At 59.5% G+C, this 57,671-nt stretch carries 51 protein-coding genes and 2 pseudogenes (1 of these 53 running past the window's edge); 21 read left to right on the top strand and 32 right to left on the bottom strand.

All coding sequences use genetic code 11. The features are described 5' to 3' along the window. The 8 genes from LGR44_RS15030 to LGR44_RS14995 all read right to left on the bottom strand — a co-directional run. A protein-coding gene (locus LGR44_RS15030; protein ID WP_226741525.1) for a L,D-transpeptidase family protein crosses the window boundary here: on the bottom strand, window positions 1-698 show its start. Its footprint begins 823 nt before the window's first position; only the first 698 of its 1,521 coding nucleotides appear in the window; the start codon lies at window positions 696-698; its stop codon lies beyond the left edge, outside the window. Window positions 699-765: 67 nt separating this feature from the next. After that, entirely contained in the window at window positions 766-1,773 is a 1,008-nt protein-coding gene (locus LGR44_RS15025; protein ID WP_226741705.1) for an ABC transporter ATP-binding protein, read from the bottom strand. Continuing rightward, on the bottom strand, window positions 1,766-2,746 hold the full coding sequence (locus tag LGR44_RS15020; protein WP_226741524.1) for an ABC transporter ATP-binding protein: 981 nt from the start codon (window positions 2,744-2,746) through the stop codon (window positions 1,766-1,768). The genes LGR44_RS15025 and LGR44_RS15020 overlap by 8 nt, the downstream gene beginning before the upstream one ends. Beyond that, window positions 2,743-3,564 carry an ABC transporter permease gene (locus LGR44_RS15015; RefSeq protein ID WP_226741523.1) on the bottom strand — a complete coding sequence of 274 codons (822 nt, stop codon included), beginning with the start codon at window positions 3,562-3,564 and terminating at the stop codon, window positions 2,743-2,745. Before LGR44_RS15015 ends, LGR44_RS15020 begins: the two co-directional genes overlap by 4 nt. Before the next feature lie 9 nt (window positions 3,565-3,573). Continuing rightward, on the bottom strand, window positions 3,574-4,509 hold the full coding sequence (locus tag LGR44_RS15010) for an ABC transporter permease (RefSeq protein ID WP_226741522.1): 936 nt from the start codon (window positions 4,507-4,509) through the stop codon (window positions 3,574-3,576). An 85-nt stretch (window positions 4,510-4,594) separates the two neighbouring features. Then, window positions 4,595-6,142: an ABC transporter substrate-binding protein gene (locus LGR44_RS15005; RefSeq protein WP_226741704.1), complete on the bottom strand. Its 1,548-nt coding sequence runs from the start codon at window positions 6,140-6,142 to the stop codon at window positions 4,595-4,597. Window positions 6,143-6,298: 156 nt separating this feature from the next. Beyond that, window positions 6,299-7,981 carry an amidohydrolase gene (locus tag LGR44_RS15000; RefSeq protein ID WP_226741521.1) on the bottom strand — a complete coding sequence of 561 codons (1,683 nt, stop codon included), beginning with the start codon at window positions 7,979-7,981 and terminating at the stop codon, window positions 6,299-6,301. 70 nt (window positions 7,982-8,051) lie between these two features. After that, window positions 8,052-9,671 carry a M81 family metallopeptidase gene (locus tag LGR44_RS14995; RefSeq protein WP_226741520.1) on the bottom strand — a complete coding sequence of 540 codons (1,620 nt, stop codon included), beginning with the start codon at window positions 9,669-9,671 and terminating at the stop codon, window positions 8,052-8,054. A 36-nt stretch (window positions 9,672-9,707) separates the two neighbouring features. Here LGR44_RS14995 and LGR44_RS14990 point away from each other — a divergent pair, with 36 nt between their 5' ends. The 3 genes from LGR44_RS14990 to LGR44_RS14980 all read left to right on the top strand — a co-directional run bounded on the left by LGR44_RS14990 (window position 9,708) and on the right by LGR44_RS14980 (window position 12,464). After that, window positions 9,708-10,622, top strand: a complete 915-nt coding sequence (locus tag LGR44_RS14990; protein WP_226741519.1) for a LysR family transcriptional regulator — start codon at window positions 9,708-9,710, stop codon at window positions 10,620-10,622. Between the two features lie 82 nt (window positions 10,623-10,704). Beyond that, window positions 10,705-12,030, top strand: a complete 1,326-nt coding sequence (locus tag LGR44_RS14985; RefSeq protein WP_226741518.1) for a L,D-transpeptidase family protein — start codon at window positions 10,705-10,707, stop codon at window positions 12,028-12,030. 68 nt (window positions 12,031-12,098) lie between these two features. Further along, the gene (locus LGR44_RS14980) at window positions 12,099-12,464 is read left to right on the top strand and encodes a hypothetical protein (protein ID WP_226741517.1); all 366 of its coding nucleotides are present in this window, start codon (window positions 12,099-12,101) and stop codon (window positions 12,462-12,464) included. Between the two features lie 289 nt (window positions 12,465-12,753). Here the strand turns inward: LGR44_RS14980 and LGR44_RS14975 are convergent, their stop codons facing one another. From LGR44_RS14975 to LGR44_RS14965, 3 genes are all read right to left on the bottom strand, one after another. Further along, the gene (locus tag LGR44_RS14975; protein ID WP_226741516.1) at window positions 12,754-13,059 is read right to left on the bottom strand and encodes a hypothetical protein; all 306 of its coding nucleotides are present in this window, start codon (window positions 13,057-13,059) and stop codon (window positions 12,754-12,756) included. A gap of 37 nt (window positions 13,060-13,096) precedes the next feature. Then, window positions 13,097-14,137 carry an alpha/beta hydrolase gene (locus tag LGR44_RS14970; protein WP_226741515.1) on the bottom strand — a complete coding sequence of 347 codons (1,041 nt, stop codon included), beginning with the start codon at window positions 14,135-14,137 and terminating at the stop codon, window positions 13,097-13,099. A gap of 148 nt (window positions 14,138-14,285) precedes the next feature. Further along, entirely contained in the window at window positions 14,286-15,617 is a 1,332-nt protein-coding gene (locus tag LGR44_RS14965; RefSeq protein ID WP_226741514.1) for a polysaccharide biosynthesis/export family protein, read from the bottom strand. A gap of 342 nt (window positions 15,618-15,959) precedes the next feature. On the opposite strand from LGR44_RS14965, the gene LGR44_RS22045 reads away from it, so the two are divergent. Further along, entirely contained in the window at window positions 15,960-16,607 is a 648-nt protein-coding gene (locus LGR44_RS22045) for an acetoacetate decarboxylase family protein (RefSeq protein ID WP_404809929.1), read from the top strand. A 90-nt stretch (window positions 16,608-16,697) separates the two neighbouring features. On the opposite strand, the gene LGR44_RS14955 is transcribed toward LGR44_RS22045, so the two are convergent. From LGR44_RS14955 to LGR44_RS14935, 5 genes are all read right to left on the bottom strand, one after another. Next, the gene (locus LGR44_RS14955; protein WP_226741512.1) at window positions 16,698-18,974 is read right to left on the bottom strand and encodes a CDC48 family AAA ATPase; all 2,277 of its coding nucleotides are present in this window, start codon (window positions 18,972-18,974) and stop codon (window positions 16,698-16,700) included. Window positions 18,975-19,402: 428 nt separating this feature from the next. Continuing rightward, window positions 19,403-20,290, bottom strand: coding sequence for a Clp1/GlmU family protein (locus LGR44_RS14950; protein WP_226741511.1), 888 nt, complete (start codon window positions 20,288-20,290; stop codon window positions 19,403-19,405). Between the two features lie 7 nt (window positions 20,291-20,297). Then, window positions 20,298-22,181 (bottom strand): TRAP transporter permease, encoded by a 1,884-nt coding sequence (locus LGR44_RS14945; RefSeq protein ID WP_226741510.1) that lies wholly within the window; start codon window positions 22,179-22,181, stop codon window positions 20,298-20,300. Window positions 22,182-22,280: 99 nt separating this feature from the next. Next, window positions 22,281-23,228, bottom strand: a complete 948-nt coding sequence (locus LGR44_RS14940) for a TAXI family TRAP transporter solute-binding subunit (RefSeq protein ID WP_226741509.1) — start codon at window positions 23,226-23,228, stop codon at window positions 22,281-22,283. 49 nt (window positions 23,229-23,277) lie between these two features. Next, complete coding sequence (locus LGR44_RS14935) at window positions 23,278-24,360, bottom strand: Ldh family oxidoreductase (protein WP_226741508.1); 1,083 nt, start codon at window positions 24,358-24,360, stop codon at window positions 23,278-23,280. A gap of 334 nt (window positions 24,361-24,694) precedes the next feature. Here LGR44_RS14935 and LGR44_RS14930 point away from each other — a divergent pair, with 334 nt between their 5' ends. Next, window positions 24,695-25,459 (top strand): HpcH/HpaI aldolase family protein, encoded by a 765-nt coding sequence (locus tag LGR44_RS14930; RefSeq protein WP_226741507.1) that lies wholly within the window; start codon window positions 24,695-24,697, stop codon window positions 25,457-25,459. Between the two features lie 94 nt (window positions 25,460-25,553). On the opposite strand, the gene LGR44_RS14925 is transcribed toward LGR44_RS14930, so the two are convergent. The 4 genes from LGR44_RS14925 to LGR44_RS14910 all read right to left on the bottom strand — a co-directional run bounded on the left by LGR44_RS14925 (window position 25,554) and on the right by LGR44_RS14910 (window position 30,397). Beyond that, entirely contained in the window at window positions 25,554-26,405 is an 852-nt protein-coding gene (locus LGR44_RS14925) for a PCC domain-containing protein (RefSeq protein ID WP_226741506.1), read from the bottom strand. Between the two features lie 61 nt (window positions 26,406-26,466). Next, on the bottom strand, window positions 26,467-27,270 hold the full coding sequence (locus LGR44_RS14920; protein ID WP_226741505.1) for an SDR family NAD(P)-dependent oxidoreductase: 804 nt from the start codon (window positions 27,268-27,270) through the stop codon (window positions 26,467-26,469). Window positions 27,271-27,471: 201 nt separating this feature from the next. Then, window positions 27,472-28,482 (bottom strand): TRAP transporter substrate-binding protein, encoded by a 1,011-nt coding sequence (locus LGR44_RS14915; protein ID WP_226741504.1) that lies wholly within the window; start codon window positions 28,480-28,482, stop codon window positions 27,472-27,474. Window positions 28,483-28,528: 46 nt separating this feature from the next. Next, complete coding sequence (locus LGR44_RS14910; RefSeq protein ID WP_226741503.1) at window positions 28,529-30,397, bottom strand: TRAP transporter large permease; 1,869 nt, start codon at window positions 30,395-30,397, stop codon at window positions 28,529-28,531. Window positions 30,398-30,771: 374 nt separating this feature from the next. Here LGR44_RS14910 and LGR44_RS14905 point away from each other — a divergent pair, with 374 nt between their 5' ends. From LGR44_RS14905 to LGR44_RS14895, 3 genes are read left to right on the top strand one after another with little or no spacing between them, the layout of a single operon-like run. Then, on the top strand, window positions 30,772-31,620 hold the full coding sequence (locus LGR44_RS14905) for an IclR family transcriptional regulator (protein WP_226741703.1): 849 nt from the start codon (window positions 30,772-30,774) through the stop codon (window positions 31,618-31,620). A 4-nt stretch (window positions 31,621-31,624) separates the two neighbouring features. Beyond that, window positions 31,625-33,256, top strand: a complete 1,632-nt coding sequence (locus LGR44_RS14900) for an acyl-CoA synthetase (RefSeq protein WP_226741502.1) — start codon at window positions 31,625-31,627, stop codon at window positions 33,254-33,256. 51 nt (window positions 33,257-33,307) lie between these two features. Continuing rightward, a complete protein-coding gene (locus LGR44_RS14895) occupies window positions 33,308-34,939 on the top strand; it encodes an acyl-CoA synthetase (RefSeq protein WP_226741501.1) in 1,632 nt (543 codons plus the stop codon). Between the two features lie 79 nt (window positions 34,940-35,018). On the opposite strand, the gene LGR44_RS14890 is transcribed toward LGR44_RS14895, so the two are convergent. Continuing rightward, window positions 35,019-35,819: an enoyl-CoA hydratase gene (locus LGR44_RS14890; protein WP_226741500.1), complete on the bottom strand. Its 801-nt coding sequence runs from the start codon at window positions 35,817-35,819 to the stop codon at window positions 35,019-35,021. Window positions 35,820-36,076: 257 nt separating this feature from the next. Between LGR44_RS14890 and LGR44_RS14885 the strand changes: the two genes are divergently transcribed. Beyond that, window positions 36,077-36,649 (top strand): peroxidase-related enzyme, encoded by a 573-nt coding sequence (locus LGR44_RS14885; RefSeq protein ID WP_226741499.1) that lies wholly within the window; start codon window positions 36,077-36,079, stop codon window positions 36,647-36,649. 56 nt (window positions 36,650-36,705) lie between these two features. Here LGR44_RS14885 and LGR44_RS14880 read toward each other — a convergent pair whose 3' ends face one another. After that, a complete protein-coding gene (locus tag LGR44_RS14880; protein WP_226741498.1) occupies window positions 36,706-37,443 on the bottom strand; it encodes a GGDEF domain-containing protein in 738 nt (245 codons plus the stop codon). Window positions 37,444-37,825: 382 nt separating this feature from the next. Here LGR44_RS14880 and LGR44_RS14875 point away from each other — a divergent pair, with 382 nt between their 5' ends. Then, on the top strand, window positions 37,826-38,047 hold the full coding sequence (locus LGR44_RS14875) for a hypothetical protein (RefSeq protein WP_226741497.1): 222 nt from the start codon (window positions 37,826-37,828) through the stop codon (window positions 38,045-38,047). Between the two features lie 38 nt (window positions 38,048-38,085). On the opposite strand, the gene LGR44_RS14870 is transcribed toward LGR44_RS14875, so the two are convergent. The 6 genes from LGR44_RS14870 to ybaL all read right to left on the bottom strand — a co-directional run bounded on the left by LGR44_RS14870 (window position 38,086) and on the right by ybaL (window position 44,475). Continuing rightward, entirely contained in the window at window positions 38,086-38,676 is a 591-nt protein-coding gene (locus LGR44_RS14870; protein WP_226741496.1) for a dioxygenase family protein, read from the bottom strand. A 90-nt stretch (window positions 38,677-38,766) separates the two neighbouring features. Continuing rightward, entirely contained in the window at window positions 38,767-39,813 is a 1,047-nt protein-coding gene (locus LGR44_RS14865; RefSeq protein ID WP_226741495.1) for a DUF808 domain-containing protein, read from the bottom strand. Window positions 39,814-39,961: 148 nt separating this feature from the next. Beyond that, the gene (locus tag LGR44_RS14860) at window positions 39,962-40,582 is read right to left on the bottom strand and encodes a 3'-5' exonuclease (protein WP_226741494.1); all 621 of its coding nucleotides are present in this window, start codon (window positions 40,580-40,582) and stop codon (window positions 39,962-39,964) included. A 179-nt stretch (window positions 40,583-40,761) separates the two neighbouring features. Further along, window positions 40,762-41,940: an acyl-CoA desaturase gene (locus LGR44_RS14855; protein WP_226741493.1), complete on the bottom strand. Its 1,179-nt coding sequence runs from the start codon at window positions 41,938-41,940 to the stop codon at window positions 40,762-40,764. Between the two features lie 214 nt (window positions 41,941-42,154). Then, a complete protein-coding gene (locus LGR44_RS14850; protein ID WP_226741492.1) occupies window positions 42,155-42,403 on the bottom strand; it encodes a hypothetical protein in 249 nt (82 codons plus the stop codon). 140 nt (window positions 42,404-42,543) lie between these two features. Further along, entirely contained in the window at window positions 42,544-44,475 is a 1,932-nt protein-coding gene (gene ybaL, locus LGR44_RS14845; RefSeq protein WP_226741491.1) for a YbaL family putative K(+) efflux transporter, read from the bottom strand. A gap of 118 nt (window positions 44,476-44,593) precedes the next feature. On the opposite strand from ybaL, the gene LGR44_RS14840 reads away from it, so the two are divergent. From LGR44_RS14840 to LGR44_RS14820, 5 genes are all read left to right on the top strand, one after another. Then, window positions 44,594-44,836: a helix-turn-helix transcriptional regulator gene (locus LGR44_RS14840; RefSeq protein ID WP_226741490.1), complete on the top strand. Its 243-nt coding sequence runs from the start codon at window positions 44,594-44,596 to the stop codon at window positions 44,834-44,836. A gap of 155 nt (window positions 44,837-44,991) precedes the next feature. After that, the gene (locus LGR44_RS14835; protein WP_226741489.1) at window positions 44,992-45,234 is read left to right on the top strand and encodes a hypothetical protein; all 243 of its coding nucleotides are present in this window, start codon (window positions 44,992-44,994) and stop codon (window positions 45,232-45,234) included. 230 nt (window positions 45,235-45,464) lie between these two features. Next, window positions 45,465-46,193, top strand: coding sequence for a vWA domain-containing protein (locus tag LGR44_RS14830; protein WP_226741488.1), 729 nt, complete (start codon window positions 45,465-45,467; stop codon window positions 46,191-46,193). Continuing rightward, window positions 46,193-46,903: a DnaJ domain-containing protein gene (locus LGR44_RS14825; protein WP_226741702.1), complete on the top strand. Its 711-nt coding sequence runs from the start codon at window positions 46,193-46,195 to the stop codon at window positions 46,901-46,903. The genes LGR44_RS14830 and LGR44_RS14825 overlap by 1 nt, the downstream gene beginning before the upstream one ends. A 153-nt stretch (window positions 46,904-47,056) precedes the next feature. Then, entirely contained in the window at window positions 47,057-47,632 is a 576-nt protein-coding gene (locus LGR44_RS14820; protein ID WP_226741487.1) for a L,D-transpeptidase, read from the top strand. Window positions 47,633-47,808: 176 nt separating this feature from the next. Here the strand turns inward: LGR44_RS14820 and LGR44_RS14815 are convergent, their stop codons facing one another. Beyond that, the gene (locus LGR44_RS14815; protein WP_226741486.1) at window positions 47,809-49,029 is read right to left on the bottom strand and encodes a multidrug effflux MFS transporter; all 1,221 of its coding nucleotides are present in this window, start codon (window positions 49,027-49,029) and stop codon (window positions 47,809-47,811) included. Window positions 49,030-49,338: 309 nt separating this feature from the next. Further along, the gene (locus tag LGR44_RS14810; RefSeq protein ID WP_226741485.1) at window positions 49,339-50,172 is read right to left on the bottom strand and encodes an aldo/keto reductase; all 834 of its coding nucleotides are present in this window, start codon (window positions 50,170-50,172) and stop codon (window positions 49,339-49,341) included. A 130-nt stretch (window positions 50,173-50,302) separates the two neighbouring features. Between LGR44_RS14810 and LGR44_RS14805 the strand changes: the two genes are divergently transcribed. Next, complete coding sequence (locus LGR44_RS14805) at window positions 50,303-51,472, top strand: MBL fold metallo-hydrolase (RefSeq protein WP_226741484.1); 1,170 nt, start codon at window positions 50,303-50,305, stop codon at window positions 51,470-51,472. A 39-nt stretch (window positions 51,473-51,511) separates the two neighbouring features. Here the strand turns inward: LGR44_RS14805 and LGR44_RS14800 are convergent, their stop codons facing one another. Next, window positions 51,512-52,429 carry an amidoligase family protein gene (locus tag LGR44_RS14800; protein WP_226741483.1) on the bottom strand — a complete coding sequence of 306 codons (918 nt, stop codon included), beginning with the start codon at window positions 52,427-52,429 and terminating at the stop codon, window positions 51,512-51,514. A gap of 618 nt (window positions 52,430-53,047) precedes the next feature. On the opposite strand from LGR44_RS14800, the gene LGR44_RS22040 reads away from it, so the two are divergent. The 5 genes and pseudogenes from LGR44_RS22040 to LGR44_RS14775 all read left to right on the top strand — a co-directional run bounded on the left by LGR44_RS22040 (window position 53,048) and on the right by LGR44_RS14775 (window position 56,482). Continuing rightward, window positions 53,048-53,467 (top strand): PA domain-containing protein, encoded by a 420-nt coding sequence (locus tag LGR44_RS22040; RefSeq protein ID WP_226741482.1) that lies wholly within the window; start codon window positions 53,048-53,050, stop codon window positions 53,465-53,467. Further along, window positions 53,449-54,087 (top strand): annotated as a pseudogene (locus LGR44_RS14790) (M20/M25/M40 family metallo-hydrolase); the annotation flags it as partial. The gene LGR44_RS22040 and the pseudogene LGR44_RS14790, both read left to right, overlap by 19 nt. A gap of 154 nt (window positions 54,088-54,241) precedes the next feature. Beyond that, complete coding sequence (locus LGR44_RS14785; protein WP_226741480.1) at window positions 54,242-55,633, top strand: fused MFS/spermidine synthase; 1,392 nt, start codon at window positions 54,242-54,244, stop codon at window positions 55,631-55,633. A 44-nt stretch (window positions 55,634-55,677) separates the two neighbouring features. Beyond that, window positions 55,678-56,019: a hypothetical protein gene (locus LGR44_RS14780; protein WP_226741479.1), complete on the top strand. Its 342-nt coding sequence runs from the start codon at window positions 55,678-55,680 to the stop codon at window positions 56,017-56,019. A gap of 88 nt (window positions 56,020-56,107) precedes the next feature. Next, window positions 56,108-56,482, top strand: coding sequence for a hypothetical protein (locus LGR44_RS14775; protein WP_226741478.1), 375 nt, complete (start codon window positions 56,108-56,110; stop codon window positions 56,480-56,482). Window positions 56,483-57,288: 806 nt separating this feature from the next. Here the strand turns inward: LGR44_RS14775 and LGR44_RS14770 are convergent. Beyond that, a pseudogene (locus LGR44_RS14770) lies at window positions 57,289-57,671 on the bottom strand (ATP-dependent zinc metalloprotease FtsH); the annotation flags it as partial.

Genomic DNA, 57,671 nt, shown 5'->3' with positions numbered 1-57,671 from the left:
GAAATCGCACGCAGAATGGCCTGTGTCCCGCACGGCTCGTTGCCGTGGACCGCACCCATCACGAGGAGTTTCGGACCAGGCTGAATGCCGATGAAGCGCACCGTCTCCAGTGGCCCCTCCGGATCGGAGGCTGGGAACGCCGTTGTCTCAGCGAAATCGACATCGATGACCATCCCGGGCTCCAGCCGCCGAGCAAAGTCGAGCATCTTTTCCCGGGGAACGCCGACGCATCCCGCGGTGCCGCTCATATCGGGACGGGCAGCATGGATGAAAATGGCGCTACCGCGCCCGAATTCAGGAATGGAGTCGTTGAAACCTATCGGCACGATCACGTCGAAAAGACGCTCGCTCCGGTGCCGGACCAACCTCTCGTTCATGCGTTCATCGTTCGGCGAGAAGACGAGCCGGTTATAGTCGGGCCCCTCCTCTTCCCAGACCATATCGTCCGACAAGGGCACGAAGGGAAACGCGAGATCGCGCGGAAAGTCGGGCAGCGTAGTCTGGTCGAAAAGCCCATAGCGGAGCGGGAAAACACCGATGGGCGTCCGCTTGTCGCCCTCGCGCTTCAACGAGGCCTGAACGAGCCCTTCAGATCCGATGGTGCACGGGATGGTCCAGTCCCCGATTGTAAGCGTAGCGAGGTGAGGCGCCTCCCCAGAACGAGGAGCACGAACATAAATTCTTGGAATGCGCGTCATCGCAGGTCTCTCTCGAAGAGCAACGTCCACCACCTGCCGTCACGCAGCCGGCTCTTGTCTTTCGGTTTCACGCGAGCAGTGCCTTCTCCGGCATCCCGATTTCGCCAACACGTCGGCATCGGACAAGATGCCCTTTCCCAACCTGGCGAAACTCGGGTGTTGAAGGCGCGCGGCAAATATCCCGCGCCTCAGGGCAGCGTGGGTGGAAGCTGCAACCGGTAGGGAGGTCGAGCGGGTTTGGAATCTCACCCGTGATCTTCGCTCCCCTGCTGCGTCTGAACGGGTCCGGAATCGCCGAAATGAGGGCCCGCGTGTACGGATGCTGCGGATTCGTGAAGATTTCCTCCCAGCCTCCCGTCTCTACGATACGACCGAGATACATGACAGCGACCCGGTCGCTCATGTGTTCGACCACACCGAGATCGTGGCTGATCATGATGTAGGAGAGGCCAAGCGTTTCCTTGAGCTCCAGCAGCAGGTTGATGATCTGCGCCCGAATGGAGACGTCGAGTGCAGATACCGGCTCGTCCAGGATGATGATCTTCGGCTCCAGGATCAGTGCGCGCGCGATGCCGATGCGCTGACGCTGCCCTCCCGAGAACTCATGCGGATACCTTTCGGCATGCTCCGGCCTCAAACCGACCCGCTTGAGAATATCGGCCACGCGCCCCTCGATCTCGCTTGATGCCGAAATGCCGTGGAGGCGGAGGGGAGCTTCGAGGGTCCTGCGTACTGTCTGACGGGGATTGAGCGAGGAATACGGATCCTGGAACACCATTTGGGCAATGCGCGCCCTCGCCTTCCGCCCCGCACTCGCTCCTGAAACATCCTGACCATCAAGGATGATCCGCCCACGGGTCGGCGCCTGAAGTCCCAGAATGGACAGCGCAAGGGTCGACTTTCCGCAACCGGACTCTCCGACAAGGCCAAGGCACTCGCCGCGCTTCAACTCCAGATCGACGCCATCCACTGCATGCAGGAGCCGCCTCGGTCCGCCGAACAAGCCGCCGCCAAGCGGAAAGTGGACCGCGAGATCCTCAATCCTCAGGATCGTATCGCCAGTGTTTTCATTCATGATGGTGGCACCGTACGAAACCGCCACTGTTCAGTGGGGTCGCTGCAGGATCGTTGGCTCTGCAGATATCGCTGGCCGCGTAGCAACGGGGATTGAAGCGACACCCGGTCGGAAATGCCGCAACGGGTGGAACGACGCCAGAAATTTCCTTGAGACGTTGCCGGCCATGCCGAGCCCTTGCACCGAGCAGCGGCAGGGAGGCTACGAGCCCACTTGTGTAAGGGTGGCTCGGAGCCCGGAACACATCCTCGGCAGCACGTTCCTCAACGAGCTTTCCCGCGTACATGACTCCGACCCGGCGACACATATTCGCGATCAGGCCCAGATCGTGGCTGATCATCAGCACCGCCGTTCCCTTGGCGGCGGACAGGTCACGGATAAGGTCGAGTATCTCGGCCTGAACCGTCACGTCCAGGGCTGTCGTCGGCTCGTCCGCGAGCAGAAGATCCGGCCCGCAGGCCAAGGCAATCGCAATCATGACCCGCTGGCGCATGCCGCCGGACAGTTGATGAGGGTAATCTTCGACCCTCCGGTCCGGTGCCGGAACCCGCACGCTTGCCAGCGCCTCGACAGCGAGCCGCTCGGCCTCCCGCCAGCTGGCCCCTTTGTGCAGCACGAACATTTCCGCGATCTGCCTCCCCACGGGAGACAGGGGGTTGAGCGCCGTCATCGGCTCCTGAAAGATCATCGAAATGCGATTGCCACGCAGTTTCCGCATCTCGGAAGCTGAAAGGCTTTGGATCTCGCGTCCATCGAAGCGAATGGTTCCACCACCAATGGCGAGCGGATCACGCAGGAGGCCGATGAGCGCCAGAGCGGTGATGCTTTTGCCGCAGCCAGACTCACCGACGAGTCCCAGCGTCTCACCGTGCCCGATCGTGAAGGAGACATCCTGCACGGCGGCAAACTTCTTGTTGCCGAGAGCAAGATCGATCCTGAGGTTCTCAACCTCGAGAAGGGGTTTAGCCGTCATGCGCGTCGTGCCCTCGCTTGAGGATCGAGGATATCGCGCAGCCCGTCACCTAGCAGGTTCAAGCCCAAGACGGTCATGAAAATCGCGAGCCCGGGGAAAATAGAGATCCATGGGGCCGTAGTGATCTGATCCCGGGCATCCGACAACATGCTGCCCCAGCTGGGGTAAGGTGGGCGGATGCCGAGGCCAAGGAAGGACAGCGCAGCTTCGGCGAGCACCGCACCGCCCATGCCGAGGGTGCCGATGACGATGATGGGACCGAGCATATTGGGCAGGAGCTGCGTCAGCATGATGCGCAGATCACCATATCCCAGCACCTTTGCCGCCTGCACATAGCCTTGGCTCTTCAGCGAGAGAGCCGATGCGCGCGCGAGCCGGCAGGTAAACGACCAGTTCGTGAGGCCGAGCGCGATCAACAAGCTCGTCAATCCAGGGTTCAGGATCGCCATGATTGCAAGAGCGAAGATCAGGGAGGGAATGGCCAGCATCATGTTGGTCAGGCCATTCACAAAGTCGTCCCACCAGCCACCCCAGTAGCCGGCGGAAAGACCGAGGCACACGCCGATGACGGTATTGATGAGCTGCGACACGATGCCGACCGTGAGCGAAATACGAGCTCCGTAGAGAACACGACTATAGATATCGCGACCTTGGGCATCGGTGCCGAACCAGAATTCCTGGCCAGGCGGCTCCTCCGCATACATCAGATTGGCATCCATCACCGGGTCGGTGTGAGCCAGCCAGGGAGCGAAGATTCCGGCAATGACTACACCGGCGAAAAGCACGCCTCCAATCAGGAGGTTGGCTCTGAGCTTCATGTCATAGCCTCAGGTATACTTGATGCGCGGATCGATGACGGCACAAAGCACATCGACGAGCATGTTGATGAGAAGGAACAGCAGGACGATCACGAGAATCGAACCCTGAACGACAGGGATGTCCCGCAGAGTGACGCTGTCGACCAGCAACGAACCGAGCCCAGGCCAGGAGAACAGCTTCTCGACGACCACAGCCTGACCGATAACGGTACCGAACTGAAGACCGATCGTCGTCAGTACGATCACAAGGGTGTTCCGGGTAAGATGCCATCGCACGACCTTGCTCTCGCTCATTCCTTTGGCGCGAGCCGTGCGGACGAAATCAGCGTTCATGATTTCAAGCACCGCAGCCCGTGTTGTACGCGCCAGAAGCGCCAATGGCGCGACACCAAGGGCGACGGCAGGCAAGATCAGATAGCGGATGCTGCCGTCTCCATAGCCGAAGCTCGGCAGCCAACCGAGCACGAGCGCGAAGAGATACATCAGCATCAGGCCAAGCCAGAACTTCGGAAGTGACAATCCCGACACGGCACCGATCATGGAAAGTGTATCGATCCATCCGCCGGGCCGCAGGGCTGCGATGAACCCCAACGGCACTCCGACGGCTATCGCGAACAACATGGATGCAATCGCGAGCTGAGCGGTAGGCCAAAGGCGCTCGGCAATGACATCCGCGACCGGCTGGCGCGTCCTGAAAGAGGTTCCTAGATCGAACGTCGCCAACTGGGCGATGTATTTGCCGAAGCGGACGTAAACCGGATCGTCGAGACCGAACTCCTTGTTCATCCGCGTCATGACTTCGGCGTCCAGGACACTCCGTCCGTCGTCGCTCATGCTCGATGCGAAAGTGCCCGGAATGACACTGAACATCACGAAGATCAGAGCTGCAACAGCCAGAATGATAGGCAATGTCTGCAGCAATCGCCGCACGATGAAAGACAGCATACAACGCTCCGGCCTGACGCTCTGGTGTTTGGTCCCAGAGCGTCAGGATCTGCAGTTTACTGTGAGTGCTTGCGAAACCTGCCGCTTACTTTGCGGCTGGCGAGGACGCCTCGACCCAGATGTCCTCGTAGTTCTGGATCGCCAGTTCGGTTGCGTTCGGCTGCAATCCCTTGATCCAAGGCTGATACGCCATGACAGCCTTGTTGTAGTTGAACCACCACATAGGCGCTTCTTCACGGAGGATCGCATTGGCCTTTTTCAAGTTGTCAATCCGCTTTGCGGCATCGTCCGTCGCGGCTGCTTCATCGAGAAGCCTGTCGAACTCGGCATTCTTGAACTGGGTGTAGTTGCAGGCCGTTTGCGGCGTCGCCGAGTGGAAGCACTTGAGCGAGGTCAGCGGGTCCGGACCCGAGGTGTTAGACCAGATGAAGGCCTGGTAATCGCCGCTACGTGCCACCTCCGACAGCACAGTGCCCTCGACCGGCTTGATCCTGACCTTGACTCCCACCTTTTCGAGCATGGGAATGACGGCTTCGACGATCGGAATTCCCCAGCTCTCATTCGATGTTGCCGTCCATTCGAACTCGAAGCCTTCCGGATACCCCGCCTCCGCGAGCAGCTTCTTCGCCTTCTCAGGGTCGTAGGCGTAAGGCTTCATATCCTTGTCGTATGCCGGCGATGAGATCGGAAGCCAGCTCGTCGCGCGGTAGGCCTTGTCCTTCACGAGCCGCTTGATGATGAGGTCCGCATCAATGGCGTGATTGATGGCCTGACGGACACGCTTATCGGAGAATGGCTTGAAGTTCGGGTTCATTCCCATGATGCGGGTATAGACCTCGGGAACCTCGAGAATGCCCTTCGAGAGCTCCGGATCCGCCTTGTAGGCGACATACTGGGTTGGCCCGAGGATCGACGCGTCGATCTCCTTGTTCCGGAATGCGACGTCACGTGCCGAAGCTTCGCCCATGATCGAGATCGTCACCCTGTCGGCATGAGGCTTGCCGGGCTTATAGAACTTCTCCCAGCGCTCCGCGACCAAGCGCGATCCGGGGACGTACTCGACGAACTTGTAGGGCCCCAACCCGATAGGCTTGGAGTTGAAACTGTCCTTGCCTGCCTCGTCCGCAGGATAGATGGAGGTCATGGCCTGGTAGAAATTGAAGCCAGGATCAACCTTTTCGGTCAGGGTCATTTCGATGGTGAAGTCGTCGATTTTCTTGAGACCGGAGATTTCCTTCGCCTGCCCCTTCTCGACGTCGATGGCACCCTTGATGATGCGCACGTAGCGCGCGCCGGGATAGGCCTTTGCGCCATCCATCAATCTGGTGAAGGTCCAGATGACATCGTCGGCGGTCATTTTACGCCCGTGATGAAAGAATGCGTCGTCTCGCAGCTTGAAGGTATGCACGAGACCGTCGCCTGAAACCGTGACCTCCTTCGCCAGTTCGAGAACCGGCTTATTGGCGTTTGCGTCCCAGTTGTAGAGCGCCCGATGGATGGCCTTCGCCCAGATCTCGTCCTGAGCCCGATTGGACGTGTGGATGTCGAGGTTCGCGAAGCTCGATCCATACGGCGCCGTGAAGCGGATCGTACCGCCCTGACGCGGTGTTTCGGCATAGGCGCCGGCACTCATGGTAAGAGCAAGCGCTGTGGTGATGACGAATTTCTTGAGCACGGCTGATCCTCCAAAGCTGTGACATCTGCGGACGCGCCGGCGATATGCCGGCCCGCAAATAGTTCATACACCCGTCGATGCAGTTCGACGTCCAGGCGCGTTCCCCTTTATGTTCTAAGAGACGCCTAGACGATCATGAACGATCGAACCTCCTCGGATCGTAAGATCGCATTGGGTGTTGTCAAGAATATCCTCTGGCGAGGCGGTCAGAAGATTTCGCGAGAAGACTGCGATGTCCGCCAACTGACCCGGCACCAGGCGCCCTTTCACGTTCTCCATCTTCTGCGAGAATGCGCCATACTCGGTGTAAGCCTGAAGCGCCTCCTCTATCGAGATGCACTCGCTCGCATCCATCACTGTTCCCTTCCATGTCTTGCGTGTCAGCATTGCATAGAAATTCGGGAACGGATCAGGTTCGCAGACCGGCGCATCGCTGCCGGTCGCAGGCTTCAGGCCGAGATTGATCCACGTCTTGAACGGATAGCTCTTCAATCCCCGCTCTTCGCCGAGCACGGAAACATAGGCGTCTCCGAAGTCATAGACGAATACCTGTTGCGGGCATGGATAGATACCAGCTTTCACCATCCGGTCGTGCTGCTCCGGCGTGGAGAATCCGGAGTGCTCAATCCGGTGACGCCTGTTCGGGTCGGGAAACGCGGCAAGAGCTCGCTCATAGGCGGTGATCAACTGCTCGATCGCCGCATCTCCAATAGCATGACAGGCTAGTTGATACCCCTTGGCGTGAGCGTCCATGACAAGTTCATTCAGTTCGTCGTCGGACATCATCTGAACACCGGTCGTGGCATCCTCGCCCAGGTAGGGCTTCGACATCCAAGCAGTGCGGCCGCCGGCGGAACCATCGAGGAAGAACTTGATGGCTCCGACCATCAGCATGTCATCTCCCGTACCCGAGATCAGTCCAGCTTCATAGCATTGCGGAACGATCGTCTTGTCAGGATCGCCCAGCAGCGCCAGCCAGGTACGGACGGGAAGCCGGCCTTCGCGTTTTGCTCTGTGGTAAGCCGCAATCTCGCCGAAACCGCCCCGTTGTCCGACAGCCGCATCCATGCAGCTGGTGATGCCGTACGACAAGAGGTGACGGCCACCTCGCTCGATGGCGGCGACGAGTTCGTCCTGCGTTGGCGGAGGAATGACTGCCCAAACAGGCGCACGGGCGTTCTCCGCCAGCAGACCTGTGAGGCGGCCATTCTGCTGCTCGATCAGACCTCCCGGAGGCGTCGGCGAACTCTCATCGATTCCTGCCAATTCCAGGGCCTTGGAATTGCAGATCGAGATATGTCCGCAGGTGCGTACCAGCATCATAGGATGGTCTGGAGCCGCCTGATCGAGTTCGCTCCGATGGGGATGGCGCTCTACATCAAGCTTCGTCTGATCGTAGCCGCGGGCGAGGATCCATTCGCCGGGACGTGTCTTCGAAGCCCGCTCCTTGATCGCGGAAAGAAGCGATTCAAGCGTCGGTGCGGTTGTTGGCTTTGCATCCACCCAGTCCATCATCATTCCGAGGGAGATCAGGTGGAGATGCGAGTCGTTTAGTCCGGGTGTGGCGAGACGACCTTTCAGGTCGATTATACGCGTTGCCGGGCCGGCTAGACTGGCGATGTCAGCATCGCGCCCGGACGCCAGAATCCGGTCCTGCCAGATTGCGACCGCCTCCACGACACCCTCATTTCGGCCGCACCAGATCGGACCGTTTCTGAGTATGATGTCCGCGATTGGGCGAGCAGTTGCTTCTCCCGACCGATCGGATGCGAGGGACTGGCTAACAGCGATATTCATGCAAGCTTCCTGGTTACTGACGTCGGCCGGGGAATGATGCTTCCTTCCGGCGGTCCACGGCAAGATGTCCTCAAATGGCGTCCAGAGGCCAAATCGGACGTCTGATGTTCTTGTAGGGGCGCTCCTTGAAATTGCGCGTCGACAACGCACCGGTATCGACTTCAAGGACCTCTCGCGCAATCGGCTCGAAGGCTGCACGGAAGTGCTGCATCGACTTCACGATGAGAGTCGATTTTCGAGTTGGATCGACTCCGAGGGACGTGAACTGCCCAAGGTCAGTGGCTTGACCGTTATGACTGATCACGATGATTTCCACTCCACCGACCCGGAGCAAAAGGCTCAGACCATAATTGCGACGGGCACCGCCCCCCATCGGGCCGTAGGCGATGAAGGATCCATCGGTGATTGCAGCGACATGGCCGGTGATCTTGAGAGGACCTCCTCCCATCGTCGGATCGGTCTTTCCTCCCAGTTCGAGCCTCACCCGATTGCCAACCCCAGCCGCCTGCGCCTGCTGCACCGCCTCGGGATCGCAGATGGCATGGAAGCCGACATTCTGGAGATCCGCCTCGAGCACGGCCTTGAGAAGAGCGGTGGCATCCCCATAAGCGCCGGAGCCGGGATTGTCGGAGTAATCTGCAATGATCAGAGGCTTTACGGCTCCAGCCTCTTCGGCTTTCGCCTTGGCGATGGCCTCAGCGAGTGGCGTGAAATGGATCGACGAGAATGTTCTCTGCTCCCAGGCATAGTTCATGAGCTCCTCGGCGATTATCTGGGCCGAGGCTCGATCATTGCCAGTGACGGCAATGGACGGTCCGATGTCGTGAACGTCGGCAGAGGAGAATCCGGCTTGGACGCTGACGACAAGAGCCTTTCCTGACACCTCTATCTGGTCACCTCTTCGGAGCAGTTCCATCATGGGAGGGGACGTGGTGCGCCCTCCATCCAGGGCATACAGGATGGGGCGGCGGGCAAGAGCTACTCGAGGCGTTACTACACCTGCCATGGCCTTCTCCAGAAGCTCCGCAGCCTGCCAAGTTCGTTCGTACTGATCGATGTGGGGATAGGTCCGGTATGAAATCAGCGAGTTTGCATTGTCGGCCATTCGCTGCGTCACGGTCGCATGGAGGTCGAGCACGGCGATAACGGGCACGTCAGGCCCGACACGCGACCGGATGCGGGCGAGCAACTCACCCTCGCCATCATCGTGGCTTTGAGTGGACATCGAGCCATGAAGGTGAAGCAGAATTCCGTCCATGCCATCGCAAGCATCCAAGATTCGCTTCGTCAGGGCTTCGAAACACTCGTCGGTCACCCTGCCAGATGGATTGGCCGAAGCAGCGACTGGGTGAACGACGTCCCACCCGAACTTCTCCGCCGCTTCAAGGGCCGCACCGATGGATGTCCGCGTCCCACGAAATGCCGGCGGGATTTCGTCGCCAAGATAGTAGCTGGAGTTCTTGAAAGCTTTCTCGTCCGTCAGCTGAACACTGAACGTGTTCGTCTCATGCATGAATTCTGCAACCAGAACGCGCCGTCCCATCTCCGCCCATCCCCTTATATCAGCCACACGAAAAGTGCGGCGCCCTGAACCCAAGCGACACTTTGTTGCGTCAACCCGAGTTTCTTCGGAACTCATTTTCGCGGATGGTGACAAACGAGAAAGAATTCTCCAAATATCATCTTTCACTCAATCGATCCATTTTTGATATGGATAGAGGGAACTGTGACATTATCTCTCCGTCACGTAGAGGTTTTTCATGCCGTTATGTCGGCGGGTGGCGCCACTCAGGCGGCCAATCTCCTGCGTACGTCTCAGCCTACCGTGAGCCGGGAGCTGAAGGAGCTTGAGAGACTCGTCGGCTTCCCACTCTTCACCCGCAAAGGCAGACGCCTTCTTCCAACCGAGGCCGCGCTCTCATTGCACGCCGAGGTAAGACGCTCTTTCGTAGGGCTCGAGGAAATAACTCGCACCGCCGATGCCATCCGTGCGAATGCCTCCGCGCACATCAAAATCGCCTGTCTACCGGCTTACGGCTCCACATTGCTTCCTCCCGTGTGCCGCAGCTTTCTCGGCAGTCACGATGCCCTTCGTCTCAGCATCCACTCCGTTGAGCAGGGGGCAATCGCAACCGGCCTTTCCACTGGCCACTACGACATCGGTATCCTTGAGGCTGCCCCAGCTTTGGAAGGAATAGAATCCACCATTATCGACGTTGGCGAGGAGCTCTGCATTCTACCGAAAGGTCATCCTTTGACCAGGAAAGCCGTTCTTGAGCCGTGCGACTTCGAAGGCGAAGATTTCATCTATTTTTCTGCAGACGACGCTTACCGGAGAACGGTCGATGACATTTTCCAGCAGCATGCTGTCACTCGGCGCCTGCGTGTCGAAGCGACCACAGCCACCTCTATCTGCTCCCTCGTCTCCCAAGGCCTTGGGGTTTCCATCATCAATCCAATCAGCGCACTTTATTCCCTGGATAAAGATATAGAACTGCGCCGCCTGTCGGTGTCCATTCCATATGTAATTGGAATATACAGACCGGCGAACAGGCAGTATCCCGATTTGGCGAGGCGGTTCGGAGAGTACTGCATGGCGTCTCTCACCGACATCAGGCGGAGGATAGAGGAAGTTCTTTAATCCTTGGAGCACCTCACGGAATATCGCAGCGTTTTATAAACCCTCGTCAGCCATAGTCGGACGGTGACGCAGGGTCATTATAATGAAATTTCATCATGTTCTGGTTTCAAGCTTTCTATGCTGCACCTGTTTCATGGCAGCACCTGCCCTCTCCCGTGAGAGCACGCCAGCCGCTGCACCGCAGGAATCCGTCTTGCCTACTTCCGTAGCGATGCGGGAAGTTCAAGCGCCCGACAGGAGCAGGCCAATTCCTGCTCCTGTCTCGATTTCACAGGATCCTCGCCCGACTCTGGATGCGACAACCTTCATCAATACGATGCGGGCAGCATGGACATACAAGCGCATCGCCGAAGCAGGCGGTTGGCCGGTCTTGCCCCCCAACACGGTACTGAAGAGCGGGGACAAGAATCCCCTGGTCGCCGTTCTCCGCAAACGACTTTCACTCGAGGGAGACCTGCCATCTGACAAGATCGGCAGCGATGTTGTCGACGCCGAGCTTACAGCAGCCATCAAGCGGTTCCAGGCGCGTCATGGCTTACCCGAGTCCGGCGCTATGCGTGAAAAGACCCTTGAGGCGTTGAACGTGTCTGCGCTCACCCGACACCGGCAGCTCGCGGCATCGGCCCAGAGACTGATGGGCACGACTTTCCCATTCGGCGAACGCTATGTCGTGGTCAATATTCCTTCCGCCACGGTCGAGGCCGTCGAGAGTGGCCAGGTTTCGAGGCGCTACGTCGCAATCGTGGGAAAAGCTGACAGACCCTCCCCGACGCTCGAAACCCGCATTTCCGCCGTCAATCTCAACCCGACATGGACGGTTCCAGTATCTCTGATCAAGAAGGATATCATTCCGCATGTGCGCAGGGATCCTTCCTATCTCGACAAGATGAAGATTCGCATTCTGGACGCGAAGGGGCAGGAGATCGATCCGCAGTCTCTCGACTGGTCGACCCAGAAGGTGGCCAGCTATACCCTGCGGCAGGATCCGGGTGTGCTCAACTCACTCGGCCAGATGCGCATCGACATGCCGAATAAGGAAGCGGTCTATATGCACGACACGCCTACGAAGCGGCTCTTTGCGCAGGATTCACGCTTCCATTCATCGGGCTGTGTTCGTGTCGCGGATATCGCCAGCTTTGCGGAGTGGTTGCTGCGCGACACATCGGGCCCCGCAGGCGGTTGGACGAAAGCCGCAATCGAGACTGCAATTTCTTCGACAGTTCGACAAGACATCAGACTTGAGAAGCCGGTCCCGGTCACCTGGGTGTATCTCACCGGGTATGCCACCAAGGATGGAACGGTACATTTCAGGAAAGATGTTTATGGGCTTGATGATCTCAAGCTCGAACCGGATGCTAAAACCCTCGACGTGCCGGCAACCTCCTCGATTGCCCCCAGGCGCTCCTGACGGAGAAACGCTGAAGCTCGAAGGCTCGCGGTGCGGCTTCGTTCTCGTGAAGTACCCCTTATGAAATCATGCCCAAGGCATCAGACATGGGTATGAATATGACAGGAGATATTGCAGACGGACTAGAGGCCACAATGATCTGGGTCAGAAAGAACGCCAACAGCTCTGAATGGGCGCAGTTGAAGCAACAGTATAATCAGCTCTCGAACAGCTTAGGTTTGCCTTTCGACATGCTCATGGTTTCAACGCCTCGCCCGAATGACGGTCGCTCCGACGTCTACCTGAGCCTGCCGACGGAAGACCATCTCGCTCTCTTCAAAGGCTTCGATGTTGTACCGGAAAGAGCTCTGCCCACCGAGGCGACCTTAAGCTTCGGTCATCTGGAAGCGTTCAAGGAGCGGTTCTGCTGGTTGGAAGAGGATACCGTCCACTAAGGATGACAGCCAACCTTATTGAGCGAAGTCCTTCTGTCGTAGATGGAGCGATACGCGATGAGGTGAAGCGTCTGCCGCCAGATGTCCGAAACGACAGGAGCGCGACGTGCATGACGAAAGCGAACGTCTCCTTGAAGTTCATGAAACAACCCCCGCTAACGACAGCGCGGCGCACGTGCTGCGGTGGGTGGGACTGATCGGCGGGCTTGCTCTCTGCGCCTGGGGCATAGCGGCGACACTCATGTAGCCGCGCAGGAGACTGCATCTGTTCGTCATGGGTCGCCCGTCGTCACTCGTCCGATGATTGCGTCTCCACGACGGGAGGATCGTCCCAACTGGGCAGCTGCTCAAACGGATCGGCCGGCTGCGTCCTCCGCCCCAGTCCCGAATCCCTGCATCCATTCTCGCAGATGCTTTTCTGAGCGCGCATATTCCTCGCCTCGATACGGCGGTGCTTCCGGTCCTGCTGTTCCAGCACCTCGCCTCGCGTCGTCTCGGACTGGATCAAACTCAGTTGCCGCTCCTGTGCGAAGCTGGACGATGCCAGAGAAACTCCAGCGGCCGCAAGGGCAAGCGATTTCAGTGAGAGCGCCATAGATAAATCTGCTTCATTTTAAGGGTGGTGCGATAGGTTAACGATTTGCCGTCTGCGCGGTCAGGAAACTGGCAATGGCTTCGAAAGCCTCATCTCCCTCCTTCAACAGACCTGGGAAGAAGTAATAACCATGAGGCATTCCTTCCCGCACGAAGTGAACGACTTCCCTGCCGCCATCCTGCAACTTTCTTACAAAGAAACGATTGTCATCGACTATCGGGTCAGCCGAGCCGGAGATGATGATCGTAGGAGGGTAACCGGCAAGGTCCGCGCGGGATGGACTCACGTGAGGGTGAGACCAGTTCCTGCCATGGACGACATAGGCGCCGCGAATGTAACCGACGAAGGCTGTGTCATAGATAATCCCGAGCGGCGCGAGACGCTCGAAGGAGTCGTACTCTTCTACATGGAAATCCGTAATCGGGCACATCAGGACGGCAGCCTCAGGTGGGACATCGCCCTCATCGCGCAGCTTTATCGGCAGAGCAGCTGCCATATTCCCGCCGGCAGAATCTCCTGCCACCGCTATCCAGGAGGGAACGCCTCCGAGTTCGCCTCCATGCTTGCGCAGCCAGCGGAAGACAGTGCAGCAATCCTCAAGACCTGCAGGGAACGGCCATTCCGGCGCCAACCGATAGTTGACGCTCACCACGACCACCCTGCCCTCCCACGCTATGCGGCTGGTGATATATGCGGTGTCCTCTGATCGACCGACAGTAAAGCCGCCTCCATGCGCATACAGCATGATCGGAAGCAGTTCGGCGCCCGCAGGCCTATAGACCTGACAGCGAATGGGCCCGAGAGATGAAGGCACGTAGATCTGCGAAACAGTGACTTGCGGATAGAGTTCATCGGCACTCGGAGGCAGATCCGCAGGATTGATATCCTCGCTGATATAGCCGCTCCGGACAGGCCGGATCATGATGTCACGCAGTGTCAGAGGTGTCCGCATCTTCGCGAGCAGCCGATAGTAAGGAGCTGCTGGATCGGAATCATCGATATGAGAGACGCCTGGACCATCGCTGAGCTGATCGACGGCAGCCTGCATGTTCTGCCTGCCGGAAGTATCATCGTTCACAAGACCAGCTCCGCCAATGATTATCAAGCTTTGCGGAGATTAGTCAGCAGCAGCTCGACTTCCAACTGAATAAAGAGCTATCTGATGCCTCCTGAAGGATTAGGCACATGCTCTGCAACGCGAGCAATGATGCCAAAGGTCCGAACTGCTATTGTGTCTCCCCAACGGGGACCTCTTCGACCGGTTTCGTTGCAGCATTCTGGGCCTGGACAACCAGGCTACCGATCAGCGATGCAGGTGCAGGACCTCCAGATCCTTGTTGCCGCACCTCAATGATGTCTCCTGGAGCGAGGCGCGTCCTCATATCACCTTGAATGAGTTCTTCTTTTCCGCTGCGGGATCTTAAGATCGCAACCGTGTAGGTCGCATCACCGGCCGCCCCCATAAGAGCAGTCCGACTCTGGGTGAGGCGCGCCGCTCGCACCTCTTGAGCAAGCGGAATCGTGATCTCCATTTCCTGCATGCGTGCACGAGCCTCCTGCAATTCGGTGATCGTGCGTCGCATATACTCGTTTTCAGCCTCCTGGATTCGTACCCCGATTTCGCCGATGCTAATTTCTAGACGTGCGATATCGGCCGCGAAGCGCGCGAGATTGCCCTTATGGCGAGCCTCTTCACGCTGCAGTTCAATCATGGCGTACCTGCGTGCCAAGCCGGTGGACACCAGCTTGTTGTAATCTGCGATATGCTCCTGAAGGAGTTGCAACTGCTTTTCCTCAGCGTCCGACTGAGCCTTCACTCCAGCGATCTCCGCTGTAAGACGGGGCTTCTGATCGCGGAGCAGCCGTAGAGTTTGCTCATGCCCTACCCTCTGGACCGAGAGGATATCCTGCTCCTCCTTGAGGATCCGTGCTACGTCCGGATCGTCGCTCGCATAGGGAGCGCCTTCCGGCAGAACGACCTTTGGCGAGCCCGCTCTTTGCGCCTCCAGTCGCGCCCGCCGGACATAAAGTGCGCGGTGTGTTGCTTGAAGAACTTGTAAACGCTCGTCCGCTTGCAGGAGCTCTGACCTGTTACCAGCGGCTGCCTGTTCCGCTGCACCGATTCCACCAGCCAGCGCGACAGCACTCAGAACGGATGCACCGTAACGATATGGGTAGCTCCCCGGTGACCGCACATCTCCGAGAATGTGGATCGGCCGCTGTTCGTTGATCTTGAGGCTGACGACCGCTCGATCCATGTACCCGTCGGCGAGTCGCGCCGCGATCCGCTTCTCGGCTTCGACAAGTGTCAGATCCTGCACCGGTATGGCACCCACAAGGGGAAGGATCACCGCCCCCGATCTATCGACAACGAAATCTCCGGAGAGTTCGGGCTGCTGAAACACAGTTATCTGGACACGGTCTCCAGTGGACAGTTGCTGCGGGCTGGCGTCGCTCTCTGCCAGGACCGGCCGCACGTGCAGGACAGTGGAACCGAAAGCAAGGGCTCCGATGAGAAGGAGAGTAGGCAATCGCAAAGATTGGACCACAGGCGACATCCCTTCGGCTGGTGTTGGCCCCGCAGCCCTTGGATGCGCGGGGCAGGCATAACTCCAGAGCGAAACTGAAGCGAGTAATGTGCGTCCGGAGCGAGCCGATTCATGCGTGAGCGACCGTTCCTTATCGCAGCTTAGAACCTATGGGCCCCGGCGTGGCGGCAATTTTGGGCGAGCATCGGCCTCGACCAAAGTACCTCCATCGGGTTGTTGTCCACTCAAGGTTCCTGACTGCAGGCCCACACTTTCCTAACAGCCCATATTCATCTACGGCCGGTTGCTTCCGCGCCATCGAGGGCTACCTATGCATCGAAACGTCCCTGGTCTGTCTCACGAGAGGCAACGTTGTCGACTGGTAGCACCTCCAAAGATGCGGACCTGCCCTATCCTCCAGCCCCCTGGCATCTCGTTGGAACCCTTTACGCTTCCCTCTGGTCCATACCTCTGAAAGATCTCCCCTTGCCACTGCCTCCCGGCACCCGTCCACTCACCCTCTACGGGAGGACCCTGATCGGAACGGCATGGGCCGTTTATGAGCCTCCCGGCACTCTCTCCTATGACGAACTCCTGGTTGCGCTCCGTGTGCAGTCGGACAACAGGACATGCACGTACGTACCGCTCATCTGGGTTGACAGTCCTGCCTCGGTCGCGGGAGCCCGGGCAATGTGGGGCATCCCGAAGGAATTCGCGTCTTTTGGCAAGAGGATCACCGATGACAGCTTCGAAGCCTCAGCGGCGCATGGCGATAACGTATTCGCATCGCTCAATTTTCGTCCGCGCGTCTCACTTCCGGGACGCTGGCCCCTCCGAACGAGCATAGTTCAGGCACATGAGGAAGGAGTGAGACTGTCTCGCGCCCGTGCTTCGGCGCGCATCGAGACGGGAAGGGCCGAGTGGCACTTCGCAACTCACAGCCCTCTCCGCTTCTTGGGTAATTACACCCCGCTTCTAAGCGCCCGCCTCTCCGAGATTAAGCTCACGTTCGGTCTCTGAAGAGCCAGTACCTAGCCCAGCGCCGACAGCCGATGGGTAAAGACAGCCGTATCACGGACGAGAAACGGGATATCGCCTGCTGATGTAGGTTTATTCGGCAGCCTGTCTAACAGGAATGAAGCCGATAGGTTGGCGCTGCGGCCCCTCCTGTTTCAACGTTCGGAGCATGTCCTCATACTCGCGCTCCATCTCCGGCGTGACGGAAGGTCTTGTTTCTCTAAGAGCCTGTTCGAAATGATTCATCGTGACGAGCTGAGCCTCGATAGATTCCCTGAGGGCGAGCAGCCCCGCCCTACGTGTCAGATCTTCCAGGTCTGCGCCCGTGAAACGGTTGGTCCGCTCCGCCAAGATGTCGAGGTTCACGTTCTCCGCCAAGGGCATATTTTTGGTATGGATGCCAAGAATATGCCTTCGGCCCTTAGCATCCGGCACCGGAACGTAGATCAATTCGTCGAACCGGCCCGGGCGCAGGAGGGCAGGATCGACGAGATTCGGGCGATTGGTTGCAGCCATCACTACGACGCCCTGCAACTCTTCAAGTCCATCCATCTCAGCCAGGATCGTGTTCACCACGCGCTCCGTCACTGCAGGCTCGCCAAGCCCGCCGCCCCGCACGGGTGCAAGTGAATCGATCTCATCGATGAAGATCACCGTCGGCGCCACTTGGCGGGCTCGAGCAAAGAGACGTGACACCTGCTGCTCCGATTCCCCATACCACTTGGACAAGAGATCGGACGATTTCGTCGCCACGAAATTAGCCTGAGCCTCCCTAGCGACTGCTTTCGCGAGAAGGGTTTTTCCAGTGCCCGGAGGTCCGAACAGAAGGAATCCCTTGGCCGGGCGGATACCGATGCGCCGGAAGGACTCCGGACTCTTGAGAGGGAGCTCGACGCCCTCCTGCAGACGGGTACGAGCCTCCTCCACACCGCCGATATCGTCCCAGGTGACATTTGGGACCTGGATCATGATCTCTCGAAGCGCAGAGGGTTGTATGCGTTTCATCGCATTGATGAAGTCCATCCGCGTGACCTGAAGGTTATCAAGCACCTCAGCAGGTATTCCATCCTTGAGGTTGACGTTCGGCAGGATCCGACGCAGCGAATCCATTGCCGCTTCGCGAGCTAGGGCAGACAGATCCGCTCCGACAAACCCGTACGTGGTACGCGCCACCTCATCCAAGTTCACATCTTCTGCAAGCGGCATTCCACGGGTGTGGATCGCCAGAACCTCACGCCGTCCAGGCTCGTCCGGGACGCCGATGACGATTTCACGATCGAACCGACCAGGGCGGCGCAAGGCTTCGTCGATGGCTTCACGCCGGTTCGTGGCTCCAATCACGACGATGTTCTGTCGCGGCTCCAACCCATCCATGAGCGTGAGAAGCTGCGCCACGATCCGGCGCTCCACCTCGCCCGTTACTTCCTCGCGCTTGAGTGCGATGCTATCGATCTCGTCGATGAAGATGATTGCGGGGGCATTCTGCTGGGCCTCCTGAAAAACCTGTCTCAGACGCTGCTCAGATTCTCCATAATGGCGTCCCATGATTTCAGGACCGGCAATGTGAAAGAACTGCGCCTCCGTCTCGTTGGCAACCGCCCGCGCCAGCAGCGTCTTGCCGGTGCCAGGAGGGCCGTAGAGCAGAACGCCCTTCGGGGGATCGATCCCGAGGCGCTGGAAGAGTTCCGGGTGGCGCAGTGGGAGTTCCACCATCTCGCGAACTTGATCGACCGTATTCCCAAGACCTCCGATGTCGTCATACGTGACATCTGCCCTTCGAGCTTCCTTCGGCTCCTCGAACTGCGGGCGAAGTTCGATTTCAGTCTCGGCAGTGACCTGCACGATCCCGCGAGGTTGCGTCGAAACAACGACGAGCCGGATCTCCTGCAGACCATAGGCTGGAATGTTCAGAAGGCCACGCAGTTCTTCCGGCAATCTCGGATCTGTAGCGCGCGGGGAATGTACCGACGTCGAAATTACGTCTCCGGCTGTCAGTGGGCGTTGGTAAAACGTGCGCTTCAGGGCCTCGCCCGAACCCTGGAGCCGAAGCCCCTTCTGAGCCGGCGCCAGGACGACGCGAGTAGCCGGACGAACCTCGGCTGGCTTAACCTCGACATAGTCACCGCTTCCAACACCGGCGTTGACACGCTGAAGCCCATCGATCCTGATGATGTTCAGCCCTTCGTCCTCGGCATAAGGAGTAACAGCTATGGCCGTGGTGTGCCTTTTGCCGATGATTTCGATGGCTTGACCTTCTTGAAGGCCAAGCTCGCTCAGTGCCTTGCGGCTCACCCGTGCAACACCCCGTCCGGAGTCTCCCGGCCGTGCATTGGCGACCTGAAGGCGTATGACCTGCCCATCGTCTGTCATCGGCGCAATCCTGTATCACTAGAGGGCTAGTTCATCGGGATGGAGAGCCAACGGCCAGAAGGCACCCCTCCCAGCCCCACCGGTTCCCCGACGCGTGCTTTTGCAATCGATTCCCGGGAAAAACGTCAGGTCGCTGGATTTGTTGCAACAGCCACAGATCGCTCCAACTGCCAAAGCGACGCATTTGGAGCTTGGTCGTTGCCACGACGCCTCCAGGACCGAATGCAACCACCTTCGATGGCCGCTCCCGCAGAGGAGCATCAGGCAGATCACCGAGGTTTCATGCGCGATGCCCCTCCCCGTCTATCGGAATCGCTCTACAAGATCTTCGTCGCATCGGCTCTGAAGATTGTCGCCCACATGTAGTCGCTTGAATGGTTAGTGCGGAGACGCACGGTTGAGCGCGCGACCGGACTGCACGAACAGCTCTATAAGGCCACTGCCAAGGTGTTCTCCGAGAAGTCTTCGCCAAGCAGAAGATTGCCCCAGCGTAGCTGCACAACTGCACTCACGTCGATAGGAGTTAGGCAAGTCACGGTTCGCGCCTGAGCATCGAATGCTGTTACGATACCTAGCCCCAAATCCTCACCGGCATCGTCGGAAAGACCGATCAATAATCTGTTCCGCAGCAACAGATCGGAATCATCGGGACTGCCGAGTGCAACCTTCGACAGATCGAAGAGCGTCTCCTTGGAGTTCTGGAAATAGGACCGAAAGGCATGGCGTCGGGCCGCACGACGTTGACCCTCTGGTTTGCGACGGGCATGAGGCGATGGAGGCAGTTCGATAACCTGCGTGTGACTGATCCAATCCGGTTCGAGAGCGCGGACCTCTCCGATAAGGACCAGCAGGTCTGGCTCCAAGGCTTTGACTTTCTCTGCTTTTAGACGGAGGCCCGGGCCGTGGACGAGGCCGCCGGTGTTGATGACGAGGGGTCCACTGGAGACTTTTGTGCTGAGGCGCCTTATTCCGTTTATGAGACCTCGCCAGCCTCGAAGCGGATCCGTCGTCCCGACGAAGGCCAATCCTGATAAGCCGATAACTCCTTCTGGTAGTGCATTTCCCAAGGTAACGCAGGCTGGGGGGCCGATCATCTTCTGCCCCAGATCGGCATCAAGCAGGCTCGCCTCCTGTCGAGTATCACACATTGCTTTCAGGAGCAGGCCGCAAAACGTACTCTTGCCCACATCCGTGGGACCGAACACGAAAACGCGAGATGCTGCGAGGTCAGCGATGCGGAGCGCCGCATCAGACCAAGGGCGCGGAATCTCAGGATGAGCGCCCCATCCTTCATCTGCACCATGCTCGGAATTCAATGGATGACTACGACGTTCCAGGCTTCTTCACTCCTAGTGGATTCATGATCTTGCGACTTCTGGTGAGCTGGCTGAGAATAACGGTTCCGGCAAATGTTGCACCGGCAACGTCCGTAAGAATGCCAGGTTTGATGAGGCAGAAAGCGGCAGCGACAAGGAACACCCGTTCCCAGGCATTCGCAGTCTGTAGAAGGTAGCCGTGCAGGCCGGCAGCCAGCAAGAGCGCCCCGGCTGCAGCCGTTACCGTTGCAGTGACGATCAAGGGCCAATCGCCGATCATGAGCAAAGCAGGCTCATAAACAAACATAAACGGGACGATAAATCCTGCCGCACCGATCTTGACTGAGGCCACGCCGCTCTTCCACAGGTCCGCCTTTGCGAGGCCCGCTGCCGCGAATGTAGCCAACGCGACAGGCGGAGTGATGGCCGAAAGAATGGCGAAGTAGAAAGCAAACATATGCGCGGCTGGCTCGACAACACCGAGCTTGATGAGCGCCGGCACGAGGAGAGCCGTCATGATGATGTATGCCGGTGTCGTGGGCATGCCCATGCCAAGAACGATTCCGGCGAACATGGTCAGAACGAGAGCCAGCAGCAATGTACTTTGAGCGAGATGAAGGACGACCTGGGTGAAGACGATTCCTGCTCCGGTGAGCGAGACGACCCCAATGATGATGCCTGCGCACGCGCAAGCGAGTGCGACGGGCAATGCATTCCGGGCCCCATCGATCATCGCCTCCACGACATTACGCAGGGTCACGTTCTGGCGGGTCGAGGCGCGCAGTGCTGCCACCGGGAAACAGGCGAGAGTGCCGGCGAGCGCGGCCATAGGTGCGCTGTAACCCGAGTACATGATGAAGAGGATCGTCAGGACAGGAATGAACAGATGGCCGCGCTCGCGCAGCACGGTGCCTAAGCGGGGCAGGTCAGAGCGCGGCATACCTGCCAGTCCCAAGCGCTTGGCTTCGAAATGAACCGCTCCGAAACATGCAAGATAGTACAGCACCGCGGGAATTAGAGCCCAGATGACCACCTGGCCATAGGAGACTTGCATGAACTCGGCCATGACGAAGGCCGCAGCTCCCATGATGGGCGGCATGATCTGCCCTCCGGTTGAAGCCACGGCCTCGACGCCGGCTGCAAAGTGGGGCCGGAAGCCGGTCCGCTTCATGAGAGGGATGGAAATGGGTCCATCCACCATGACATTGGCGACCGCTGAGCCCGAGATGGTGCCGAACAGGCTCGAACTGACGACGGACACCTTTCCCGGCCCGCCGGCAGTATGCCCGGTCAGGCTCATGGCGAAGTCCATGAACAACTGTCCCGTTCCGGTTCTCTCCATGAACGAACCGAACAGAACGAAAATCATGACATAGGACGCGGAAACCCCGAGCGGCATCCCGAAGATGCCCTCTGTCGTCATGTAGAGCTGGTCGAGCAGACGCATCGGTTCGACACCGACATAGACGATTCCATAAGCCAGGAACACCAAAGCGGTGATAGGGAGCGCCCATCCGATGAGGCGCCTTGTCGCCTCCAGGATCATGACGACGAGGAGAGTTCCCATCGCCATGTCGAGCCAGGTCAGGTCATCGATGTAGTAGATGCGATTGACGACGTAGTCGTAGAACACAAAAAGATAGAGAACGGGCGAGACGGCTAGAGCGAGCAAGCCATAATCCCAGACGGAGGGCGGCTGCCCCTCATGGGTCTGACTGCGCCGAACGACCAGAAATGTGAGCGTCAGCGCGAACAGCAGGTGAGTGCCTCGAAAGATGATCGCCTCCGGCGTACCGGACACGATAACCCACATGTGATAAGCGGCCATGGCTACGCCGATAATTCCGGCGGCCCAGCGAACGATGCTACCGTGCGTCAGATACTGGTTCATAGAAGCGGTCTCGCGTGCTCAGGTCTCAAACGCCTTGGAGAGCCGTCCCCCTCACCGAAGCAGCGAGGGGAACGGCGAGCTTCTCTCAGAAGCCCCTCGTCAGGAGCTCTTAGCCTGCACGGAGATACCCTGCTCCTTGTAGAACTTGGCAGCCCCTGGGTGGAAGGGCACTCCAACATCTTCAGCCATTTCCTTAGGCGTCAATCCGGATATCGCCTTGCTGGTGGCTGCCAGAGAGGAGACATTGTCCGCGACGGCCTTGGTCATCTTGTAAACGACATCCTCAGGCAAATCGCAGGATGCGACGAGGTGCGTGGCATAGCCGATCACCTTCACGTCGCTGTCCTGTTTCGGGTAGGTATTCTTCGGGACAGTCACGAGGGTGTACCCTGGATTCATCTTCTTCATCTCGGGCAGACTGCCGGACAGATCCAGAAGCTTCACGTCTCGAGCCGAGGCCAGATCCATCACGGCGCCGGAAGGTATGGCCGTTCCGAGCGTGAAGGCCTGAGCATGTCCATCCTTCATTTGCTCGACCGAGTCGGTGTACGAAACGTAGCTGACCTTCACGTCGTCGTAGCTCATTCCGTGAGCCTTAAGGAGCTGCTGGGTAATCAGCTCGCCGGTATTGCCGCGCGGCTGCGTCGTTATGGCTTTTCCTTTAAGGTCGGTGACCTTCTCGATTCCCGAATTGGCCGGTACGAGCATCTGGAAATACTGGGGGTAAAGGGTTGCGACGTTGCACACATTGGTGTGCGGCTTGTTGAACGGTGCGTTGCCCGCCAGTCCGTCAACGGTCGAGATCGAGTTTCCGAACCCGACATCGGCCTTGCCTTCCTCGATACCACGGACGTTTGCGATGCCCGCCCCAGGCAAAGGCTGCACGTTCGTGCCTGGAATGGCCTGTTCCCAGATTTCCTTCAATTGGCCGCCTAGCGGCACCCACACACCACCCTGCGGCCCTGTCATCAGTTTCAGGTCAGCAGCCTGTGCGCCAAGAGCAATCATTGAGGCCGTGGTGGCAGCCAGCATCGTGCGTAACATCATCGTTTCCTCCATGTCATTGTCCCGCAACGGATCGAGCCGTCACGGCCTTTCATTCTGCTGGCTGGGCCAACAGAAAGTCTGCGCCGCATTCGCGAGCGATGGCCGCAACGGCCTGAACCAGCGAATGAGGAACGGGCACGCCCTCGCGTGAGCGCCGCTCGAAGGTTTCGTGCTCCGGGTCACCTGGAACTCTCACGGGCTCATCAGGATCAGCGGGGTGTGTTGCGTGAAGACAATCGATGAAGGCATCGAGGTCATCCAGGAACGCACCGGAGTCACGGAAAGCATCCGGATGAAGGGCCATATGAAAATGTCCAACGTCAAAGCGCGCGGCATCAGGGGCGCGAAGCGGTGCATAGCTTGCGCCAGGCAGAAGGGTCGACAGCACCTCCACCATTGCCGCAAGGCCATAACCTTTGTGTCCGCCCATCATCCGTGAACCACCGAGAGGCGTCATCAGACGGTCCAGAAGCGCCTGGGACGGGTCCTCTTGGGGTTGCCCATGAGCATCCAAGGCCCATCCCTCGGGCAGCCGCCTACCTTCGCGCGCGGCAAGTTTCAGTTTGCCGATGGCTATCGTGCTCGTCGCCATATCGAGAAGGAAAGGCCTGTTGTGTCGCCCGGGCGCCGCAAAGGCGAGAGGGTTCGTGCCAAGCCTTGGCTCACGCCCGAAAATGGGAACAATGGATGGTTTGTAAACGGCGGACGTGGAGAGCCCTATAAGGCCTCTCTCCGCAGCGCGGAGAGCATAAACTCCCGCAGCGCCATAGTGATTCGAGTTGCGCACCCCGACCGCGCCGATCCCGAAGGCATGGGCCTTCTCAATGGCAAGGTCCATGGCGCGAACGGACGGAACTTGGCCGAACCCGCCGCCTCCATCGATCACCGCGATCGCGCCGAAGGAGCGATCGATCCCGATCTTGGCCCGAGGCTCCAAGCGGCCGGTTCGGATCAGCTCATCGTAGAGGGGCAGTAAAGTAATACCGTGGCTATCGATCCCCATCAGATCGGCTCGTGTCAGCACCTCGGCCGTAATGTCTGCATCTGCCTCCGGCAGCCCCCAAGCTTCGAAAACCAGCGCCATTTGCTGCTGCAGGAGCTTTGCGGGAACCGTGAGGTGCTTCTGGGTCAACGCGCTAACCCACCTGCCCCACTGCCCTATAGGGCGGGGAAGAAAGCGCTTTCCAAGCGGCCGGGGACCGTTGCTGTCCCATAGGGTACTCCTATGATCGTCGGTGTCCGCGAGTTACCGCAAGCGTTCCACCCCAATAGAAACTTGTCAAGTTGAGCTCTCATCTACCCATACTTTGGGAAGGCAATACCTTTTCACTTTATGGCATAAGTCATTCCCGACGGATGACGCCAGCGAACCCAGCGGAAGGCTGACTTGGAGACCTCAAATGACTGGTCGCCTCCAGCCTGTAGATGCTATCCAACAGAGCTGTAGCCGGAGGGAGCCTCGAACCATGGAAATACCTGCGAATGCCTTCAAGCGCGCGATTGCCGATCAGCAGCGCCAGATTGGACTGTGGAGCTCCTCCGGGAGCGTTGCCGCGGTCGAAATGCTGGGCCATGCAGGTTATGACTGGATCCTACTGGATACGGAGCATACCCCGAGCGAACTCCCCGACATCATTGCTCAGATGCGAGTTCTTGTTGGCTGCACCGCCGAAGCAGTGGTGCGGCCGGCTTGGAACGACCCGGTCCTCATCAAACGCTTCCTCGATGCGGGCGCGCAGTCCCTGCTCATCCCATTCGTCCAGAATGAAGAGGAGGCAGAACGAGCCGTGAGGGCGATCCGCTACCCGCCACACGGCATTCGGGGCGTTTCAGTCAGTTCACGAGCCAACCGCTACGGCAGAGTGACTGAATATTTCCGTCGCGTACACGACGAATTGTGCCTTCTCGTGCAACTTGAGACCGGTGCCGCTCTCGATCGTCTCGAAGCCATTGCAGCAGTCGATGGAATTGACGGCATCTTCGTTGGCCCATCCGATCTCGCGGCGGATTTGGGCCATCTCGGCAACCCGGGGCACAAGGACGTTCAGACAGCCATTCGGACAGCAGTGGACAAGTGCCGACGCCTCGGCAAGCCGGCCGGCATTCTAGCGCCAGTCGAAGAGGATGCTAAGCGCTATCTGGAATGGGGCTTCACGTTTGTTGCTGTCGGCGCTGATATGGGTCTTCTGCGCAAGGCTGCTGACGAACTGGTCACACGTTTCAGGGAATAGGGCTCGAGTTGGGCCAGCGACATCCGGAGCCGAAGCGTCCCAGTGCTGGCTCCGGACAATCTGGGTCCGTTGTAGGATTGCGGGAGCTTTCGGGTTATGCGGGCGCAATCACGAGTTCGAAGGTGACACATACGGGATTGTCCCCGCGGACAAGTTCTCCTGAGTGAATGTTTCCCCCCATATCGACAACATCGACCTCAAGTCTCGCTTCGAGGTGGCCGTCACTGTCCTTCACCGCCCCTCGGCGGATCAGAACCTCCGTCGCATGAGATGCGATAGAGGTTCCATCGGTGAACCGGACCTCGTTCAGGCTCCCGATGCCATATACGGTCGCGGGCCCGATATCGCACGTGGAACAAATCTCCTCGATCGCGAGACTAATATCTTCGTTTGGGCGCACCTTGGCGAGGATTGCCCGAACATAGGAATTGCCTGCGCCGATTCCAGTCACCTGTACCGGCTCAAAAAGTATGAAGTTCGTCTCGCCGTCGGGCATGGCCTCGAAAGTCGCCGTCCTCAATCCGATTCCGCTGACATCGATCGGTTCTGCGGCAAACGTCTCGGGCGCGAGCATGTGCCCCATCCGGAGACCTTCGCGAGTGCTCCATACCCCATGGCAGTGGATGAATGGACCACCGTCGCGGATGCCCACGATGGCACAGGCACGGTGAATGGCCACGACGCCGTCAGGTTGAAAGGTATCACTGTACCAAGCCGCGTGGCGACCGTCAGGTGACGCTGCCGGGATCACATATTTGAACGGCTCGCACTTTCCTCCTACGAAGGCTACGAAGCCGCCGATACAGCCGGATGCACGGAAACCTTCAGAGATCGCCTCGTCGATCCTGCACCCTTGCTGCAGAGTGAAGCGGATCGGGATGGCTTCTCCTGGGACAGCCATCATGCGCTCTGCAGCAACGGGACCGGGATGAATGATCTGCCTCATTACCTTCCACTCCTGCCGCTGTTGCTCCTCATGCGCATTCTGCCACACCGGATCAGACTGCTCAGCGGAACTCCGATACGGCGCAACTTTGTCCGCCGTCCACCGGGAGGCATACACCGGTAATGAACTGGGCCTCGTCGGAGGCAAGGAAGACGGCCGCATTCGCGATGTCCCAAGCCGTTCCCATTTTGCCGACCGGAACCAACGCATTGCGCGCAGCGACCATCTCCTCGGTCGAGGCATATTGCCCGGAAATTTGTTTGTAGATCAAGGGAGTGTCGATGAGGCCGGGCATGATGCAATTAGCCCGTATTCCACGTCGTGCGTATTGCATTGCGAGCGCGACGGTCGCCTGATTAACAGCGGCCTTGGCAGCATAATAGGCAAAGTAGGGATAGCCGGTCCACCGGATCGCCGCGAGCGACGATATATTGATGATGACGCCGTTCCCCTGCCGCAACATATGCGGAATGACGGCCTTCGCGGAACGATAGACCGATCCGATGTTCAAATCGAGCGATGCTGCGAATTGCTCCTCGCCAAGCTCCACCGGGCCACCCATGTGAGTTGCCCCAACATTGTTATGAAGAATGTCGATCCGCCCGAAACGTGCGATTGCTTCTGCGACAGCACCTTCGATTGAGCTGCTATCTGTCACGTCCGCCGCGACCGCAATGGCAGTTCCGCCCTCCCCCCTGATGATACCGGCCGTTTCTTCCGCCGCCGCCTGAGCGAGATCGCCGCATACAACCTGCGCACCCTCTCGCGCGTATGCAACCGCTGCCGCCTTGCCGTTGCCCCACCCTGGTCCCGAGGACCCTGCTCCAAAAACGATTGCCGTTTTCCCCTTCAGGCGATCGACCATCTTTTCTCCCGGGTGCAGGCTGCAAAGCGCAATGCGGCGATGTTGACTGAAAGAGATGATACCGTGCGGGAAGCCTCAGAGCGGACAGCAAGCCTTACTGACCTGCCGCCTAAGGCATTAGCTCGTTCCGGTTCAGTAGGGTAGTCAATCTGACAGCGGATGCCGGCCGACAGCCAATTGCCAACGGCCGGCCAGGTTGGATCAGCTCAGGCTACCGCCAACTGACTTCTCAAGGATGGCCCAAGCCTCATCGCCGTATTTTTTCTTCCATTCGGCGTAAAAGCCTGCACTTCGAAGCGCTTCGCGGAAGGGTCCAGCCTCGGGCTCGTTGAAAACCATACCCTTGGAGACAAGCTCATCCTTGAGACTGGCATTCAACTTAGCGACGTCTGCACGTTCCGCGACAGCCGCCGCGTTCATATGTTTTGCGACGACAGCTCGAAGATCTTCCGGCAGTCGCTCCCAGGCGCGGCGGTTGGCCAGGAACCAAAAGCCGTCCCACATATGATTCGTAACCGAACAGTACTTCTGCACCTCATACAACTTCGCCGTTGAAATGATTGCGAGCGGATTCTCCTGACCGTCGACGACCTTTGTCTGCAGCGCAGTGTACACTTCGGCGAAGTTGATGCTGGCGGGGGCAGAACCGAAAGCCGTGAACATCGACGTCCAAAGAGGACTGACAGGAACGCGGATCTTGAAGCCCTTGAGATCATCAGGAGTCTGGATCGGTTTGTTGGAGCTGGTGATCTGTCGGAAGCCATTGTCCCAAATCTTGTCCATAACGACCAGATTTGCCTTGGCGATCTGACCCCGCACATATGCACCGAGTTCGCCGTCCATCGCCCTCCAGACAGCATCGTAGTTAGGGAAAGCAAAGCCGATGCCGCTCAAGGAGGCATTCGGCACGAGCGTCGACAGAATCAAGGGTGACAGCGTGAAGAACTCGACGCCGCCCGATCTGACCTGGCTCAGCATATCGGTATCGGAGCCAAGCTGGTTGTTGGGGAAAATCTGAATTTCGACCCTTCCACCAGTCTCCTGCTTGATCTTGTCCGCGGCCTCCTTCGCCCGCAGGTTCATTGGGTGGGTCACCGGCAGGTTGTTGGCATATTTGTACGTATACTCGGCCGCCTGAGCGCGAGCCCCAAAGCTGCCCGCGACAGCCACCGAGGCAGCTCCCTGCAGCATCGTCCGACGTGAAATGATCATGTTTCTCTCCCTCATGGTTGTTATGTTGAAAGGCATCTTCCGCGGGTCATAGGAAGGCAGTCGAGATGGCAGGAATGCTGGCTATCAGCACGAGCCCGACGAGAAGAGCGACGATGTACGGCCAAATCGCACCCATTGCCTCATCGGGAGAAACGCCGCCAATCTTGCACGCAATGTAGAATCCGATCCCGATCGGAGGCGTCATGAGGCCGATGTTCATGGCAGTCACAACCACCATGGCATAATGAACATCGTTGATGCCGAGGTTCTTGGCGATAGGGAACATGAGAGGTGCCATGAGCACGATGGCCGGCAGCCCCTCGAGCACACAACCCAGGACCAGGAAGACCACGACAGTAACGGCCATGAAACTCATCCATCCGCCTGGAAGAGTGGTCATCAGGGCTGCGAGCTGTTGGGCGAAACCGGTTTGGGTGAGGGCCCACGCCATAGCGAGGGCCGTTCCCAGGATCAGTAGAATGGCACCGCTCAATGCGGCTGTCTCAACCAGCATACCGTAGAATTTGCGCCAGCCGATACCGCCATAGAGGAAGATCCCGACGAGGAGTGCATAGAGCACTGCGATGGTCGAGACCTCTGTCGCCGTTGCAATCCCGCCGCCGACGGCACTACGAATAAGGAAAGGCAGGACGAGTGCAGGCGCAGCGATGAGCATCGTGCGCCCAATGGTCGACAGAGGCGCGCGTCTGACCCCTGCCAGACTCTCTCGCGCTGCTTTCCAGCGTGCGAGGATCGCGAGAACCAGCAGCAGAACCATTGCCACGACGAAACCGCTCGTGAACAAGCCCGCGATGGACACACCGGCGACAGAACCAAGGACGATCAGGACGATGCTGGGCGGTACGGTATCTGCCATTGCGGCGCCCGTTGCCAGAAGTGCGATCATTTCCCTCGGCCTGTGGCCTCGCCTTTTCATCTCCGGGAACAGCGCCGGGGCGACGGTCGCCATATCGGAGACCTTGGAGCCCGATATGCCCGATACGAGGAATAAAGAGCCAAGGAGAACGTACGACATTCCTGCCCGGACATGCCCCAGCAGGGAGGCCAGAAAATCGACGATGGCCTTGCCCATGCCCGTCGCATCCAGCACACAACCGAGCAGCACGAAGATAGGCACAGAGAGAAGGATGATACTCGACATGCCTTCATCGATACGCCCAATCATAACGAAGATCGGAACCCTGGTGCTGAAGGCGAGGAATGCAAGCGTGCCGATGCCGAAACAGAAGGCGATCGGAACCCCCATTGCAAGGCACACGGCGACGACGCCGACCAGAAAGATGAGGATGTTGATGTGGCCGAGTCTCAGGAGTGTGGGGGAAAGCAGCCAAAATGCTCCGGCGAAGGCTGCAATCAGCAACGACGCCGCGAGGATGTCGCGCATCCTGGACGTCCTGACCACGTAGGACAGAACGAGCAGCAGCATCGTAAAAAAGCCGAAGGCAATTGCCGATACGCGAAAGCTGTTGGGAATGTTCAGCGCTGCCGATGTGACATACCACTCCTCCATCACGTACTCGATCGCCGGCTGCAGCATGACGAGCAAAAATGTAGCCATGCCCAGCGAGGCAAGAGTCTGGATGAATCCCTGAGCTTTCTCAGGAAACATTCCAAGGAAGAGGGTCAGCCTGAGGTGCTCGTTCCTATCGATGGCGATGGCGGAGCCAAGCATTGCGAGCCACAGAAAGGAGATGGAGGCGACCTCGTCGATCCAGATGACCGGAATGGAGAAAATGTAGCGGGATGCGACGCCGCCGAGGAGCAGAACGACAATCAGCGACAGGAGCAATGCCGATACCACCTCAATTGGCCGTATCAGCAGCGATCCAACGCGACCCTGCGCGGCGGCCTCTTCGGAGCTCGACACCGAGATGGCGTCACCAATGGCGGCCATGTTTCTCTCCTAGCCTGGGCAATCTTCTCACGGCAGCCAGGTGAACAAACCTGCTGCGAGGAATGATCAGTCCCGCAAGTGAGGAAAAAAGGACAGGCCGGACCGCATGTTGCCACCGATCAGCAAGATCGGCTCCGATACATCGGCTTTAGTAGAGCAGAAACTCGAATACCGGCCGCTCGCATCAAACATCCCGATCCTCCCTCTGATCGCATGGCGAATGAGGCCACGTTTGGGTCCATCTTGTGGATCTTCGTCTTTATGTTTGCGAGAAAAGATACACGTCTGCTAGGTCATTGCAATATATTGCCGGTCAAATTAGGCTATGAAATGAGACTTGCAGGTCCATGATATGGACCATTCCTCGGTCCATCATGAAAAATGCTCAACCCACGACCCATGACCCATCTGGTTCACAAAGCGTGGATCGGGCGTTGCGATTGCTGGCACTGGTAGGGCGCGGGGCTGAGCGCGGAACGGGCTTGAGCGACATCGTCGAAGGAAGCGGCCTCAACAAGCCTACGGCGAGACGCCTTCTTCTTGCCCTCATGCGCGCCGGGCTCATCGAGCAGGAGGCGTACACAAAGCGTTACTTCCTGGGAGAGGAGGCCTACGTTCTCGGCACTCTCGCATCCCGTCGCCATGGATTGCTTGAGCTCTCGCTGGAGAGTCTGCGCAATCTCTCCAAGGCCACCAACGACACCAGCTTTCTATCTGTCAGACGCGAGAACTACGCGGTGTGCCTCCATCGGGAGGAAGGTTCCTATCCGGTTCGGTCCCATGCTCTCCTCACAGGCGATCAGCATCCCCTTGGGATCGGAGCGGGATCGCTTGCAATTCTGGCCGCATTACCCGACGGCGATATCGAGAATGTTCTTACGGCAAACCAGAAAGTGCTCGATGCGCAGTATCCCGGCTTCTCCTCAAAGGAGGTTCGCCTAGGCGTCGCCGAGACACGTGAGCGCGGATACTCCCTGAACCCTGGCCTTATTGTCGCCGGATCCTGGGGCATTGGCGTCGCCATAAACTTCCCGGATGGAAGGGTCGCCGGCGCACTCAGCCTGGCCGCGATCGATAGCCGGGTCTCCGCTGAACGGCAGCCCGAGCTTGTCCGCCATCTGCGCCTCGAGAAGGAACGTATCGAAGCCAAGCTCCACAGGATGTTCGCCCCTACTCCGAAACGAAGCATGGACCCTGAGAGATCTCGCGCCTGGAATGGATAGAACGATGACCACCCCTGAGCCGCTGGGCGGGATAGTGCCTGTTTCAAGACGGGTTATGAATCTTTCCTATTTTCTCCGCCAAACGGCGCGGCGACATGGCAGAGAAATCGGTTTCGTATGGGGCGATTTGGCACTGACTTGGGCCGAGATCGATCAGCGCGCCGACGCCATGGCCGTGGCTTTAGCGGCAAGAGGAATCAGGAAAGGAGATCGGGTGCTGGTTCAGTCAAAGAACTGCAACCAGATGTTCGAGTCCATGTTCGCATGCTTTCGGATCGGCGCAGTCTGGGTGCCGACGAATTTTCGCCAAACCCCGAGCGAGGTTGCCTATCTGGCAGAGGCGAGCGGTGCCTCCGCCATGATCTGCCACTGCGACTTTCCCGAACATGCAATCGCCGCTCGTGAGGCAGCGGCGGGCATTCGGTTCGTCCTTTCCATAGGTCGGTCGGGCTTCGGGGATGATTACGACGAGGTGGTTGCGCGGCATGCCGGGCAACAGGCTCCGACAGCCGAAGTGCAGCATGACGACCCATGCTGGTTCTTCTTTACCTCCGGAACGACCGGTCGCCCGAAAGCAGCTGTCCTGACCCACGGCCAGATGGCGTTCGTGATCACGAACCATCTTTGCGACCTGATGCCTGGCACAACGCACGAAGATGCCTCTCTGGTCGTGGCTCCACTCTCGCATGGAGCAGGCATCCACCAACTCGTTCAAGTAGCGCGAGGTGCCAAGACAGTCCTCCTCTCGGGCGACCGCTTCGACATCGATGAGGCGTGGTCATTGGTAGCCCGGTGGCGGATTACGAACATGTTCACCGTTCCAACAATCGTGAAGTTGCTGACCGAGCACCCATCCGTCGATAAGCACGACCACTCTTCATTGCGTTACGTCATCTACGCCGGCGCCCCGATGTATCGGGAAGATCAAAAGCACGCGTTGAAGAAGCTCGGCAAGGTTCTGGTTCAATATTTCGGCCTGGGGGAGGTCACGGGCAACATCACCGTCCTGCCCCCTGCCCTTCATGAGCCTGAAGACGGCTTTGGCACCAGAATCGGAACCTGCGGCTATGAGCGCACGGGGATGCAGGTCTCCATTCAAAACGACGAAGGGCGCGAGGTCCCACATGGGATGACGGGCGAGATCTGCGTTTGCGGCCCTGCGGTATTCGCCGGCTACTACAACAATCCGGAGGCCAACGAGAAGGCGTTTAGAAATGGCTGGTTCAGGACAGGCGACCTGGGTCACATGGACGACGAGGGCTTTCTCTATATTACCGGTCGCGCCTCCGACATGTACATATCCGGCGGCTCAAACGTCTACCCTCGCGAAATCGAGGAGAAGCTGCTCACCCACCCTGCGGTCGCTGAGGCGGCAGTTCTAGGCGTACCCGATAAGGTTTGGGGAGAGGTGGGCGTGGCCGTCTGCGTTATGCGGTCCGAGGCCGTTTTGAACGAGCACGAACTCCTGACCTGGCTGGACGGCAAGGTTGCCCGTTACAAGCTTCCCAAGCGGGTCTTCTTTTGGGAGGAGCTGCCGAAATCCGCTTACGGCAAAATCACGAAAAAGAACATACGGGCAGAGCTTGAAGCCCGAGGAGATTTGCCGCTTGACCAACATATCGAAGCATCAGCCTAGCGGAACTGGATACCGCCAGGGAACAGGTCCTCTCGCACCGGAGACACCGCTGTGATCGACAATGTCTACAGTAAAGACTTGGGAAAAAATCCGGCGAACTTCCAGCCTCTGACGCCACTCACTTTCTTGGAGAGAGCGGCTTGTGTGCATCCGGACCGGATCGCGATCATTCACGGCCCCTTGAGACGGAATTACCGCGACTTCTATACCCGCACCCGCCGACTTGCCTCGGCATTAGCCCGCAGAGGCATCGGGCGCGGGGATACGGTCTCGGTCGTGCTCCCCAATACACCCGCCATGCTCGAATGCCACTATGGTGTTCCGATGGCAGGAGCGGTTCTCAACACCCTCAACACGCGCCTCGATGCGCGGGTCATCGCCTTCTCCCTTGAGCACAGCGGCGCCAAAGTATTGATAACAGACCGGGAATACTCCTCTGTTGTAAACGCCGCCCTGGAGCATTTGGCCGTCAGGCCGCTGGTCATCGACTACGACGACCCTGAATTCACAGGTTCTGGCGAGCGCCTGGGGACAATGGAGTATGAGGAATTCCTGGCCGAGGGCGATCCTGAGTTCTCGTGGATTCCACCTCAGGACGAGTGGGACGCTATTGCGCTCAACTACACCTCCGGAACCACCGGGGATCCCAAAGGTGTCGTTTATCACCATCGCGGTGCCTATCTGCTCGCCATGGGAAACATCATCACGAGCAGCATGGGCCAGCACCCGGTTTACCTCTGGACCCTCCCCATGTTCCACTGCAATGGCTGGTGCTTTCCATGGTCGCTTTCGATCGTTGCAGGCACCCATGTCTGCCTGCGCGCGGTGAGAGCGAAGCCCATGTATGACGCCATAGCCGATCATGGGGTAACACATCTGTGCGGTGCTCCCATCGTGATGTCGACCCTGCTCAACGCCCCTTCCAACGAGAAGCGCACACCTCGCCAGGCGGTTCGGTTCATGACGGCCGCGGCGCCTCCACCCGAAGCGGTGCTGGCCGCAATGCAGAAGGCAGGTTTCGATGTGACCCACCTTTACGGATTGACGGAGGTTTACGGACCGGCTGTGGTCAATGAGTGGCATCAGGACTGGGATGACCTCCCGGCGGCAGAGTACGCTGCACGCAAGGCCCGCCAAGGTGTGCGCTATCCCGTTCTCGAAACTCTGGACGTCCTCGATCCTGAAACTATGCAGCCTGTGCCTGCCGATGGGATTACGCTCGGCGAGGTGATGTTCCGCGGCAACGTGGTGATGAAGGGTTACCTAAAGAACCCGGCCGCCACGGCCAAGGCATTCGAGGGTGGTTGGTTTCACTCCGGCGATCTCGGCGTTAAGTACCCGGATGGGTACATCCAACTGAAGGATCGGTCCAAGGACATCATCATCTCCGGTGGCGAGAACATCTCGTCCATCGAAGTGGAGGATGCTCTCTACAAGCACCCTGCCGTTCAGGCAGCTGCAGTGGTCGCCATGCCGGATGAAAAATGGGGCGAGACCCCTTGCGCCTTCATCGAACTCAAGCCGGAAGAGGCCGTCTCCGCAGAGGACATCATCGCGTGGTGCAGACAGCATCTTGCACCATTCAAGTGCCCCCGCAACGTGGTGTTCACCGAGCTCCCGAAGACCTCCACCGGAAAAATCCAGAAATTTCGCCTGCGGGAAATGGCGAGGGCGAGACCTTGAATGTGTGGCCCTTGGAGAAGATGCCGACCTGGTAGTCCGAAACAGGCAGGTGACGAACCGGCGAGACATCCAAGACTTTTCAATGCCCTTTCCAGATAGGCTTGCGCCTCTCGATGAAGGCGTCAATTCCCTCGGCAGCGTCCTCGGCCATCATGTTGCATGCCATGATGTTACCGGCATAGCGGTATGCCTCCTCGAGACTCATTGTGCGCTGCTGGCCAAACATAGCCTTTCCGGTTCGTATGGCGACCGGACTCTTCGAACAGATTTCATCGGTAAGAGTCGCAACGGCGGCATTCAGCTCAGCATCCGGAACGACGGTACTGACAAGACCGCTCGAGAGAGCTTCGTCGGCACTGATGAAGCGTCCGGTGACCAGCATGTCGAAAGCTCGCTTCGGAGGAATATTGCGGGAGAGAGCAACGGCAGGCGTCGAGCAGAACAACCCGACATTTATGCCGGAAACGGCAAATGTCGCACTCCTCGCAGCAACCGCGAGGTCACAGGACGCCACCAGCTGACACCCGGCCGCGGTGGCCATTCCCTGCACCTTCGCAATGACCGGCACAGGCAGATTGACGATGCCCTGCATGACCCGGCTGCATTTCGCGAACAAGGTCTCGTAATAATCCTGGCTGGGGTTGGCACGCATCTGCTTCAGATCATGCCCAGCGCAGAATGCCCGGCCGGCGGCGGCAATGACGACGCAACGGACGCGCTCATCGGATGCAATCTCGTCCAGCGCGGTCTGCAGTGCCGAGAGCACTTCTTCCGAAAGAGCATTGAACTGCGCCGGCCGGTTGAGCGTCAGCACGACAACGCCCCCGTCATCCTCGCGCAGCAGAACATCCTCATGTGTGGCCAAGGGCGATGTATCCATGATCCATTTTCCTCCAGCTTCGCAGCCTTATCTCGGCCCGACCGGCCGGCATCGGCTACTCTATTCTCTACGTCAAAGGCACTTGAAGTTCACGAGACTCCCAGAAATCCTGAAGACGTTAGAGCACGTTTCGTCCGAGGTCCAAGTGAGCTATGATAATATGAAACATGGTCGCGGTGCCATATTCTAGGCCGGGTCGTTCCTAACAGCCAAGGTTTCGCGGTGTTCCCTCGAGCTATCCATTGGGAGATATCATCTTGACGTCCAGTCCGGTCAGTCGATTTACGGTTCCCGCTATCGCCGAACTCCCAGACGATATTCGTGAACGGATTCTTGCAGTTCAACAAAAGTCCGGCTTCGTACCGAATGTCTTTCTGGTCCTTGCTCGTCGTCCTGACGAGTTCCGAGCCTTCTTTGCCTATCACGACGCACTCATGGAGAAACCCGGCAATCTGTCCAAGGCCGAGCGTGAAATGATCGTCGTCGCGACGAGCGGCGCAAACCAGTGTCAGTACTGCGTTGTAGCCCACGGTGCGATATTGCGGATAAGGGCGAAGGATCCTCTGATCGCGGATCAGGTCGCTATCAATTATCGAAAGGCTGACATCACGGACAGGCAGAAGGCGATGCTCGACTTTGCCATGAGGGTGGCGCTCGAGGCCTACGCCGTAGGGGATGCGGAAATCGAAACGCTGAAATCCCACGGCTTCACTGAGGAGGATGCCTGGGACATCGCTGCAATTGCAGCCTTTTTTGCCATGTCGAACCGGCTTGCGAATGTCACCAGCATGCGGCCGAATCCAGAATTCTATGGATTGGGGCGAGGCTGATCGTCATCGAGAAACGAGGCGAGCCGACTCCGCGAGACGAACGTTAGGCTACCCGATCAACAGAGGTTCGCTTCCGCAGCAATCCTATAGACAGAGCGCAGTTCCGTTCGAGCCGCCTCTTTTGCGGCATAAAGCGCCTTGTCGGCCTTCTCGAACAGCTCCTGGGGAGTTCTGCCGTCCTGTGGATAGTACGCTATTCCAATGGAAACGCCGGTAGTGATGGAATGCCCGCCGACGTTCATCGGCTGATCGATGGCACGAATGATATTCTCGGCAATGTGCCTGGCCGACCCGGAGCCCGCATTGGCGTCGAAAAGTCCGTATGCGATAAGAGCGAACTCGTCTCCACCGAGGCGGCTCAATGTATCACCTTTGCGCGTGCTGAACCGTAGCCGCTGCGAGACGATCTTGAGAACTCGGTCTCCCACCGGGTGGCCCAGCCTGTCATTGATCTGCTTGAAATGATTCAGATCGAGCAAGATCAGGGCCGCCGCTTCGCCCTCTGCGGTCAGAGCAGACAGGCTTTCATCGAACACGATCCGATTGCCAAGTTCCGTCAGATGATCCCGGCGCGCCTGAGACTCGGCCTCGACCGCGCGTTTCTCGGCCTCTGCAAGCCTCGTCATCTCACGACGGAGATCGCGCAGTCTTCGCAAGCCGAAGATCCACAGACATCCGCACAGAAAGGCTCCCAGGAGCGTCGATTCGTAGAGATCGATGCGCTTGTCGGACCGTAGCTCGCCTTCGAGAGCGCTCACGATCTGGATCTCATAAGCCACCCAGGCGAGAATCATGAATGCCGATACGACGACAAAGAGATCCTGAGCAGTCCGCCTCCGGTTCCACCGGTGGTGTTTGACGCCCACTGCCAACTTAGAAGGGGAACACATTTTCACTGCACGAAGTCTGTTGCACCGGTCTGCTTCACATGCTGTTCGACATGGCCCTCATGTCGAACAGCATGTGAAGTGTGCCTGCCCTCGTTTGACACTACAACCTTGTGCTGCTTGGAAGATTAATGGAGAATCTTATCAATCTGCGAGCTACGCTGCCGATTTGGAATCTACGATCAGCCTGCAGATACGCGGCACCCGTTCACCATGACCTCACTCTGACAGTTCTCCCAGGCGGAGCCTTTCGCTAGGGTGCGCCCACACCAATCTCAGGGAGGCATCCATGTGGGCACCAGTTGTGGTGATGTTGTACGCGCTGAATGGTCCAACCGCTCTTGTCGTGGGCGATGAGATTCACAAGACCAAGGAGGCGTGCGAGGCGGCTGTCGCCAAGGCTGTTCCCGACCAGCTGGACCAGGAGGGTAAGGCTTCGTACGAACAGGGATACCGCCATTTCGTCTGTGTACGCATCACGGGCTCGGATATCTTTCAGAAGGTGCAGTAGCCCGGCTCTCAGAAATTGCACTCACGCCCCTTCGACCCTCAGACGATGAAGTCGTACCGCCCGAACCTGCCGTCGGCTGCTTTCTGGAGTCGGAGCAGCAATCGTTCGTCGAACAATCGGTCCCTTCGGTTCAGCGCCTCATCCGGAAAGTAGAGTTGCGTGGTGAGGATACGATCTCCAGGCCTCTGAACTTTGAAATGATAGTGCCGGGTCCGCCCTGGATAGGCGGCGGGAACAATGGTCGAGAACCACCAGCGTCCTCTCTCGTCGGCATAATGGAAGCCCCGGAACCGGTAACCGGCATTGTCATATGCCCCAGTGCTGTCCGCATGCCAGACCTGTACAAGCGCCCCCGGTACCGGCCGGCAAGCGGTGTCGAGAACGAAGCCTGCGATGATGATGGATTCCGCCACAGGAGAGTGAGACACCAGATCGTGCCTCAGGGGTGCATCAGGCTTGAAATACGGCCCCTCGGTCTGCGCTGTCGTAAGCTCATGCTCATCATCGCAGGCGGGCGTTCGCGGCAATGACAACTGCTCCCCTTGGGCAAGGCCGGGAACATCTCCCAAGACCGAAAGGGCGGGGGCTGCGAGAAAAGCGGTCAAGATCGTGCGGCGGGTCGGTGACATGATGCGACTCCATTCCGACATGCTGTGCTGCATTATTGCGCAGCGAGAGGCTTTATCCAAGCTCAGCCGTACACGCCAAGGTCGCAGCCGTTAGGCCGCTTTCCTCTGCAGCTTTCTCCGGATGGGCATGACCACATACTGCAGGACCGGGATGATGGCGGCCCCGACCAGAAGGCCGAAGAGGCCTGAGCCGGCTGCGGAAACGAGCCACTCCACGGCTCCTTGCACGGCCGGAAGAGCATGAGCGGCGGCCTCGGCCATGGAATGGATGACGTGCCCGAACGCTGGGAGGCCATATTCTTCCAGGCCGTGGACGAAGATGCCGCCGCCGACCCACACCATAGCTGCAGTTCCCACGACGCCGAGGACCTTGAGAAACACCGGCATTCCCAGCACCAGACCTCGGCCCAGCCCTTGTGTCAGAGGCGCCGTCATGCGATCGGCGTAGGATCGAGAAGAGCTCTCCAGCCCTCGCGGCCGCATCCCCAGCAGGCTGGAGACCGGCCGACTGTTACCGGCAAGCGCGACCCCAGCGTCGTCCGCCTTCACGATCAGAGCGACGCCGCCGTACACCAGCGCCGTGATCCCCGCGCCGACGACGGCTAACACCAGAGCCTGCATCCAGAAAGGGGCTTCGGGAACCGTCGCCAAGGTGATCGCCATGATCTCAGCGGAGAGAATGAAATCCGTCTTGATCGCGCCCCTGACCTTTTCATCCTCGAACTTCTGCGGGTTCGGGTCCACCGCCGCGACCGCCTTCTCATGCTCGTGGGCATGATGGGGCCAAAGCGCTTCGTAGACCTTTTCCGTTCCTTCGTAGCAAAGGTACGCTCCACCGAACATCAGCAGCGGGGTGATGGCCCAAGGCGCGAGCAGACTCAGCACGAGGGCTGCCGGCAAAAGATACAGCAACTTGTTCTTTAGCGAGCCGAGGGAAATCTTGCCGACGATCGGTAATTCACGCGCCGCGGTAAAGCCTACAACATAGCGGGGCGTAACGGCAGCGTCGTCTATGACGACACCCGCTGCCTTGGCTCCAGCCCTTGTGGCCTGTGCGGTGATATCGTCCAAGGAGGCTGCTGCGACCTTCGCCAGACCGGCGATGTCATCCAGCAACGCAATCAAGCCTACGCTCATGAGTGCCCCCGTCGGATCAAAGTCGAAACATAGCCCAAGCCGCAGGAGCAGCTATATTTCACCACTTCGGCTCCAGCCAATATTCGGTTCCTCTCGATCAGGTCTTCTTCCCAGGAGACCGCACGATCCGGCGCAGCGACAGCCTCGACTATTCAGGAGCAGGCTCGCGAAGGATGCCCGAAGCGACAATTTCCTGTGCATGAAGGCGAACTTTGTTCCAGAGCTGCCTTTCGCGCTGTGCGTCGGCGAGCGCCCGGTGAGCCGGGGGGCCCTGTTGATCGTCCCAGCGTTCAACCTGTGCCAGGATGTCCTGAAGGATGCCCTCGTGACGGTCCGCCGGCACTTCTGCGGCCTGCAGCACGCCCAATACGGTCTCCCTTTGTACAAGGCTGGTATCCTGGAGCCGGAGGGAGTGACGAGGCAAGCCGGCCGCGCGCAGGAGCTTGCTGAGCCATTGGCCGTCCCATGAGGGAGCGCTCGCATAAAGAGCGCGCCCCGTGAGGACCGTGGTCATACGCTGGGCAACCTCTTCAAGCGGCATACCCTCTTCCATCAGTACTTGACGGGGAATTCCATGAACGGCCTCAGCCTCCGCAGACCAGTCGGTCCAGGACGAATGCGGCCTGATGAGGTGGCTCTCCTCACCGCCGCTCGCGAAAACCCAGGCGACTTCGATGGGATAGCCGTGCTTTCCCAAGGAGGACGCTTCAAAATCAAGAAAGACGATATCGGCCGGATGAGTCACAAGCGCATTCCGCTGCATCTGCATTCATAACTCTGCACATGCACAGCAGTTTCGCTCTCCGGGACGCGCAGCATTCGGCGCCATGGCCGGAGTTCTGAAGAGCCCGCCTGCGGAATGACTGGGCTATGGTGGGAATGACGCATCCCGACCGCGGGCCTCGCTATGAAAAGGGCCGCATAATGCGGCCCTTTTCGTTCTTTCCATCAATGTCCTGCGATGGCCAACCGGGTTCCTACCGCTTCCAGGATCATCCGGTGCGCCCGTTCAACGATATCGTCCAGGGAGCGTGTTTTCGCGAACATGCTCGCGGCACGCGCCCAAACCTCCTCCCTGGTGGGAAGATGGGGCAGTTGCACCTGCACCAGAACCTCGTGCGCCTTGTTCTCCGCAGCCGACAATCTTGCCCGAAGATCTGCCAAGCTGGGGGTGGTTTCGAGAGCATGGTTCAGCTTGGTAGAGATGCTTTCGATATTGAAGGTGGCCACGAGATCACCGGCCGCCCGGTCGATCACCCTTGAGCCGAGCCTCTGCTCGTTCCTGAGCACCGCCTCTGGCGGGCTCTTGAGATCCCATACGATGCCAGCCCAAGAGAGCACCTTGATGATGTAGAAGGTCGGGTCGATTTCCCACCAGCGGAATCCCTGGCGCACGCTCGCCTGGTACGCATGGTGGTTGTTGTGCCAGCCTTCGCCCATCGTAAAGAAGGCGAGAAGCCAGTTGTTGCGGGAGTCGTCGCCCGTCACGTAGCGCTTCGAGCCATGCACATGAGCGAGCGAGTTGATGCAGAAGGTGGCATGATAGACGGCCACCGTGCTCCAGAAGAAACCGACCACAAGTCCCGGCCAGCCACCGACCAAGAAGGTGATCGAGGCGAGCACGGCAGCGGGCGCCAGCTCGTATTTGTGAAGCCACATGAGTTCCGGGTACTTCGTGAAGTCCCCGACCTTCACGAGATCCGCCGTGTCATGCCTGCGCGAAAAGATCCAGCCCACATGGGCAAAAAGGAAGCCGTCGTGCCTGGGCGAATGTGCGTCGTGCTCCGTATCCGAAAACAGATGATGGTGCCGATGCTTGGCGGCCCACCACAGAACGCTTTTCTGGGCCGTACTCTGTGCCAAGCAGGCGAGGATGAACTGAAAGGCACGGCTTGTCGCGTACGAACGGTGAGAGAAATAGCGGTGATAGCCAGCCGTAATCCCGAACATGCGCACCCAATAGAGCGTGATGCCGATGACCACGGCCTCCCAGGTCACACCAGTCCAGACGGCAGCGAAACAAGCCAGGTGAACGAGGATGAAGGGGATGGTCTGCGGGTAGACGATATCGTCATGGTCGTGATGATCCTCCTGCGGCCGCTGCTTGGGAGATGTCGCAGAACTCATACTGAATCCATATTGTTGGTAAGTGGTCGGCTTGGCATTAGCCGCCAGAGCCTCAATGCACGGAATCGTTTATCTCTAAACTATCGCTAGGGAAAGCTTCATTCAGTGCGGCCTAACGGCCGCCCCTGCAGTTCCTGCACAAGATATATGCCGCCGACCCAGACATGCGAGGGCTTCTCTGCCCTTATTGGGGAGCGAAGGCAGCGTCAGCGCTTCATCTCATCTCGAACAGGGCTCCGAAGTCTGATGGCTGTTCACGAGGTTTGTCGCCGAACTCTTTCGGCTGCCCGGCGAGGCGGCTGGTGAGCTGCCTAATTTCGGTATCGGTCAATGCAGGTCCGTTTTCCCGTACCATCTCCGCGAGATCTTCGGGAAGCATATCGGCCTGCTCTTGCAGGAGGAGGAGCGCAGCGCGGATCGTACTCAACTCTCGATCATCAACGAGAAGGGTGAGTGTACTCATCTGTTCCTTTCGCCCTAAGCCATCCCATCAGGCTACGAATGGGTGAGGCAGAATCAAGGCAGGCCGCGCTTTCTGGTGACCCGGATCCATTCCATACACCCCTGTCGGGAAAAATGGCGCAACTCCGGTATTCAGCAGGATCACCGGGGGCTTTCAGAACGAGAGGATGCAGGAAGACCAGATCCCTCAGGATCCGTCTTTTCTTCCATGTCGTCTTCCGTCTTGTTTCCGGGTTCTGTTTGGGCCGTCTCGAATGCGTCGAGCGATGATCCGGAAACGCTCCGGGTGCGTGCCTCGTCCGGGGGCTCGCTGCCAGACCCGAATCGGGAGCCCAGGATCGCGGAGAGCATGCCACGCGCAATTTCCTGCTCACCCATGATCACCAGACTGGCGCCATACTTGTAGAGGTGCTCGATCTCGGCATCACTGTGAGCTCGGGCAATGATCTGCAGATCGGGGTTCGCGGCGCGGGCCGTCTGGATCAGATTGCTTGCCTCGAAGGGGCTTGGAATGGCGCTGATCAAGTAGCTGGCCTCCGCGAAGTTGACCGCCTCGAGGAGGCCGGGCTGTCCGGCTTCGCCGTGTATGGCCTCGATGCCCTCCGCACGTAGACGATCCACCACCTCTTGGCGCTCCTCGATAACGAGGAAAGGAGACCCCTTCTCTCGCAGGGCCTGCCCGACGAGGCTCCCGACACGACCGTAACCCACCAAAACAGTGTGCCCGCGCAGATTTGTCCTTGGAAACTCGGTCTCCGGCACCGGCGGTGGCGCGACTGGCTCGGCGATATGCACTTGGTGGTCCGTAGCGGACCTCGCCGGGCCACCTGCCCGTTCCCTCTCCTCGAACCTGAGGCTGATCCGGTCGGCCATATAGAAGAACAAGGGGTTGATCAGGATCGACAGGAGCGCCCCGGCCAGGATCAGATCCCGTCCTGCCTCTGGAAGAAGCCCTAGCGAGATCCCAAGCCCTGCGAGGATGAAGGAGAACTCGCCGATCTGCGCCAGGCTGGCAGAGATCGTGAGAGCAATGCTGAGCGGATGGCGAAAGGCCCTGACGATCAGGAACGCGGCAATGGATTTGCCGACGACGATGATCAGAACCGTGACCAAGACCGCCACAGGCTCGCGCAGGAGAATGCTCGGATCGAACAGCATGCCGACAGATACGAAGAACAGCACGGCAAAGGCATCGCGCAGCGGCAGCGTCTCCTGCGCGGCCTGGTGGCTGAGCTGGGACTCGGCCATGATCATTCCGGCGAAGAACGCCCCCAGAGCGAAGGAAACCCCGAACAGCTCCGCCGATCCGAAGGCCACGCCGAGCGCTGTTGCGAGTACCGACAGCCGGAACAGCTCGCGCGAGCCTGTATGCGCCACGTAGTGCAGCATCCAGGGTATCACCCTGCGCCCGACCACGAGCATGACGACCCCAAAGGCCCCGAGCTTCAGAACCGTGAAGGCCAGGGTGCCCCAAATGGTGTCCAAGTTGAGCCAATTGGCGAGGCCGCCGAGATCGACCTGCGACGTCTGCATGTCGCTGCGCCCACCCAAGAACCCGGCTATGGCAGGAAGGAGGACCAATGTGAGGACCATCGCCAGATCCTCGACGATGAGCCACCCTACTGCGATGCGGCCCTGATTACTTTTGATCAGCCGCCTCTCCTGCATGGCTCGCAGCAGCACGACGGTGCTGGCAACGGAGAGCGCCAGACCGAACACAAGCCCTGCCCCCACGGTCCAGCCGAGGAGCAGCGCGAGCCCTAGTCCCATCAATGTCGCAAGCGCGATCTGGCCCAGGGCGCCGGGAACGGCGATAGCCCTGACCGACAGCAGGTCCGCCACCGAGAAGTGGAGACCCACACCGAACATCAGCAGGATGACACCGATCTCCGCCAGTTGCAGCGCCAGCCCCTGATCCGCCACATAGCCGGGGGTAAACGGCCCGATCAGGATGCCTGCGATGAGATAGCCGACCAGCGGTGACATGCGCAGCCGGTTGGCCACAGCCCCGAGGATGAATGCCAGACCAAGGCCGACGACAATGGTGGTGATGAGCGGCGTGTGATGCGGCATGCGCTCCCGATCGCGTGAGATGTAAGGCACTTATGGCGGCGCCTTGCGCACGGCGCCAAGCCGGCCTAATCTCAACCATAATGGGCGACCTTGGTGCGCCAATGCAAGAGCATTCTCAATGCCGCTGTTATCGCCTGAACAATGCCGAGCCGCCCGTGGTCTCCTGGACTGGACCCAAGAGGAGCTCGCCGGGAATGCAGGCGTGTCGCGCAGCACCATCCGTGACTTCGAGAACGGTCGGCATTGCCTCCATCCAGGAACGGCAGCCCAGGTCGTCGCAGCGTTGGAAAGCGGCGGAGCGCTGCTGATCCCGTCGGGAGAAGCCGGCCCTGGAGTGCGGCTCCAGAAGCCTGTCGTCTAGCAGGAACCCGCCTCGCAGGGACGAACCACTCTCCAAACGGCAACCGCAGACGCTAACCGGATCGCGGCGGCTTGGAACCTGCCCAGGGGATTGGCCGTCTATCGAATGGGCTGGTGCCATATGGTTTGTGGTCGAGATGCCAGGGGTGTACGTGGATGAACAAGGGGTTTGGCGTGACTGTAACGGTGGCGCATCCAGGGAGCGGAAAGTCGAAGACCGCACCTCTGGTGGTGGTCGCCAAGGACGAACGGGATGCCGAGCTCGTCGCCGAGAAGGCGGCGGGACCGAACTCGCACGCTGAAACGCTACGTGAACTTACGGATGAAGAGGTTCGGGAACATGGCCTCGACCTTCAGGCCCATGGAAGCGCAAAGGCCTTGCCAATCCTGAACCTGTGACGTCCACGAAAACACTTTAAGGAGCCTCCGGAGGCGGCGCCTCCACCGCCTGGCTTTCGGATCCTTGGACGTGGAGTACCGACAGCCGCATTCGGTGTCGGCCAGGCCCCGCTGACACGATGAGCCAGGTGCAGCAGAGGCCGACCCCGATGAGGAAAAGCTGCGCCTTAGCCTGGTCCGGATTTGCAATCCCTCCCCCAAAACCCACATCATAGGCCAAGGGAGGTATCATGCCCGACAAGAAGGATCTCACCCGGTCGTCCTCGATCATCGGCAGTCCGGATTCCATGATCGACTCCTTCCTGACGGAGGCGAAACGTCTCGGACCATTGGAGAGCGGCGCACCCCGGGCGCGGCTCGTCTTTGCTCTCGATGCCACGATGAGCCGGCAACCCACCTGGGATCTCGCCTGCCGTGTCCAGAGTGAGATGTTCGCAGCAGCGAGCCATGCAGGGGGCCTCTCGGTCCAATTGGTCTATTTCAGAGGTTTCGACGAGTGTCGCTCCTCCCGCTGGGTCGCAGACCCGCGCGCCCTCACCGATCTCATGACGAAGATCAGCTGCCGGGGCGGCCAGACCCAGATCGGGCGCGTGCTCCGTCACGTTCGGGCAGAAGCAGGCAAGGCCCCGCTGAAGGTGCTCGTCTATGTCGGAGATGCCATGGAAGAGCCCATCGATGATCTCTGCGCCGTCGCGGGTGAGCTCGGCCTCCTCGGCATCAAGGCATTCATGTTCCATGAGGGGCAGGATCCTGACGCAGCCCGGGCATTCAAGGAGATCGCCCGTCTGACCGGTGGGGCTTATGCGCATTTCGATGCGGGGGCGCCGCAGACCCTCTCCGCGCTTCTGCGCGCTGCTGCCGTTTACGCCACGAGCGGCGTCGAAGGATTGACCCGGCTGGCGCCGAGCAGCGAACAGGCTCGCGGTCTCTTCACCGCAATGACCGGACGCAAACCGTGATGCTGCTCTACGGCATCGCCGCCGTTGCCATTCTGCTGTTCTTCCTGAGCAACTTTGCGCAGGCGAATACGGCCAGCCTCGCAAAGCTTCTCAAGGTGACCGGCGGCATCATGGCTCTTGGGGCAGCCGCGCTGCTCGGGTTCAGGGGGCGGATCGACATGGCCCTCCTCCTCGCAAGTCTTGGAGCCTGGCTCCTCGGGTGGAGCGGCCTCGGTTTCTCAGGTGCGAGCGGATCGGCACAGCCGTCGCCGGGCAATACCTCCCGGGTCCGCTCCAGCATGATTGAGATGGAACTCGATCACGATACGGGGGCCATGGACGGTTCCGTGCTCGCCGGCGTCTTCGCGGGGCAGCGGCTCGACTCGCTCGATGAAGCCAGCCTGCTGCACCTCCTGACCGAGTGCCGCGCTCAGGACACGGACGGCGCCCGTCTCCTGGAGGCCTATCTTGACCGCAGGTTTCCAGATTGGCGCGGAAGCAGCCAGAGCGAGGAGAAGGCGCATTCGGCGGCTCAATCCTCATCCGGCGCCATGACGCGCGAGGAGGCTTACCAAGTCCTGGGGCTTCAGCCGGGTGCCGGTCCCGACGAGGTCCGGCAGGCACACAGGACCCTTATGAAGAAGCTCCATCCTGATCAGGGAGGTTCGACCTATCTCGCGGCCCGAGTGAACCAGGCCAAAGAGGTCCTGCTCGGCTCCCGCAGTTCATAAGCGGAACTGCACGCCACCTGCCCTCCTTTCTGGCTCACCGGCACCATGCAGGGGACCTGTGGGTTCGACCGGCTTGGAACCTTAGCCTTTGATGGTCGTCATCCTTGTGCGGCTCCTCATCGGAGACCCCGGACACCAAGCGGAGGCAGGCTGATGCGAGGATCGACCTCATCTGTCGTTTTGTTTGTCGGAATGGTTGTCCTGTCTTCCCCGGGGATTGGCGCCGAGATCGCCATTTCTATCGATAAGACGGCCCAGCGCATGACGGTTTCCGTCGATGGAGAGGAACGGTATTCCTGGCCTGTGTCGACCGGCATGGCTGATTATGCGACGCCCACCGGCGCATTCACACCCTCACGCTTGGTGAAGCAGCACTATTCCAGGGAGTGGGACAACGCTCCCATGCCTTATTCCATCTTCTTCACCGATGCCGGGCACGCCATCCATGGAAGCCATGCCACGAGCCGCCTGGGCTCACCGGCCTCGCATGGCTGCATTCGGTTATCGCCGGGAAATGCCAGGATCCTTTTCAACCTCGTCATGGCGGAGGGACCCGACAACACTCGGATCGTCATCACCGGCGTCGATCCGATTGGAACGGCCTTACGGGGTGGATACGGAGCCGGACGCGATTACAGCCGTCTCACGAGCTTCGACCCACTCACCGATGGAATCATGGCGGGGGGTTCCGCAACTCGCCAACGGCGGGAAATCCCTGGGCGTCCATGAAGAACACGATCGAAATGCAGGCGTCTTTCTTGCGGCGATCCAGCCCTGACCCGGAAGGCGTCTGCTGGAATGAGTACGCCTCAACTTGAGACCTGAACGCAATTGCCGAGAGGCTCGAGGAGTGCCTGCCTGGAACGGCCAAGGTAATGGCGAGCCAAAATCGACGAAATCCCCGCTCAGTTTCCAGCCTCTGGCCTGTGCTGCCCTGCGACCAAGCCGAACGAGGCGATCGCCAGCAATGAGCAGGCTGTCATGATGGCGATCAGCGGCCATATGGTGGTGCTGAGTGTAGCACCGATCAAGGGAGCTACGAGCGCACCGAACCCGATCTGAAGGCTCCCTGACAAGCCGGCCGCTGCGCCCGCGACATCCGGCTTGACGCTCACGGCGCCCGCAATCCCGCTCGGGAGGACCAATCCGTTTCCCAGGCCGATGAAGAACATAGGGCCGAACAAGGCCGCCGGATGCATGAACCCGACAGCGAAAATCACGGCCATGGCTGCGACACTGGCCAGAGCCATGAACGTGCCCGCCAGAATCATCCTGTTCGGACCGACCCGGGCGGCGAACCGACCGGAGGCAAAGTTGCCCAGAATGTAACCGCCGGGGACGAGGGCGAAATAGAACCCATACTCCGCAGCGCTCCGCCCCATCAGCTCGATCATCACGAAGGGTGCACCTGCCAGGAAGGCGAAGAACACCGCCGAGATGAAGCTGGCGGCGAGCGTGTAGCCCCAGAACAGGCGGGAGCGAAAGAGAATGGAATAACTATACAGAAGCTCGCGGCCTGCGCCCCCTGAGCCGCGGTTGTGGTTCGTCTCGGGGAGTTGCCAAGCGGCGAAGAGCAGGGCGAGACCGCCGAATGCGATCAGAAAGGCAAAGGAGGCACGCCACCCGTAAAACGTGTCGAGAAGACCGCCGATGGTCGGCGCGACCATGGGCGCGACCGCCATGCCCATGGTGACGTAGCCGATCATGCTAGCCACCTGATTCCGCCCGTAGAGATCGCGGACGATGGCACGGCTGAGGGTGATCCCTGCGCAGCCGCCCATGGCTTGTACGACACGACCGAAGATCAAGAGGCCGACATTCTGCGCCAGGAAGCAGATGAGAGAGCCGATGATGAAGACGGTGAGGCCGATCAGCAGCACAGGACGTCGGCCGAACCGGTCCGATATCGGCCCGATGATCAACTGCCCGAGCGCCATGGCGGCAAGATAGAGCGAAAGGGTCAGCTGGATCGTGGTGAAATCGACCCCGAATGCCCGTGCCATGCCAGGCATCGAAGGAAGATACATATTGATGCCGAGCGGGCTCACCGCTGATACGGCAATTAGCAGCGCGATAAAGGAAGGCTTGGCGACTGACGGTGTCGCGATGGCGCTGATTTGGGTCATAACTTCCGGACATTCCGCAGGATGGCTTCCGCCGATGAGGAGAACAGAGCCTCTGGAGGTTCATTCCCGTCACACAACCTAGCTCGCAAACGGCGCAATGGTAGCGCAAGTTTGCGCAACCGACGCAATGCTACCATGCTTCGGCTGCAGCGGCAGGAGGGATGCGACAGCCCGAGGAGTGAAAACGGAAGGCCGGCTCAGGCTGCTTGTGCTAGCGGTGTCCCGTGGCTGGAAGCAGGGTCCTCTGCGATACCTTCGCTCCACTTGTCGCAATCTGGACCTCAGGGTGCCTCGGTTCCCATGAGCGGGTCAGATCATCTCAAGGGGACGCTTACGGTCCGGGGGCGGGAACCTCGCGTCGATCGCCTGCAGATCCTCCAGGTCGAGCTTGATCTCCAGAGCGCGATGATTGTTCCTTACGTGGGCCAAGGTACCCGCTTTGGGAATGGCGATCACGCCCCCGCGCTGAAGCAGCCATGCAAGGGCAACTTGAAACCGGCTGGCTCCGTGCTTGTCTCCGATCGCCTGCAGCGTGCCAGACCACGGAAGCCGGCCCTGCTCGATGGGGCTGTAGGCCATCAGCGGCATCCGGCGATCCGCCATCCATGGCAGCAGATCGAACTCCGGACCGCGTCGCGTCACGTTGTAGAGCACCTGGTTGGTGGCGCAGCGGGCGCCACCCTCGATCTGATCCAGTTCCTCCATGTCGCCTGTGTCGAAGTTGCTGACGCCCCAATGCCGGATCTTGCCGGAACGGCGCAGCTCCTCGAATCCGGCAACGGTATCCTCAAGCGGAACTCCCCCGCGCCAATGCAGGAGGTAGAGATCGAGCCGGTCCGTTCCCAGCCTCTTGAGACTGCGTTCGCAGGCCCGAATGACACCGTCATGGCTTGCATTGTGCGGATAGACCTTGCTGACGAGGAAAACCCGATCGCGCCGTCCGGCGATGGCTTCGCCCACGAGCTGTTCTGCAGCCCCTTCGCCATACATCTCCGCCGTGTCGACGAGCGACATCCCGAGGTCGATACCGAGGCGCAGCGCCTCGATTTCCTCCCTCCTCCGGCTGGCATCCTCGGCCATCTGCCAAGTCCCCTGCCCGAGCACCGGAACAGCCTCACCATCCGTCAGCACGATTTCCTTCACGCTGGCTCCCCTGGTTGCGGACCGCGTATTGCGACCTGCAAAGACGCCCGGCGGGCGCAGGCCCGTCGCGATTCGTGATCAGCCGGCCCATTGTGGACGATCTCGGCACTGCCGGCAAAGACATGATGCGATGTTCGATTTCATCGGCATTTGGTGCGCAGGAGCCTTTTGGAATATTCACGTGGACCGGCTTCCTAAGCCAAGCTGCCGCACCAGAATCCCGGTAGGAGGACAACGCGTGCTATCCCGTAGACACTTCCTCACGCTGGCTGCAGCGCTTCCGTATCTTGGCGCCACGTCGACCGCTCGCGCCAATCCGGGCAGCTTCTACTACAAGGGCCCATTGAGCGACCACTTCGATGGGCGCCGTTTCTTCAACCCTGGTGGGGATCGCCCCAGGGGCTTTGGCGACTTCCTACGCTGGCGGTTATCCGAGCGTTCCGAGCCTTGGCCGGAGGACTACCCGAGCCCGTTCCAGGACGTTCCACCGCCCCGCGTAGGAAAGCACGATCTTCGTATCAGCTTCGTGGGACACGCTACTTTCCTGATCCAGACAGGCAACCGAAACATCCTGACGGATCCCATTTGGTCGGAGCGAGCCAGCCCGGTGCCGTTCGCCGGCCCACGACGATACAATCCACCCGGCATCTCCTTCGACAATTTGCCTCCCATCGATGCGGTGCTCATCTCGCACAACCACTACGATCACTTGGACGTTCACACCCTTGTACGTCTCTGGCAGCGCGACCGGCCGAGAATTGTGGCTCCGCTCGGAAATGACACCATCATCCGAACACATGATCCGAGAGTTGAGGTCACGGCTCTCGATTGGGGTGAAGATATCGAGCTCGCGCCCGGCCTTCAGGTATTCGCTAAGCCTGCCCATCATTGGTCGGCACGAGCCACCAACGACCGGAACCATGCTCTCTGGGCTTCCTTTGTCCTGCGCAGCGCAGGCCGCTCCATTTACTTCGCGGGCGATACCGGCTTCGGCGGCGGTCGGCACTTCCAGGAAATTGGCGAACGGCATCGGAGCCTGGACATAGCCCTTCTGCCGATTGGCGCCTATGAGCCGCGCTGGTTCATGGCACCACAGCACATGAACCCGGAAGATGCCGTTCGGGCCTTCCGCATTCTCAAGGCCAAGTATGCGCTTGGCTTCCACTGGGGAACCTTCAAGATGACGAACGAGGCGGTCGACCAACCGCTGCGGGACCTTGCCGCTGCGCTGCAGAACTTGAGCATCTCTCCTCGCCGCTTCATCGCCATGCGTCCGGGACAGGTCTGGGCAGGCTCCTAGGGCGCAGGTTTGACTGTCTCAGACTCCGCGAGCTGGCGGTCAGCTTGCCTCGGCCTTGCCGGCTTCCCAAAGGTGGTCGGGAGTGGCCGCGAGACGTTCCACGATGAGCCAGCGCTCCCAATCAGGAAGAATGCTCCAGTTCGGGTCACTCAGGTGAGCCTGCGGCAGGCGGTAGTGAAAGGCCGGTCGCGGGTTGATCTTCTCATGGGGGAGGACCGAGCGAACGTGCTCCTCATCAAGGTAGGTGAGAAGCGGTAGGAGATCGAGAGCCCGGTCCCGGGTCGGGTTTGCTTCCAGGTAGTCCGCCGTGAAACGCGTGAGATCGGGCCAGTAATCCGGAGACAACACGCGCTGCACATAGGCCTTGGGATACTCGGGCGGGAGGGCAAGAGTAAGCCGAACACTTCCGCGCGCTGTTTCCCGTCGAAGGCGCCTATCGACGAGGAGCAGTGCCTTCAGAAAGGCCGTTATCGTGGCCACATCGAGACGTGGCGGATCGATATTGAGGTGCAATCCAAGGGAATCCAGGAGCACGGCTCCCCGACCGCGAGCGCCGGCTTCCCTCAGAGTTTGGACGACTTCGTCCATCTCTGGAAGCTGCGTGACGGGCATGGGCGATGTGATGAGTTCGCGCGGAACGAATGGAGAGATGACAGTGCCGAGCCATGCAGCGGCATAGCGGTTCAATCTCGGACGTAGGTTGGGATGACGCTCAGGATGAATATGCCGGAGATCCATCTCGATCGACATGTCGCCCAACCGAGAGCCGCAGATTCTGAAAGCGTGGGGATCCTCTACCTCGACGGATCCGCCGAAGTTACGGCTAATGGCCCGTGCTGCGCCGCTGACGCTCGCTCCTAGGAACTCGATTTCCAGGCCCACCTGCCGCAGCTTTCCATCCGCCCGTTTCAGGATCGGGGGATTGAGCGCCTCAGGCAGAAGGGCAATGTCATGCATCGACAGGAATTTGGGAATGGCATGGCCGAATAGCAACGGTCGACGAGCAGGATGGATAGAATTTCAGTTTCTCGCGTCCTCGCAGCCACGGCTCGACCGCACGCGTTCGGCGCCTTTAGCACCGAGGCTCTTCACACCCATGTGACATCGCCGACGATGTACTTAGCCCTTGGGAAGGCTTACCATTTTCCTTGAGCCTAGGACCAAACGTGCGTTGCCTGCGCCGGGAAGGACGTATTGCCCCTCATTCTCAGTACCTGCCGAATACTGACCGCAGCCATTCTCCTGCATTGTGGCCCAGTCGCGGTTCGAGCAGACGTTCGCCCTGCTTCCGGACTCGAGGGTGGCCCATTTCGCCACATCCAGGCCTTGCAGGGAATCGCGGCCGCGAATGGGAACAACAGGGCAGCGGGGACTTCCGGCTACGACCGGTCGGCCGAATACGTCGCGGATCAGCTTCGCAGTGCAGGTTATACGGTCCAGCTCGAGGAATTCACATTCCCATTCTTCAAAGAGCGGTCTCCGCCAGTTCTCGCAGCCGATCTCACCAGTCCAGGGTCTTACACGCCCCCACCGGAGGCGCTGCGGACCTTGCGAAACTCCGGCTCGGGTGACGTGATGGCTCGTCTCCAGGAGGTCGCCCTGGACTTGGATGAAGGACCCGCGCGGCCGTCCACCAGTGGTTGTCGACAGGAGGATTTTGCAGGGTTTGCACGGGGAAACATCGCGCTCATCCGGCGCGGAACATGTCCATTTCAAGCCAAAGTCGAACATGCCCAAGCAGCCGGAGCGGCTGGCGTGATCATCATGAACCAAGGAACCGAGGGGCAGACCGGGGCCTTTACTGGAACATTGACGACCCCAGCCGCAGTCCCAGTACTCGGTGTAACGACAGAGGTCGGGAGCAAGCTCGCTGTGGCCGGCCGGGAGGCAAACGGCATCGAGGTCCGCTTGCGGATCGATGCAGAGGCGGGAACCCGTTCCACGCATAATGTGCGGCAGAGCGAGGTAAGACGGACGGCTCCCTCGTTGTCGTAGGAGCTCACCTCGACAGCGTATCGGAGGGTCCCGGCATGAACGACAACGCCAGCGGCTCGGCAGCCGTCTTGGAAGCAGCATTGCGGCTTGCGGGCGAGCCTGCAACGGACATGCCGATCCGGTTCGCCTTTTGGGGCGCAGAGGAGCGCGGTCTCCTCGGCTCGCGGCACCATTTGGATACCCTTTCCGAGGAAGAGCGCCGCCGCATCGTGCTCTACATCAACCTGGACATGGTTGGCTCCCCTAATTTCGGGCGCTTCATTCAGCTCACGCAGGATACCAATAACGCCTTCGTGGCAAGCACTGTGGGGTTTCTCACCGACTATTTCAGAGAGAACAACCTCCCCGTGGAGGAGCGGATCGGCTCTCCTCGAGGCTTCAGCTCGGATAACGCATCTTTTGCCACCAAGGGCATCCCGACGGTCAGCCTGTTCACGGGAGCGGGTGGCACGAAGGATGCCGCTCATGCTCAGCGGTTCGGCGGCACTGCGGGACAGCCTTTCGACCCCTGCTATCACAAGGCCTGCGATACGGAGCAGAATGTCGATCGACAGGTGCTGGAGCAAATCACCGATGCCCTCACGTCCGCTCTACGCCGCCTCACTCCCCCGCCGCATTAAGATCGGGTGCGCCGCGTAAGCATTCCGATAGGCACCTCCGGCCTCGCCTTTCATTCCGCCAGCTTGCGAGCTTGGTGGGCGGGTTCTAGGCTGTCGGCCGTTCGCGCATCGTTCCGGTTTCGAAAGCCCAATGTCCAAAGGCTCATGACCACTCATGTTTTCCTCCCCGCTCTTGCTCGGTGCAGTTGCCATTGAGGGCTATGCCGTCCTCGCGGTGGAACTCCTCGCCATCCGCCAACTCACGCCATACGTGGGCAATGCGACAGACACGGTCGCCATCGTCATCGCGGCGGTCCTCCTGCCCCTCGCCTTCGGCTACGAGGCCGGAGGACGGGCCGAATTCGCTTCCGGGGACGAGGCAGGCATCCGCCGGCGGCTCACCCGCAACCTGCTCGTTGCTTCGCTTATCCTCAGCTTCGGCCTGTCGCACCCCTTTCTGGTAACCTTCTTCCAGATCCTTGATGGAATTGGACTGACACATCGCCTTGCCCAGGCAGCAGCCCATACGTCCCTGTTCCTGGTCTACCCGATCTACCTCATGGGCCAGACCATTCCGCTGGTTGCCTATTGCTCGACCGGGGGCAGCCTGCCGCGCTCCACGGGACTGATGCTGTTCCTGTCTACCTTTGGGTCGTTTCTAGGTTCTGTGGTGTCGACCCTCGTGTTCATGACCTTCCTGGGGGTCCACATCACAGTGGCATTTACCCTCGGGCTTCTGGTGCTGCTCGCCGCTCTCATCGGCTGGCGGACGGAGAGCCGGAACAAGCTTGTTCCGGCTGCCGGCGCACTCGGCCTCTACATCGTGGCAATCAACAGCCCGGCGGTGATGCAGGCCTATGGGATCGTCAGCAACAATCTCTACAGCGAGGTGCGGGTGGTCACCAATCCTGCAGAGAACAGCCGCCTTATGGTGATCAACAACAGTCCGTCCTCCAAGGTGGCGGCTCATCCTGAACACCGCTTCGCTTACGTGAAATTCATTGAGAAGGAGGTACTCGAGAAGCTGGACCCGGCTCGGCCTCACCGCATTCTCGTGATCGGCGCTGGAGGGTTCACCATCGGCCTTGAGGATCGCGTCAACACCTACACCTATGTCGATATCGACCCCGCACTTCGAGAGGTAAGCGAAGAGCATTTTCTGCGCCGGCCTCTCACTCCCAACAAGACCTTTGTGCCCGAATCCGCCCGCGCATTTCTGCGGCGCAACAATCAGACTTACGACGTTGTTGTACTCGATGCCTTCACGAACCGCTTGAACCTGCCGCCGGACCTTATCACGCGCGAAGCATTCATGGCGGTCGAACAAGCGCTTGCCCCAGGAGGCCGGGTGATCATGAACGTCATAACCTCGCCCACCTTTGAGGATCGCTTCAGCCGCAGCATCGATGCAACCATTCGCAGCGTCTTTCCCTTTGTCAGCCGCCATGTCCTGCCGCAGACCCAAGTCGGCAGCGTCGCAAGTGTGCTTTACCTCGGAGGCGGGCACGAGGGTGAGCCATATGAGATCTACACGGATAACCGGAACCGGTCGTTTCTCGATTACTGACCCAGAACGAACCGTTTCGGCGCTGATGATTCCTGCAGGAATGTATGGTTAACGGTTTGCCGATAGAGATGGGATGGAAACCAGCACGAGTCGGCGGAAGTGCCCGTCAGGAAAGAAAATCAATGCTCCAGCCAGATCCTGATGAAATTATCGAGGCAACTCGCCGCGAGCGCATGAGGACCCTCCTGAACGGAATGCCGCACGCTCTCCCCGAAGCCAGTCATTCCGCCTCGGTTCTAATGAAAGCCGTCGACGATCATCTGGCGGGTCATCCGGCTGTTGCCGCCTGTCCGGATCTTTACCGTTTGGCCTATAGAGCTTTTGAAAATCTGTTCGCACTCCACCAAGCCCTTGGTGAGGAGAGCAACCGGACGAAGTCTCGTTAGCAGTCCCGGGTCTCGGCCTGATCAGTCGGTCGTGAACCGAACGGGTGCGCGTCTGTTAGATGATGAACGAGATCAGATGAGGTTAGAGATGGACCCGTTTGTTCCTGCCATTGAAGAACTTGCTGAGGCGCTCCTCTCCGATGAGGATCTGGACCAGAGTCTCTCCGACATTGCCGAAGAGCATGGTCTCTCTGCTCCGGCCCTGCGGAATCGGGCTATCCGCGCACTCGGACCTCTGGAGACCTACAAGCAGCGCCAGGCGGATCTGAAGAAAGAGCAGGAGCAGACGGCGATGCGACGCGATCCTGTGCTGGCGGGCGCCTCATTCGTCGCTGCTGTTTCAAGTCTGTCTCCCCGCCTCTCTTCCGAGGAGAGGCAGGCCGAGATCGAGCGGCTCGCCGGCCTGTACGGAGTCGACGCCGCAGCGCATCGGGATGCGATCGAACGCCTCCGGAGGCGATAAGGGTCGCCGACATCGTCGAGCCCCATCGAGGTTGAAGGCCGAGGGATTCGGAAGTCGAAAGAAAAAGCCTGACAGAGTTGTCTGTCAGGCCCCAAGTTCATCCAGAGGGAACATCGTGAAGGTCGTAATCCTAACGGCCAAGTTGGGTATCGGTTCCTTCTTCTGTCCACGTCGTCCAATATCACGGTCACGCCTCCCGAGCACATTGCCGGCCCCAATGTGAGCCGCAAGCGATACCCGGTCGACATCATGGCTTTTGCCCGGCCTTTCACCCAAGGAGGTAATCCCTAACACTTGGCTCTTGCACCCTGTCCATGTGCTCAGGCGCACCTCAAGCAGCTTTCGGAGCAAGCATCTTCTACTCGGCACCCGCGACTTGGGAACGGGAATGTCACGGCTTGGGTCGGCACTCTCACGGATATCGATGATGTTCCAGAGGGCCTTTTCCGACTGGCCGACAACGGGAGACGGCACCGATGTTCACGACTCTCTTCGGATATCTGGGCGATGGGTTGCGGGAGATCATTCGGGAGGTCAGAGACCCCTATCGGCCGGAGCTACATTATATGCGGGGCCCTGGTCCACGTTGGCACGAGGTCCATGCCGCAGACCGGAATGCAGACGAGCCGCAAGCTGTGGAACAGGCGATCTCGATCGATGAACCAGCCTGCTCGGGCCAAGCTTAAGGCGGCAGCGTGGAGACCGCCCTTGCGGCTGAGCGGAGTACGCCGACGCTGATCTTCGGAATGTAAAATCGAAGGGGCGTGCGCCTTGCGGTGCACGCCCCTTGGTTCGTGACTATTGCATCAGCCTTCCGGCTGCGGCCGCAGCCGGCCATCGACGGCCTCCGGCCTTCCGCGTCCTGCGGTGGGGACGGCGGAGCCGCGGGTGGCGGTGACGCTCTCGCCGGTGTCGCGGATCGGCGGCTGCCCGTCGAGAAGGTTGCGGATCTCGTCCCCCGACAGGGTCTCGTACTCCAGAAGGCCCTTCGCCAGCGCCTCCAGATCCTGCTGCTTCTCCGTTAGGATCCGCCGCGCGTCGTTGAGACCCGCCTCCACCAGGCGCCGCACCTCCGAGTCGATCTTCTGCGCGGTGGCCTCCGAGATGTTCTGCTGGCGCCCCATGGACATGCCCAGGAACACCTCCTCCTGGTTCTCGCCATAGGCCACCGTGCCCAGCTCCGGCGAGA

This window comes from Microvirga lenta (assembly GCF_020532555.1).
GTDB classification, from domain to species: domain Bacteria; phylum Pseudomonadota; class Alphaproteobacteria; order Rhizobiales; family Beijerinckiaceae; genus Microvirga; species Microvirga lenta.
Note: the sequence above shows the minus strand (reverse complement) of the source record. Positions and strands in the feature narration are given on the sequence as shown.

What these genes read in the sequence shown, in the direction of transcription:
- LGR44_RS14805 (WP_226741484.1), top strand. Translation starts at nt 50,303, where the DNA reads ATGTTCGATTTCATCGGCATTTGGTGCGCAGGAGCCTTTTGGAATATT.
- LGR44_RS14890 (WP_226741500.1), bottom strand. Translation starts at nt 35,819, where the DNA reads ATGGATACATCGCCCTTGGCCACACATGAGGATGTTCTGCTGCGCGAG.
- LGR44_RS14965 (WP_226741514.1), bottom strand. Translation starts at nt 15,617, where the DNA reads ATGTCGCCTGTGGTCCAATCTTTGCGATTGCCTACTCTCCTTCTCATC.
- LGR44_RS14840 (WP_226741490.1), top strand. Translation starts at nt 44,594, where the DNA reads ATGCCGCTGTTATCGCCTGAACAATGCCGAGCCGCCCGTGGTCTCCTG.
- LGR44_RS14930 (WP_226741507.1), top strand. Translation starts at nt 24,695, where the DNA reads ATGGAAATACCTGCGAATGCCTTCAAGCGCGCGATTGCCGATCAGCAG.
- LGR44_RS14980 (WP_226741517.1), top strand. Translation starts at nt 12,099, where the DNA reads ATGCCCAAGGCATCAGACATGGGTATGAATATGACAGGAGATATTGCA.
- LGR44_RS14920 (WP_226741505.1), bottom strand. Translation starts at nt 27,270, where the DNA reads ATGGTCGATCGCCTGAAGGGGAAAACGGCAATCGTTTTTGGAGCAGGG.
- LGR44_RS14940 (WP_226741509.1), bottom strand. Translation starts at nt 23,228, where the DNA reads ATGATGTTACGCACGATGCTGGCTGCCACCACGGCCTCAATGATTGCT.
- LGR44_RS14905 (WP_226741703.1), top strand. Translation starts at nt 30,772, where the DNA reads ATGAAAAATGCTCAACCCACGACCCATGACCCATCTGGTTCACAAAGC.
- LGR44_RS14880 (WP_226741498.1), bottom strand. Translation starts at nt 37,443, where the DNA reads ATGATTCTCGCCTGGGTGGCTTATGAGATCCAGATCGTGAGCGCTCTC.
- LGR44_RS14815 (WP_226741486.1), bottom strand. Translation starts at nt 49,029, where the DNA reads ATGACCCAAATCAGCGCCATCGCGACACCGTCAGTCGCCAAGCCTTCC.
- LGR44_RS14910 (WP_226741503.1), bottom strand. Translation starts at nt 30,397, where the DNA reads ATGGCCGCCATTGGTGACGCCATCTCGGTGTCGAGCTCCGAAGAGGCC.
- LGR44_RS14925 (WP_226741506.1), bottom strand. Translation starts at nt 26,405, where the DNA reads ATGAGGCAGATCATTCATCCCGGTCCCGTTGCTGCAGAGCGCATGATG.
- LGR44_RS14985 (WP_226741518.1), top strand. Translation starts at nt 10,705, where the DNA reads ATGAAATTTCATCATGTTCTGGTTTCAAGCTTTCTATGCTGCACCTGT.
- LGR44_RS14800 (WP_226741483.1), bottom strand. Translation starts at nt 52,429, where the DNA reads ATGCATGACATTGCCCTTCTGCCTGAGGCGCTCAATCCCCCGATCCTG.
- LGR44_RS14875 (WP_226741497.1), top strand. Translation starts at nt 37,826, where the DNA reads ATGTGGGCACCAGTTGTGGTGATGTTGTACGCGCTGAATGGTCCAACC.
- LGR44_RS15020 (WP_226741524.1), bottom strand. Translation starts at nt 2,746, where the DNA reads ATGACGGCTAAACCCCTTCTCGAGGTTGAGAACCTCAGGATCGATCTT.
- LGR44_RS14775 (WP_226741478.1), top strand. Translation starts at nt 56,108, where the DNA reads ATGGACCCGTTTGTTCCTGCCATTGAAGAACTTGCTGAGGCGCTCCTC.
- LGR44_RS14830 (WP_226741488.1), top strand. Translation starts at nt 45,465, where the DNA reads ATGCCCGACAAGAAGGATCTCACCCGGTCGTCCTCGATCATCGGCAGT.
- LGR44_RS15005 (WP_226741704.1), bottom strand. Translation starts at nt 6,142, where the DNA reads ATGAGTGCCGGCGCCTATGCCGAAACACCGCGTCAGGGCGGTACGATC.
- LGR44_RS14820 (WP_226741487.1), top strand. Translation starts at nt 47,057, where the DNA reads ATGCGAGGATCGACCTCATCTGTCGTTTTGTTTGTCGGAATGGTTGTC.
- LGR44_RS14915 (WP_226741504.1), bottom strand. Translation starts at nt 28,482, where the DNA reads ATGATCATTTCACGTCGGACGATGCTGCAGGGAGCTGCCTCGGTGGCT.
- LGR44_RS14955 (WP_226741512.1), bottom strand. Translation starts at nt 18,974, where the DNA reads ATGACAGACGATGGGCAGGTCATACGCCTTCAGGTCGCCAATGCACGG.
- LGR44_RS15025 (WP_226741705.1), bottom strand. Translation starts at nt 1,773, where the DNA reads ATGAATGAAAACACTGGCGATACGATCCTGAGGATTGAGGATCTCGCG.
- LGR44_RS14780 (WP_226741479.1), top strand. Translation starts at nt 55,678, where the DNA reads ATGGTTAACGGTTTGCCGATAGAGATGGGATGGAAACCAGCACGAGTC.
- LGR44_RS14900 (WP_226741502.1), top strand. Translation starts at nt 31,625, where the DNA reads ATGACCACCCCTGAGCCGCTGGGCGGGATAGTGCCTGTTTCAAGACGG.
- LGR44_RS22040 (WP_226741482.1), top strand. Translation starts at nt 53,048, where the DNA reads ATGGCTCGTCTCCAGGAGGTCGCCCTGGACTTGGATGAAGGACCCGCG.
- ybaL (WP_226741491.1), bottom strand. Translation starts at nt 44,475, where the DNA reads ATGCCGCATCACACGCCGCTCATCACCACCATTGTCGTCGGCCTTGGT.
- LGR44_RS14825 (WP_226741702.1), top strand. Translation starts at nt 46,193, where the DNA reads ATGCTGCTCTACGGCATCGCCGCCGTTGCCATTCTGCTGTTCTTCCTG.
- LGR44_RS14865 (WP_226741495.1), bottom strand. Translation starts at nt 39,813, where the DNA reads ATGAGCGTAGGCTTGATTGCGTTGCTGGATGACATCGCCGGTCTGGCG.
- LGR44_RS14785 (WP_226741480.1), top strand. Translation starts at nt 54,242, where the DNA reads ATGTTTTCCTCCCCGCTCTTGCTCGGTGCAGTTGCCATTGAGGGCTAT.
- LGR44_RS14850 (WP_226741492.1), bottom strand. Translation starts at nt 42,403, where the DNA reads ATGAGTACACTCACCCTTCTCGTTGATGATCGAGAGTTGAGTACGATC.
- LGR44_RS15000 (WP_226741521.1), bottom strand. Translation starts at nt 7,981, where the DNA reads ATGAATATCGCTGTTAGCCAGTCCCTCGCATCCGATCGGTCGGGAGAA.
- LGR44_RS15010 (WP_226741522.1), bottom strand. Translation starts at nt 4,509, where the DNA reads ATGCTGTCTTTCATCGTGCGGCGATTGCTGCAGACATTGCCTATCATT.
- LGR44_RS14945 (WP_226741510.1), bottom strand. Translation starts at nt 22,181, where the DNA reads ATGAACCAGTATCTGACGCACGGTAGCATCGTTCGCTGGGCCGCCGGA.
- LGR44_RS14860 (WP_226741494.1), bottom strand. Translation starts at nt 40,582, where the DNA reads ATGCAGATGCAGCGGAATGCGCTTGTGACTCATCCGGCCGATATCGTC.
- LGR44_RS14835 (WP_226741489.1), top strand. Translation starts at nt 44,992, where the DNA reads ATGAACAAGGGGTTTGGCGTGACTGTAACGGTGGCGCATCCAGGGAGC.
- LGR44_RS15015 (WP_226741523.1), bottom strand. Translation starts at nt 3,564, where the DNA reads ATGAAGCTCAGAGCCAACCTCCTGATTGGAGGCGTGCTTTTCGCCGGT.
- LGR44_RS14975 (WP_226741516.1), bottom strand. Translation starts at nt 13,059, where the DNA reads ATGGCGCTCTCACTGAAATCGCTTGCCCTTGCGGCCGCTGGAGTTTCT.
- LGR44_RS14855 (WP_226741493.1), bottom strand. Translation starts at nt 41,940, where the DNA reads ATGAGTTCTGCGACATCTCCCAAGCAGCGGCCGCAGGAGGATCATCAC.
- LGR44_RS14870 (WP_226741496.1), bottom strand. Translation starts at nt 38,676, where the DNA reads ATGTCACCGACCCGCCGCACGATCTTGACCGCTTTTCTCGCAGCCCCC.